Below are 56,053 nucleotides of genomic sequence, written 5' to 3'. Positions count from 1 at the left end.
CATCAACAGACCGGTACTGCCAACGACCCGGAGCGCCGCTTTCTGTATCACCGCCAGCCTTGGGATTTCCGTCCGCTGAGCGGCAAATTGTTGCTGCGACAAATAGTCGGCGATCTGTTGCTGATCAACACGCTGCGCAATCTGCGCGCCTACAAGGCAGCGGGCGGAGCTTCACCGAAGATGACCGGCCCGGCCTTCGCGGCCAGTGTGATCTGGCTGGGCCTTTTAGCGTTGATTGCCTGGCAGACGTCGGCGCAGACGATCCTGCTGATTGTTTTTTTCTGGTTTGTGCCACTGGCCACCCTGGGCACCCTGTTGCAGAAAATCCGCAGCATCGCCGAGCACAGCGGCGGGCCGGACGTGACCCCCGGTTGGCGGGAATGGACGTATGCCTGGAAAGTCGGGCACGCAGGGCGGTTTTTCATCTGGCCTTATCACATCAATCTGCACCTGCATCATCACCGCAGTGCCAACCATCCCTGGCACGTGCTTCCACGATTGGTGACGACGGATGAAGCGTTGCTGGACTCACGGACGCTGCCCTCGCTGCTCTGGTCGGGCATGAACAAACACCGCTGATCCAGCCTTGTTTCCGCGCGGCACCGCTTGGGTTCAGCTTTCAGCCTCACCCTTGGGGTTGCTCGCGATCAGGCTGGCGCCGCACGCGGTTTTCATCCCGTGCAGCGCGACTGCAATGCCGCCGACATCCAGCAGGGCACTGCCCTGCGTGATCGGGAACACCCCTTTGCACAGCGGGCAGACTACCTTGTGGCCAACGCCGGACATGGGTTTGCCGTTCAGGTCTGTCTGGCTGAAAGCTTCAAGGACGGTGCCACCGTGACTGGTGGAGTCGCCGAGCCGAATGATGTCCATGGCAGCAGGCCTCTTAGAGATCGTCCATCCAGTTGGTTTTCGGTTTCTGGTCGGCGAGGAATTCTTCCAGCGTGTGATCCTGCTCGATGCCCGGCATTTTCGGCGCTGAATGCGCAGTAGGCACGGCTGGTGGTTCCTCAGTGCTCGCAGTCTGCGGCATCAGGTTGACACCGAAATGATCATTGCCCGTTGGCTTCTTGCCGGGCGTCGGCGAGGTCACGGCAATGATCGTCGCCTGCTCCGGGCGCCGCATCGGCATGACCACACTGGTGTCGGCGTTGAGGTAACTGGCCATCGTCGCCAGGGTCAGGCCAACGAACGGCGAAGCCGAGCCGGTATCGCCCATGCGCTGAGTGAGGTCGTAGCTCTCGCGCGAATCGAGCAGATCCAGCGGGCTGTGGGCGGCAGTGAGCGCCGGCAGCAACTCCGCCAGCGGCGTGGTGTTCGCGCCGCCGTCAAAGAACACCCGCGCCGGTTTCTGCACGAGCCCGTCGGTGGCGTCTTTCCAGCCAGCGGCGAGTTTGGCGGTCAGCGCGTCACGCTTGAGGCGTTCGCCATTGTCTGGCCGCAGCAGCGCCACGGTGACCGGCCGATGCAGCTTGGCCAGCACCGGCTGCGCATCCCATTGCTCGAACGCACGCTGGGTCCAGGGTTGCGGAATGAACGTCGATGGCTGGAACTCCACGGCGGGTTTGCTCGCGCCCCAACCGGTGAATTCCGGGTCGATTTTGTTCTCATTGACCTTGGCAAATTGCGCGTAGTAACGCAGCCATTCGACGCGTTCGGGACGCCCGACCACCATGGCGACCATGGCGTCGGTGAGTTCGCCCGGCTTGCGTGGGCCGGGCCCGCCAATCAGCGGCGCCTTTTTCGCCGACAGCGCGAACGACATGCTGAAGCCTTCGACGTTGTAGACCAGCACAGCGGGGAGGTCAGGGTTCTGTTCGAACAGGTTGAAGAGGTTTTCCACCAGACCTTCCGGGGTGTCGCTGCAGACCACGCCATCTTGCAGATTGCGCACGCGATGCCAGTGCAGGCCCGCTTCCGTGCGGTAACTGTTGACCATGCCCGAGAGCATTTCCCGGGTTCTTTGCGGGGCGTAACGCAGGTTCGGTGTGTCGGGATTCCAGCCACGCACGACCGTGAGGGTCGGGATCGGCCACTTCTCGACGAAGTCGCGCAAGCCCAGTTCCAGCGCATCAGCCTTGCGCTTGTCATAGGCGAGGTCTTTGGCGTCGCCATCCACCGGATACTGTTTCGGGTCGGTGGGCAGAATGCTGCCGACGTGGAGGGCTTCGGTCTGTTTTGCGTTCTGTTCCTGCAAGGCTTTCCAGGCCTGGCCCTGACGGAACACGTCGAGGCTCAGGCCAATGGCGAGCACATCCAGCGTGTCCAGACGTGGCGAGGTGGCAGGGGCGCGGTAACGGGCATCAACAGGCATGGTGGCGGCCTCCTTGGCCGAGGTATAGGCAGTCACGGGTGAGGCCGCGCTGGCAAAGCAACGGCTGGCCGTCGATGGATGTGCAGCCGCGTGGACCAGAGGGCTGGTCAGGAGCAGGCCGGTGCAAAACAAACGAGCAATATCAAAGCGCATCAAGGGGCTCCACCAAAACGCACGGGTTCGCCATTTCTGAGTTCGGTCCGGGTCTGGGTCGCCACCAGGCTCGGCATGTTGTCGCTGATGGCGGGTAACGCGCCGGTCTTGCGATACGCCACGGTAGCGTCAATCAACTCGCGGTTCTTACCGTCCTCTTCCTGATAGTGCTGATCCACGGAGTCGTCCGGATCTTCATTCTCTGCCTGAAATTGCGCGTTGGCGCCGCCATCGGTCTTGCCCCAGTCCAGCCGCCAATCCGCCACCCGACACAGATACGCATAGAACGACGCTTCATCCACGCATTCGCCGGCCCCGATCGCCACGTCATAGGCCAGCACTTGGCGGCTGTGTTCAGGGTTGTTGGGGATGGATGAGTGGAAAGACATCGCCAGCGAGTATTCCTCGCCTTGCAGGCGGATACGTGCCTGATAAGGCGTTTCCCCACGCGTGACGAGGACCTTGCCGTTGCCTTGAGTCCGAGCGGCAAACACATGGGCGCAGTCCGAGGCTTCCTTGCCCTCGTTACGGGCCTTTTCGACGCTCTTGATGTCTTGCCCATATTTGAAGGCCTGGGCTTCTTCCATGGTCTCCGCTTCGGCGTAACGTGGGTTGTCCGGCTCCCAGCCGCCATTGGCCACGCCGATCGCGGCATCGACGGGATCGAGTTTGTCCTTGACCTGGTACACCCCGCTTTTGGAGTCTTCCCCGGGGGCGGTAACGACACCATCGTTGGCAAAGTTCACGTCGCCTGGCACCGGCAATGGAGGCGCGGTCAAGATTACGCTGGCGCCCTTGTCGAGGCTGCCATTGGGGATCCGGTCCATGAAGCCCAGGCCGGTGTCTTCCCAGGGCTGCTCGCTGTCCTGACGCAACAGGTAGACGTATGGAGGAACGTGTTTGCCGACGAGTTCTTTCTCGCCGTTACGTTTACGCACGGTAAAGACCCGTTGGTGGAAACGTTGCGGAAGAATCTTGCGCGCTGGCTGGCCGTCGACCTCTTCGCCGATCCCCTGCCAGCCGATGCCCTGGACGTTCTTGAGGCCAACCGTCTGATCCTGAGGGGTGAAATAGAGAAAGGTGCTGCCGCGATTGTCGCGCTCGTTGAAGGTGATCTTTTCTCCGCGGATCGTGGTTTGACACGCGGCCGTGCCCGTCCAGCCAGGCCCGCCAATCGCTCCGTAGCCCTGCTTGTTTTTCAGGGCGACGCCCGACAGCGCCGGCACCGGATTAGGGCTGCCGGCGATGAATTGCAAGATGCCGTTGAGCGTGGCGATGCGCGCTCCGGTCGTCTGTTGCCCACCCCACTTCTGGACCTTGTCCATGTTCGGCTGGAACAGGCTGTAGGGCGAGTTGAACATGACCACGCCGTCTGCCGGTTTGGCATTGTCCTCCTTGAGGAACGCGTGGGCCAACAGTGTCAGCAGCGTGCCCTGACTGTGGCCAACCACGTTGATCGTATCGTTTGGATGACGTTTGTGAATGATCTTGATCAACATCGCCAGGCGCATGGCGGCCAGCACCATGTAACGCCGACCGGCGGCTGAAAACAGCGGGTGAGTCAGCTTGCCGCCGATTTTGTCGAGCGAGATGAAGCCGAGCAGCATGCCGTTGAAACCCTTGCCCCACATGTCCGGCAGGTTGGTGGTGGCGTTGGCGAACTGGCCGCCTTCCTTGGTGCCGGCCTTGTCCAGGCGGTTGCCGTCACGGTCCAGCCACTGACCGTGCGCTTCGGTTTTCTGAATGAAGGCTTCTTCCTCGCGAAATCCCCAATAGAACGGTACCACCACACTGCGTGGCTGGCTGCCGTTGCTGGAGGCGCCGGCCTTGCGGCGGAAGTACACGGCATCGGGGTTATTGGCCTTGCCGCCATCATCGCCGGGCGCGGTGTAGCTGGCCGGCAACAGGTAGCCCGGGTTGTTCGCGCCGTTGGGGAAAGTGCGCGGCATATCGAGGCGTTCGTTCAGCCCCTCGCACAGACCCTGCTCGATACGTGCGTAGCAACCCGCGAGGTCGTTGACGCCGTGCACGAGGATCGTCACACAGGGCTTCGGTGGCGGCGGAATCAGGTGGATGTCGCCACCGCTGGGCATGGTGATCGATTGGCTGGAAGCGATCTTTTTCGGCTGGGTAGGATCAGTCATCGCCCATTTCCTCCTTGAAAATTCCATTGGTCTCGACGCGTGCGGGCACGGTCATGACGGATTGGTCCGCGCCTATTGGCGCTGCGCCTCAAATACGAAGGGATCACCCTGATTCGGGAAGTGCAGCAGGTACTGCGCCACCGGGTTTTTCGCGTTGGGTACCCGGTAATCCACTTGCAGCCCGGTCGGGTTGTTTTCCAACTCTGCCCCCAGGTAGGTGTTTTCCGGATAGCTGAACTGATTGCCGGGCGCCTTGCGAATGGCCGAGCACGAGGAGAAAAGTCGCGGTAACGCGTAGAGATGCTGGCCGTGTACCAGCAACACCTGGGGGTAGCGACTACCGTAGCCACTGCTGACGTAATGCAACTCCAGGCACGTTGAGGCGCCTTGACGCCAGGTCGTTGCGCTAGCCACGTTTTCCGGGTCGATGGGGTCATCGATGGGCCATTGCGGCGAGGCGAAGTTGACCGCCTCGCGCAGCGGCCAACGTTGTTTGCCGACCGTCAGCGCATCTCCGTCCAAGACAATGACGGGGGTGCCTTTGGGCGGGTCGAGCTTCAGTCCGTCGGGCGCGCTCCACTGCGCATCCTCAAAACCTTCAAACGCCGGGCGCATGGCGTTGGCCCAGAGGCAATGCCTTGGCGATTCCGAGCAGGGCATGGCGAGTTCGCTGCCGGGCCCGGCAAACAGGTTGTCGCCCAACGATTGATAGAACGCACGGTAATCGGTGAACTGTACCGGGGCGGCCTGCACCAGAAGGGGCAGGCTCGCAACGAGAAACAGGCTCAGACAACGGGTGACTTTGCTCATCGATGCCCCTTGGCGCCGGATGCCTTGATGTACTCCGGATTGGTGGTCCAGAAGATCGTTTTGCCGATGGCAGCAGTGGACAGGTATTTGTAGGTATAACGACCCCGCTCACGGGTATTTACCATCGTGTTGGTCTTTTTGTTGAACTGGGTCCAATAGGTGATTTTCTCCGGCTTCGTGACTTGCGCAACACCAAAGATGTTGTGCGAGGGGGAGCCGTAGTGGAACCCGGAAGAGTGGCGGGGGTTGGTCGACTGTTTGATATCGACACCGTCCCACCAATACGCGCCGTTGGAGGGATCATTGCCGCGCTGGGCGAGCGCATCCCGTGCACTCTCTACGGCCGAGCGCATGTTCGGGTCGGCATTGATGGCCGCTTCCGAAGCCGCCATGAGTTGGTTGTAGCGGACATTGTTGCCCTTCGTGGCAACGACGTAGCCGCTGCCGGCCTCCCTGAGCAGGCTGTCGACATCGGCAAGCTCCCAGGCGCGCATGCGGTTGGTCACCGTAAAGCAAATGCCGCGCACTTCCTGCGGGTTGTTGTCCGTCGAGGCTTCGCCGTATCCGATGGCCGCGAGCTTGCGCACCTGTGGCGTGATGAGATCAGGCATTTTGGTTGTCCTTCACCGGCCACGATTCCAGTTCCAGTTGCAGGTCGGCAGGAAATTCCGGCGTGCGCTCACCGGAACCCTCGGCCACGACTTCCCCGGCGGACATCACCTTGAAGTGGTGCGGCGCGGGGCCTCCCTGGTCGTCCTTGAATTCAAAGAACTGCACAATTTCCTCCGCCTCGTCAGCGGCACCAGCACCGGCCGCACTGGCGGCTGCCCCTGCGCCTCCTCCCGCCGCGCCTGCCGCTGCCGGGGCGGGCGGCTTGAGCATGGCGACGTTGGCAATGCTCATCACGTCTTTCTGCAACAACTGCGTGGCGCCCTGTGCGTCGGTCACGCCTTCGACCACTTCGCCATTGGACAGGGTGATTTTGTACGGCATGTTGGGCATCGCCGACGTCCCGTCAATTTGCTTGAGCATGAAACGTCGCTGGGTATCGCCGACTTTGAATTTCGGCAGCTCGGCCTCCAGGCTGGTCGCACCGAGCAGGCTGTGTTTGGCCGCTTTGACGATCAGGTTGCCGGGCATGCCCAGTTCGATATTGCCGCCCTTGAGGGTGATGTAGGCCCCGCCGCACATCAGGGTGATGTGCTCTTTGGCCGACACCAGCACGTGCTGGTTGCTGGCGCTGACTTCCACACTCTGATCCGCCTCCAGGCGGATATTGTTTTTCTGCGCCTGCAACAGCATCGCGCCCTGATGGGTGATCTGGCGCATTTCGCCGCTGTGGGCAAACATCCCCAGGTCGGTCCCGGCATTGAGCACAAACTTCTGCCCCGAGGTCTGTTGCTGATTTTGCTGGGCAACGGTGTCGATATGCTCGCCCGCCGCCACCGTGATGCTCTTGGGGGATGCCGCCGCGATGCCGGCTTCACCGCTCATGGCGATCGCCGGATTGCCACCGTTGGTCTTGCCCGACTCGTCGTTCGCGCCGTTGCCCAGGTCGCGAACGGCATCGCTGAGGGTTTGCTGCGGTGCCTTGTCATGGCCGACACCCTGGTTGTCCTGGGCGTAGTCCCCCAAGTCCTTGGCCAGTTTCAACGCCGCTTCCAGTACCTGGATGACCGAGCCGCGATTGAGGTGACCGCCGCTGGCGTTCATTTGCTCCTCGGTACTGAGCAACAACCCCTTGGCTGCCCGCAGCGCACCGTGCTCATCGGTGCGCAACTCGAAACCCTCGCCGCGCGGCTCACCGCCGCTCGGCCGCGGATGCGTCAGGTAACCCAGATGCAATGCGGTGCTGCCGTGATCACTCATCAAGGCGGCACTGATCTGCTTGGTGGTGTCGTCAATGCGCAGTTCGTTGGCCCGAGTGCCCTTGTATTCCTTGCTTTTGATGGTGCTGAGAATCTTGTGATTGGGCAATTGATAGGGCGGCATGTTCGTCGCCCGGTACGTGCGACCGGTGATGATCGGCTGATCGCAGTCGCCGTCGAGGTAATCGACGATGACCTCCTGGCCAATGCGCGGAATCGCCATATGGCCCCAGTCCGCACCTGCCCAGTTCTGCGCCACACGCACCCAGCAGGAACTGAATTCGTTGTTCTTGCCTTCCCTGTCCCAGGGGAACTGGACCTTTACCCGGCCGTATTCATCGGTGTAAATCTCTTCCCCGTCCGGCCCTGTCACCGTCGCAATCTGCGGCCCGTCGATAATCGGTTTGGGCATCGGCGGGGTGCGCCATTCGGTTTCTTCGGCAACGATTTCGGCGACGAAGTCGTAGCTCACGCCGACATCCGCGCCGGCGGATTCTTCCTCTTGGCTGGCGTGCTGGATGCCCTTGTGGGTGATCCTCAGCGATCGCCACCAACGGTTGAAATCTTCCCGGGGATGGCCGCTGAGCTGAAAAGAGAACCCCGGGATCAGGCGCGGATCGTCGCCTTCGACAACGGCAATGCGCGCATCGCCACGGTGCCCGAGCAAGCGATTCTGGGTGAACGGTTTGCCGGCCGAGGTGACCTTGTAGCGACCCGGATAATCGTAGCGTTCATAGTTCGGCGTCTGATGTTGCAAGTCATCGCCGGTGAAATTCTGTTGCTGGTCGAAGGTCGGGCGCTTGAAGGTGTAGTCGCGTTGCGTCTGCTCGGCCGTGCGCACGTTCTCGGTGTAACTGAACGCGTAGAGCACGGGCTGCGTGGCGTCCGCCGCCGGTTCAGTGGTGTACAGCACCGGAGCGCCTTGAATGCGCTCCTGCACATAGAGTTTGTCGCCCTGAATCAGCGTGTGGGTGCTTTCGTTGCATTTGAAGAAATAGAACAAGCCTTCTTCACTGGAAAGCCGATCGAACAGGTACAGGTCGGTGTCGCCGACCTGAGTGCAGTATTCGCGCGGCAGATGCTCGCCGTTGATGTGTTGCTGATAGTCGAGGATGCCGTGTTCGCTGAGCACTGACTTGATGATGTCCGGGACGTTTTTCTGCTGAAAAATACGCCAGTTGGAACTCAGGGCGAGGCGGGCGAGATGCGGTTCGACCACGGCGCGATAACGCGTGCGGCGAAAGCCGGTTTTGCCTTGAGTGAAGCTGGACACCAGCCCGTGGACATGGCGCACAGCCGTGCCGCCTTGCCAGATCGTGAGTAATGAGGGCTGATCGAGAACCTTGCCGAAATCGATGTTCGGGTTGTGGCTGGCCAACTCGATGGTGAGTCGGAACGGTTCACACACGGCTTCTTCCAGCGTGAACTCTACGACCTCGAACTTCATCTGCCCTGACAACACGGAAAACGTGAACTTCAAATCCCTTTGACGCATTGGACTGTTCCTTGGTCAGGTGAGAAAGAGGGCCCGCCCATCAACGCTGCAAGACATCCGTCACATCGACCAGCAAGGCTGGTCGATGTGTGAAGCGATCAGCCGTGATTAAACGACTGGAGCACGCCAGTCATCGGAACCCGAAGTACCGGATACTTCGTGGGTCCAGGTGATTTTGCGGTAGGTGAACTGCACTTCTTCCAGGTGGGTGAAGTGCGCGTTGCCCGGGTCCTGGCAGTTGTGCATTTTGTTGTTGATGGCGACGATGATCGCGTCTTCCAGTTTGGTGGTGTAGTAGTGCTCCTGGGTGCCTTGAGCGGAAGTGCGGTACCACTGGATAACGATTTCGCTCATGCGCTCGCCCGAAGTCAGAGCAGCTTGCAGCAGCGGCGAAGCCTTGTCGTAGACCTTTGTGATCACAACTGGCTTGTGCACGCGTTGGCCGGTTGGCTGACCGGATTGCGGGTCACGCGGGATGATCACGTCGTGGGTAAAAGCCTGAACCATGACCTGGTCTTCGTGGCCTTCCTGAAAGGTGTTGCCAACCGAGTCGGCGGTGAACGCGCCGGCGGTGATCAGACCTTGTTTTTCGCCAGTGACCGACATGTACGCTGGTGTTGCCATGGGAATGCTCTCCTTGCTTGAAATGACACGTTAAACAGGCACGATTGCCTGTCCGTGTAAGTTCTGAGATATCAACTTTCATGCCAGTGATTCGATAGTCATTTCGGATCAAGGATTTAAGTGAAGTACCTCATCCATGCAGATTAGTTGGACACGGAAAAACCGCGGAAAGTGCGCAAGAAGTTGCGCAGTACTGCGCAACTTCTTGCGCACTTGGCTGCAGGCCTTTGGCTGTAAGGCCTGTAGCGGTTTTCAGGGGTGTTTTATTATGGGCTGTTGCGCAACTTCTTGCGCATCATGGCTATATGGTGGCTATTAAAATTACAAGGAAGTTGAGGTACTAAAATCCGGAAGTTTTTCCCTTTTAGAGAAGTGATTTTTTTGTAGTGTCCGAGTTATCCCCAGCAAGCGATTTTGCCGAGAGCTGCCAACGGTAAATGCAGCGGCCGGTAAAAATACGCTGCCAGTGTGGATGAGTGATTCGGATCGCCGGACGTTCAGCTCGTCAGTGCGTCGGCATAGAGTCGACCTATGAGCTGGATTGTTAAACCGTATTTCCTTAATCTTGCCCCCCTCGATACGCTGCACCCAACTTTTTACAGGACTGTCGAGCTCACGCCTTCCCCAAGGTTATCCACAGTCCTTTTTTATTCTCGCCGGCAGTCCGGCGATCCGGGTCTGTTTTTCGGCCCGGTCAACAGGAGCAGGTCATGTCTGAAGTCCGTCATTCGCGAGTGATTATTCTCGGTTCCGGCCCTGCCGGTTACAGCGCTGCGGTATACGCGGCCCGTGCCAACCTCAAGCCACTGCTGATCACCGGCATGCAGGCTGGCGGTCAGCTGACCACCACCACCGAAGTCGACAACTGGCCGGGCGACGTCCATGGTCTGACCGGCCCAGTGCTGATGGAGCGCATGCGCGAGCACGCCGAGCGTTTTGAAACCGAGATCGTGTTCGATCACATCAACGCCGTCGACTTCGCTGCCAAGCCGTACACCCTGACCGGCGACAGCGCGACTTACACCTGCGACGCCCTGATCATCGCCACCGGCGCCAGCGCTCGCTATCTGGGCCTGCCGTCGGAAGAAACGTTCATGGGCAAAGGCGTTTCGGCCTGCGCGACCTGCGACGGTTTCTTCTACCGCAACAAGCCAGTCGCTGTGGTTGGCGGCGGCAACACTGCTGTGGAAGAGGCGCTGTACCTGGCCAATATCGCCAGCACCGTGACCCTGATTCACCGTCGCGAAACCTTCCGCGCCGAGAAGATCCTGATCGACAAGCTCAACGCTCGCGTCGCCGAAGGCAAGATCATCCTCAAGTTGAACGCCAACCTCGATGAAGTCCTGGGCGACAACATGGGCGTGACCGGTGCGCGTCTGAAGAACAACGATGGCAGCTTCGACGAAATCACCGTTGACGGCGTGTTCATCGCCATCGGCCACACCCCGAACACTTCGCTGTTCGAAGGCCAGTTGAGCCTCAAAGACGGTTATCTGGTGGTGCAGGGCGGCCGTGACGGCAACGCTACTGCGACCAGCGTCGAAGGCATCTTCGCCGCCGGTGACGTGGCTGACCACGTTTACCGCCAGGCCATCACCTCGGCCGGCGCCGGTTGCATGGCGGCACTCGACACCGAGCGTTACCTGGACGGTCTGCAGAACGCTTCGTTCTAAGATCGCAGGCACAAAAAAACCGGCCAGATTGGCCGGTTTTTTTGTGCCCGGAGTTTCAGCTACGTGATGATCGTTCCCACGCTCTGCGTGGGAATGCCTCATCTGGACGCTCTGCGTCCGATGGGACGCGGAGCGTCCCCGGCTGCATTCCCACGCGGAGCGTGGGATCGATCACGGTGCCGAAGGCTGCGATCTTTTGATCTTGATCAGCGGCGGGTCAGGGGCTGTGCGGTGAACTTCACGCCAGCCAGACCATGTTTGATCAAAGCCCGAATATTGCCGTGATCGCTGCCCTCAGGCGTCGCCACCACCGAGCGATAATGCTCGCCAAACGCCAACAGCGCTTCTTCATCGCTCAGCCCTTCCAGCAGCGCCAGACCCAGGGTCTTGCACGAACCTTCGTTCTGCCCGGCGGCGTTTTCCACGCCACCGTTGTTGAAGGCCTGCGGCTGGTAGTCATAACCGGCGGCGATGAACGCCAGGGTGTCGGCGAAAGCGTGTTCGCCGCTTTTCAGGCTGGCGCGCAGGGTGTTCAGGTCACTCATGGGTTTTTCCTTTGGCGAACGCCGCTTGCTGGTCGGCGCTGGCTTCTTGCTGAAATTGGGCTTTCCACTCGGCGTACGGCATGCCGTAAACCACTTCGCGGGCGTCATCGAGGCTGACCTCGATCTGGCGCTCGTCGGCTTCGGCCTTGTACCACTTCGACAGGCAGTTGCGGCAGAACCCGGCGAGGTTCATCAGGTCGATGTTCTGCACGTCCTTGCGGCTGTCCAGGTGGGCGACCAGCCGGCGGAAGGCGGCGGCTTCGAGTTCGAGGCGTTGTTGCTCGTTCATGGAGGTCTCTTCGAGACAGCTTCAAGCGGCGAGCTTCAAGCTGCAAGTTTGGATTGTGGGTGGCGGTAGCTTAACGCTTGCAGTTCGAAGCTTGAAGCTCAGCGGCTTGCCGCGAGCGTGATCGAGACCGATTCGGCAAATCGCAGCGCATGCGGCTTGTCGACTTCGACTTCGGCGTACAGCACCGAACCGTTGCTCATCACCAGATCGAGCAACTCCTGCGTCAGGCGTTCAAGCAGCGCAAAGCGGTTGCCCTCGACGTGGGCGATGATCGCCTTGGTGATCGTGCGGTAGTTCAGCGCGTGATCAATGTCGTTGTCACGCACCGCTTCCTGGGCCGCATACAGAATGGTCAGGTTGATCAGCACATCCTGCTTGTTGAGGATCTCGTCCTCGTTGATCCCGATAAAGGTGCGCAAGCGCAAATCCTTGACCCGGATGCGCGCCATTCCCGGCTGAAGTTGTGGCATTTACTTGCTCCGTCCAATCAATTGCAGGAACTCCTGGCGGGTGTTGCTCGACTCGCGGAAGGCGCCGAGCATGACCGAGGTGTTCATCGTCGAATTCTGTTTTTCAACGCCGCGCATCATCATGCACATGTGTCTGGCTTCGATGACCACGGCGACGCCAGCAGCGTCGGTGACTTGTTGCACCGCGTCGGCAATTTGCCGGGTGAGGTTTTCCTGAATCTGCAGGCGTCGGGCGAACATGTCGACCAGCCGCGCGATTTTCGATAATCCCAGAACCTTGCCCGTCGGAATATAAGCCACATGGGCCTTGCCGATGAAGGGCAGCAGATGATGTTCGCACAATGAGTACAGTTCAATGTCAGCGACGATGATCATCTCGTCGCTGTCGGAGGCAAACAGTGCGCCATTGACGATCTCGTCGACGCTTTGCTCATAACCGTGACACAGGTATTGCATGGCCTTGGCCGCACGTACCGGGGTGTCGCGCAGTCCTTCACGCTCAGGATCTTCACCGAGGCCAATGAGGATTTCGCGGTAATTTTCGGGCAGGGAAAGTGGCATGCAACATCCTCGCGGGGCAGCGTTATTTGACGTGCCGTCCGCCGTTGACGGTCAGGGTCGTCCCGGTGACATAAGGGTTGTCGAGCAGATAGCGCAGGCTCTGGTAGATCACTTCGCTGCCGGGTTCGATGCCCAGCGCGGATTTCGCCAGGGCCTTGGCGCGGTACGCCGCGTCGTCGTCGGGATTGAACAATAGCAGGGCCGGTGCGATGCCGTTGACCTTGATTGCCGGCGCATAGCGGGCGGCGAAGGACAGCGTCAGGCTGTCGAGCCCGGCTTTGCTGGCGCAATAACCGATGTGTTTGCTGCTGCCTTTGCGGGTGACGTCGTCGCTGATGTGGATGATGTCGGCCGGTGTCGAGCGTTGGAGCAAATCGGCGCAGTGCAGGTTGATCAGGTAGGGCGCGAGCATGTGCAGGTTGACCATGCGGGTGAAGGCTTCGGCCTCGCTGCCCGGCGTTTCGGCCAGCCACTCGGAGGCGTTGTGCACGATGGCACGCAGGCTGTCGGTATGGCTTTTCAGTTCGTCGATGAAGGCGAGAGTCCCGGTTTCGCTGGAGAAGTCCGCGAACAGGCCGATGGCGCCCAGGTCTCGCAGTGTTTGCACGCCGGGGCGCTCAGTGCGGTAGGTGAAAATGACGCGATGGCCGTCTTCCAGCAAACGCTGTGCGCAATGCAGACCGACACGCTGGCCGGCGCCGGTGATGAGGATCGGGGCTGCGGAAGTGGACATGAACGGCTCGCGTCGCGGGTGGAGCAAAAACTATAACAGCGACGCGCCTGAAAAGATCGCAGCCTGCGGCAGCTCCTACACTGGATTGCGTACATTCCTGTAGGAGCTGACGAGTGCAACGAGGCTGCGATCTTTCACCGATTCTGCGTAGAAGGTTCCGCCGGCAACCGTCGCACTGGAACGCTGTTCAACCAATTGGCCAGCAACCGCGTCGACAACGGAATAAAGAAGTAAACCATCAGTGGCGTCAGGCACAGCGTGCTGATAAAAACTCGCGGTAGCAGACTCATATCAGCGAGCAGCGGCCCGAGCACGAAGTTGAACAGCAGCGACACCGGGAAGAACGCCAGCCAGATCGCCACAGCTTGTTTCCAGCGTGGCGGCCGCTGACCGACCGCACCGAACCAGCCTTCGATGCCGCTGACTCGATGTTCCTTCGGGTGCGCAAACAGATCGCTGCCGCGATCCAGCCAGGCCGTGCGCGAAGCCGAATGCTCCCAGGCATGCAGAGTCTGCTCATCGACGAAGCGGAAGATGATTTGAAACTCGTTATCGCCGGGCGGCGGAGCGAGCACGCCAGAGCCGAGATAACCTTGAAAGTCGGTGGCCAGTTGCTCGCCTTCGCGCAGCCAGGCCATCAGATCCTGATAGCGGCCGTCGGCGACGCGACGCGCAACCATCAGCGTGACGGGGGAAGTAGACATTGTGTATCTCCGTATTGCTTATGCGTCGCTCCGGGTAGGGGCTTCGCCAGACGAAGGCCGGGGTGGTGGCCTGCGTTTTTACAAGCAAGGATTATTCCTGAATTTCGCGATTTAACCAGCGACTTTCGTCGCATTTCATCGCTTGAACCTGAAAGAGGCATTGCAGCTAGAATGGGATCCAACTCAATCAAATGGACATTGACCGCAATATGCCCGTCATGACGGACGCAAGCCCTGCCGCGCAGGTATCTGTTGCGCTCGAGCGCGAAGAACTCTTTCCGATACGCGAAGTGTCGCGACTGACCGGCGTCAACCCGGTCACGCTGCGTGCCTGGGAGCGACGTTATGGTTTGATTGAGCCGACACGCACCGAAAGTGGGCATCGGCTCTATTCCATGACCGATATCGAGCGTGTGCGCAGCATTGTCGAGTGGATCGACCGTGGCGTGGCCGTCAGCAAGATCGGCAAGATTCTCGCCAAGACCGAGCCGTTGAAAGTCCTTGCGCACCTGATTCCCGATGATCTGGTGCAGGCCGACTACCTGCAATGGCAGCATCAGGTGCAGCGTGCGGTCAGCTCATTCGATGACCTTGAGCTCGATCGGGTTTACGGCCAGATCTTTTCTTCCTACTCGCTACCCGTGGTGTTCCAGGACATTCTCCTGCCGTTGTGGCGGCAACTGCTGCAGCGCCAAGAGGCGTTCGGGCAAACCAGTGAATGGCTGTTCTTCGACGGCTATCTGCGAGCGCGAGTGTTGCAGCGCATCATCGCGTTACGCAGCGCGCAGCCGCGCAAGATCGTCGTCAGTGCGCTCGCCGGTCAGTGCCGAGAGCTGGAGTTGTTGGTGGCCGCGCTGTTTTTGAGCAGTAGCGAATCGGGTGTGCGAGTGTTGACCACGGGCCAGCCATTCGATGAACTGACGCTGGTTTGCGAAAAGATCAAACCGCAGGCGCTGGTGCTGTTTTCCAATCATGCCCCGACCGCCGAATTGCCGCGACGCTTGAATCGTTTGGCGCTGAGTCTGGATTGTCAGGTGTTGTTGGCCGGCGATGCCGCGGATCTGGCGCAGGACAGCCTGGCCGGGTCTTCGATCGGTTGCCTGGGCAATGAAGGCGCGACCATGCGTCAGCGCTTGTCGCAATTTCTCGCGGGGAAACTCGATACCTGAAACTCAGGTGTGCAGGGCAGGGTGGGTCAGGCGGTGTTGTTGCAGGATGAACTGGCGCAGGCGCTCGGTTTCATCCGCATCGGTCTGGCTCAGTTCGTAGGCGAAGAAACCTTGCTCGGTTTCCCGCTCGAAATGGCCGCGCAGGGCGATGCGTTCATAACCCGACGGGCTGAACCACTGGGCGAAATGTTTTGGCGGTTTGGTCTTGTTGCGCACTTCCACCAGCACGCCCTTGTGTGACACCTCGTGCACCCACAACACGCCCGGCTGACCTTTGGCGTTTTCCAGTGCCACCGGCTCTTCCAGCGTCAGTCGCCATGGCCGCACCATCGGACCATCTTCGTAAATGCTCGGCACACCGAGGCGCAAATGCAGGGCGTGGAACTCGTCTTCCACCAGATGCAGCGGGAACGTCATCTGTTGATTTTCGAAGTTGGCCTGGATGGTCACTTGCTCGTGAGCAGCCAGGCGCGTGAGCAAATCACGGATCTGCGAACCGCCATTGACCAGCAGACTCGACGTCGCATCCCGCACGTTCAGTTGCGGGTTGTGCTGCATGGTCTGGATGAAATCCAGCTCATCCTGAGTGAGGAGGGCGTCGCGCTGCATGGCTAACTCGAAAGATATAGTTACAAAGTCATTGGTGATTGTAGTTAATGACAATTAGTTCGCTGTTTTGTTTGAACCGTTCGTCGCTTTCAGTTCGGCCAGCTCTGCTTGCAGGGCCGCGACCTCGGCTTCGAGCTGTGTGACGCGCTGCTGAGCCTTGACCTGAACCGTCACATCCTTTTGCACACCGACGAAATAGGTCAGCCCGTCGTCAGCGTTTGTTACCGTCGAAAGCGACAGCTCATTCCAGAACGGCGTGCCGTCCTTGCGATAATTACGCAGGATTTCCCGGCACGAACCCTTGCTGCGCAACACCTCGCGAATCGCCGCCAGCGCCTGCTGGTCGCGGTCTCCGGCCTGCAGAAAGCGGCAATCCTGATAAAGAATTTCTTCACTGCTGTAGCCGGTCAGGCGTTCGAAAGCCGGGTTGACGTAAATCAGGATCGTGTCCTGCTCGCCTTCCTGTTCCGCTACGACGATGCCGTCGTTAGACGCGTTGATCACCATTTGCAGCAGGCTGGCATTGATCATCTGTGAGTCCGTTCAGATTGGCCGAAGGCTCGCATTCTAGAAGAACCGTCGGCGCTGTCTACTGGCCATTATCGGTAGATGAGATCCAATCGCAGGCTTGCAGCCTGGGCTGCTACTATCGCCGCTCATTTTTTCAGTTTCAGGATCAGATTGATGAAAGTCGCCATCCTCTCCGGTTCGGTCTACGGCACCGCCGAAGAAGTCGCCCGCCACGCCCAGAACCTGTTGAAAGCCGCTGGCTTTGAGACCTTCTACAACTCGCGCGCCAGCCTGGCCGACATTCAAGCGTTCGGCCCCGAAGCCTTCCTCGCGGTGACCTCGACCACCGGCATGGGCGAGTTGCCGGACAACCTGCAACCGCTGTATTCGGCGATCCGCGATCAACTGCCAGCAGCGTGGCGCGGTTTGCCGGGCGCGGTCATCGCCTTGGGCGACGCCAGCTATGGCGACACCTTCTGCGGCGGTGGCGAGCAGATGCGCGAACTGTTCGGCGAACTGGGCGTGCGTGAGGTGCAGGACATGCTGCGCATCGACGCCAGCGAAAGCGTCACCCCGGAAACCGACGCCGAGCCTTGGCTGGCGCAGTTGATCGAGACCCTCAAGGGCTGATCGGCCGCTCGCGCAGGAGTGCCAGCCACGCCTGCGCGGCATTCGACAGATAGGCGCCCTGACGCCAGATGAACGCAATGTCCCAGCGCAGATAATCCGGCGCACGCAAGGTCAGGCGCACCACGCCTGGCCGCACCAGCCCGCGCGCGACGACGCTGGGCAACAACACCACGCCTTGCCCGGCTGCCACCAATGCCGCGAGAAAATCCGCCTGACCGCTGCGCCCGCCTTCCTTCGGCGTAAAGCCCATTTGCTGGCATGCCTGCAGCAAGCGATCGTTGAGCACGAAGCTGCGCTGATAGAGCAGGAACGGTGTATCGGCCAGTTCGTCCAGGCCGATCTCGCCGCGATCTGCCAACGGATGATCGACGGGCAGCAGCGCATCGAGTTTCTCGTCGCAAAACGGCTGACAGTCGAACTGCGGATCCTTCGGTAACAAACTGCCACCCAACTCCAGTTCCCCGTTGAGCACGGCTTGCTCGATATTGCGGCTGCCGCCCTCGAGCAATTGCACGCTGATGTTCGGGTAGCGCCGGCGATATTCGGCAAACAATCCGGCGAACAACGCGTCACTGCCCAACAGCGGCAGGCCCAGTCGCAACTCGCCACGGGCCAGATGACTGAGGTCGTCCAGCTCGACCAGCAACTCATTGCGCAAACGCAGCATCGCTTCGGCGCGTTGCAGCACCACGCTGCCGGCGGCGGTGAGGCGCAACTGTGAACCGAGGCGTTCCAGCAGCGGTGTGCCGAGGCTCTGCTCCAGTTGCGCGACTTGCTTGCTGACCGCAGATTGACTGATGTGCAGGGTTTTCGCCGCTTGGGTGAAACCGCCCTGATGCATGACTTCGACAAAACTGCGCAGCTGTTTGAATTCCATGAGCCTGATTCCATTTTGGAATGGCTTTGAGTCTAACAATTCGCTTCAGGGATGGTAGGTCACTTCGTAAAATAGGCTTCTGTAAGGAGCCATACTCATGAACGCCGCCCGCTTCAAACATCTTTCCCGTCTATTCGTCGAACTCGCCGTGTTGCTCGGTCTTTATCTGCTCGGCTGCCAACTCGCCGCGTGGCTGGCATGGCCGATTCCCGGCGGCGTGATCGGCATGGCGCTGTTGCTGCTGGCCTTCGCGTTCGGCTGGGTCAAACCGGCGGCGCTGCAACTGGGGGCGGGCTTGCTGATGGCCGAGATGCTGCTGTTCTTCATTCCGGCGTTGATGAGCCTGCTCGATTACGGCGCGCTGCTGCGCAACGACGGCTGGCGGATTTTGCTGGTGATCGCCGCCAGTACCTTGATGGTGATGCTGGTGACCGCGTTTACCGTGGAATTGGCCGTGCGCGCGAGGCGTTCCCATGAAGCTTGAATGGATGCCGATGTTCTGGCTCGCCTTCACCTTGTTGGCGTACTTGTTCAGCCGCTGGATTTATCGGCGCACCGGTCGCTACGTGTTGTCGCCGCTGATTCTGGTGCCGGCGCTGCTGCTGGCGCTCGCCGTGCCGCTGCACACCGCCTATGCCGAATATTCCAGCAACACCCATTGGCTGATGTTGGTGCTTGGCCCGGTGACCGTCGCCTTCGCCGTACCGATCTGGCAGCAACGGCGTTTGTTGATGCGGCACTGGTCGGCGTTGTTGCTGGGCATGGTGGCGGGCAGCGCGGCATCGATCGGCACCTCGTTCGGATTGGCCAAAGCGTTGGCGCTCGACAGTTCGGTGACGATGTCGCTGGTGCCGCGTTCGATCACCACGCCGTTCGCCATGCCGCTCGCGCAAAACCTCGGCGGTGTGCCGGAGTTGACCGCGGTGTTCGTGATGTTCACCGGCGTGTTCGGGGCGATGCTCGGCGGCGTGCTGCTCAAGTGGCTGCCGTTGCGCAGTGCCCTGGCGCGTGGCGCGCTGTTTGGGGTGGGCGCGCACGGTGCCGGCGTCAGCCGAGCGCATGAAGTGGGCGGCGAAGAAGGCTCTGTCGCCGGGCTGGTGATGGTCCTCACCGGTTTGCTCAACCTGTTCGCAGCTCCTTTGTTGGCGTCGTTGCTTTGACGCGGATCCAGGCTGTTTGCTGGGCTGACTCGGTCAGTCATCAAGCTGGCTGCCAATGCAACTACGCGATTGCCCGCGCCTGACTAGACTGCTCACACGTGCAGAACAATAAGAACGCAGAGGTGCATACAGTGAGCGTAGCCCCCGTCCAATCGTCCCTTAATGTCAAAGACCAGGTCAGCGCTGCGGAATGGCAGACCCGTGTCGATCTTGCCGCTTGTTATCGTCTGGTCGCCGCCCATGGCTGGGACGATCTGATCTTCACCCATATTTCCGCCAAGGTGCCGGGCACCGAAGATTTCCTGATCAATCCTTTCGGTCTGATGTTCCATGAGATCACCGCATCGAGCCTGGTGAAAGTCGATCAGGCCGGCAACAAACTCATGGACAGCCCGTACGAGATCAACCCTGCCGGCTACACCATCCACAGCGCCGTGCACGAAGTGCGGCACGATGTGGTTTGTGTGCTGCATACACACACCGCGTCCGGTGTCGCGGTGTCGGCGCAAAAGCAGGGCGTGCTGCCGATCAGCCAGCAATCATTGTTCGTGCTGTCGAGCCTGGCCTATCACGCCTATGAAGGCGTGGCGCTGAACCATGAAGAGAAGGCGCGCCTGCAGGCCGATCTCGGCGAAAACAATTTCCTGATGTTGCACAACCACGGTCTGCTGACCTGTGGCAGCACCATCGCCGACACCTTTTTGATGATGTTCACTTTCCAACGCGCTTGCGACATTCAGGTGATGGCGCAAACCGGTGGCGCTGAACTCATCGCCATCGAACCGCAAATTCTGGCAGGCGCCAAAGCGATGATCGCCGGCGTCACCAAAAGTGCTCAAGGCATGGGTGGCGCGCTGGCCTGGCCAGCGCTGCTGCGCAAACTCGATAAACAAGACCCGGGATATAAACTCTAATGCCTCTTGCCGAGATTCCTCTGTGTGTCTGGCGTAAACGCAGCCAGACGTTTGTCTTTCGTGGCCAGCCGATCCGTTACTGGACGACCGGGCAGGGTGAGCCGCTGTTGCTGATCCATGGCTTTCCGACCGCCAGTTGGGACTGGCATTACCTGTGGCAGCCACTGGCTCAGCGTTATCGCGTGATCGCCTGTGACATGCTCGGTTTCGGCGATTCGGCCAAGCCGATCAACCACACCTACAGTTTGTTGGAGCAGGCGGATTTGCAGCAGGCATTGCTCGCGCATCTGCAGGTTAAGCAACCGGTGCATGTGCTGGCGCACGATTACGGTGACAGCGTTGCGCAAGAGTTGCTGGCCCGGCATTACGAGGATCGCCTCGAAATCGCCAGTTGCGTGTTCCTCAACGGTGGCCTGTTTCCGGAAACCCATCGTCCGGTACTGATGCAAAAACTGTTGCTGAGTCCACTGGGGTGGATGATCGGCCGCGCGTTTACCCGCGATGCGCTGGTGAAAAGTTTCCGCCAGATCTTCGGCCCGCAAACCCGGCCGACGGAAAGTGAGCTGGATGATTTCTGGAGCCTGGTCGACAGCAATCGCGGGCCGCGCATCATGCACAAACTGATCGGCTACATTCCGGAACGTCGCGTCCAGCGTGATCGTTGGGTCGCGGCGATGCAGCGGGGCGAAGTGCCGATGCGGGTGATCGATGGCGAGGTCGACCCGATCTCCGGGGCGCACATGGTCGAGCGCTATCGCGAGTTGATCCCGGATGCGGATACGGTGTTGTTGCCGGGCATCGGTCACTATCCGCAAACCGAGGCGCCGGTGCAGGTACTCAAGCACTATCTGGAATTTCGCGAACGCCAGGTGCTGCCGCCGCGCAAGGTCGCCTGTTCCTGAAGATCAAAAGATCGCAGCCTGCGGCAGCTCCTACACCGATCCCTGTAGGAGCTGCCGCAGGCTGCGATCTTTTGCTTTTCAATCCTGACTATCCCCCAACCTTATCGCACACCATTCAGCCCCAGCCCTGTTCGTTGTGACACCACGCCCGGTGCCTGACACTCAGCGTCAATACTGGCCTGCTGGAGTTGCCTCGATGAATGAGTCTGTGCGTTTCGAAGATAAAGTCGTGATCGTCACTGGTGCCGGTGGTGGCCTTGGCCGCGCCCACGCACTGCTGTTCGCCAAGCAAGGCGCGAAAGTGCTGGTCAACGACCTCGGCGGCTCGACCCAGGGCGAAGGCGCCAATGCCTCCGCCGCCGACCGCGTGGTCGCCGAAATTCGCGAAGCCGGCGGCACGGCTGAAGCCAACCATGACTCGGTCACCGACGGCGACAAACTCGTGCAAAACGCCCTCGACGTCTTCGGCCGCGTCGACGTGGTGGTCAACAACGCCGGCATCCTGCGCGACAAGACCTTCCACAAAATGGACGACGCCGACTGGGACCTGGTTTACCGCGTCCACGTCGAAGGTGCGTACAAAGTCACCCGCGCTGCATGGCCACACCTGCGCGAGCAAAACTACGGCCGCGTGATCTTTACCGCCTCGACCTCGGGCATCTACGGCAACTTCGGCCAGTCCAACTACGGCATGGCCAAACTCGGCCTCTACGGCCTGACCCGCACCCTGGCCATTGAAGGCCGCAAAAACAACATTCTGGTCAACGCCATCGCCCCAACTGGCGGCACGCGCATGACCGAAGGCCTGATCCCGCCACAAGTGTTCGGACAACTGAAACCGGAACTGGTCAGCCCGCTGGTGGTGTACTTGGCGAGCGAGCAATGCCAGGAAACTTCAGGACTGTTCGAAGTCGGTGGCGGCTGGATGGGCAAGGTGCGTTGGGAACGCAGCCTGGGTGCCGGATTCGATCCGCGGGAGGGTTTCTCGCCTGAGGACGTTGCCGCGCATTGGCAGCAGATTTGCGATTTCGAAGGGGCGGCGCATCCGAAGGACAATATTGAAGCGCTGAAGGAAATGATGGCGAATTTGCAGAAGTATTCACTGTAAGGGACGTTTTAACCTCGCTGCGTTCTCGACGTGGCGAGGCTCTATGTTTTATTCCTCGTACCGTTTATCGATCACGAATTCCGGGAGTCTCCAATTCGGGCCCGGTATGGCAACAGCCTCATTGCCCTCAGCCAATACGCCCTCCTGAAATAATTCCTCGTACGTTTTACACAGTTCGCCGCGCGCAATGACTTCAAATCGATAACGCCCGAACAATGTATCGATAGAGGGAAATGCCAAACCGATTGCCAACACTGATAACAAATCTCTCAGATTTTCTTGCCTGACAGCCTTCTCGAGTTTTGCAGGCGAACTCTTGATTCTGCTGATGCATTCAAATGCTTCCAGCTCCTGCTTTTTCGCAGCGTCAATCGCCTCGGCGGTGTAGCGCAATGCCTCATCGTCACCCAGTTTGAAATCTTCAAGTGTGGCCGAATGGACGTTATTCCAAAGCGACGGATTACTTTTGGGAATGTAGTCGTCAGCAAGCCCCATCGCTCTGAATCGCTCCATCATTCGAATCGCATGCGCATAGTACCGGCGATCGGTGTCGGTCATCTCAAGGTTGCACTCCAGGATGGCATCAAGACGCGCAAGCATGATGAGGTCGGCAGCAGATCCTTTTCTTTCGTTTTTTGTCTCTGCGGCTTTTACAAAATCTTGTTCCAACATTCGTTTTACTCGCTGCAAGTTTTTCGGATTTTGCGGAGCAATTAACCTACATCAGCTTTTGAGCGGACATATCTGCATCGTTCGTCAGTAATGACGCGCGCATTTGTATGAATAATCTTTAACCCCGACTAAAAGCTTGGCATCAGCAGGTCAAAAAGAGATTTCCTACGACTGATGGGAAATCTTCCTGATGAATGCAGGAGAGGTGGGCAAAACTACGCCCATAAAAAAGGCCGCTGCAAACGCAGCGGACAAGGTAAGACGTTGGATCAAGGAGCTAAAAATATAAAGTCAGTGAGCGCATCTGTGAGATAAATATTGAGGCGCTTAGGCAATTGATGGCGCATTTACAGAAGTCTTCGTTCTGAGAAAAGAACCATCAAACTCAGGCTTGATCTTCCGATTAGGAGTATCTGTTTTCTATCATGAATTTTGTGGCTTTCCAGTTTGGGCCTTTGGCTGCCAAGCCTTTGTCGCCGTGTGCCAATACACCAGCATCAAGAAGGCGCGCGTATGCCATTTCCAAAGCTCCGTATTCGCAGATCAGCTCTCGGTTATAACGTCTGATCATCATGTCCAGATGCGGATTCGCGTTGAACAGTGAGAATACGGTGACGATGTCATCCAAAGATTCATTTTTTACAATTTGCTCAATGGTGCTCATTACCACATCTCCTTGAGTAATTTCTGATATTCGCGCTCTTGCTGTAGGTCGAAAGATGACATCCCTGTCACTCGCCATTGCTTGATACGTTTCAAGTTACAACAGAGTTTGATCGGATGTTTCCGATAAGGTCGTAAGTCAAGTTGTGCGGAGTTGAGTGAGATTTCGCTACTTTGGAAATTCACCGGTTAATTCATTGCACGCAGAAAGAAATTTCCGATGTCCCTTTCGGAAAATTCGCGTAGGACGGAGCAGAAACTGTATTCGAGGCATAAAAAAGGCCGCTGCAAACGCAGCGGCCAAGGTAAGACGTTGGATCAAGGAGCTACAAATCAACGTCAGTGAACACCGGGGCGATAAACCGAACACTTCGATTCATCTGAAATCTGTCAGCAATGGCCAGAGTTGCTCATGGCCAGTGCTTCGGCGCTTTTCGGCGTATCCCGTGAAAGCCCGCTCAGAATAAGCACTTCGGCCTGTAGGAAAAATAGCGATTCCAGACATGCACTGTTGCGGGGCGTGCAACAGTCGCTGCGCCCCGGCATGCACCATGCGTTGCGCTGATGATCGTCCATCCAGCTCACGGATGAATCGCGCAAACCCCCGCCCTGTGCGGGCATTCATCCTTTCGAGCGACAGCGCGAATACCTCCTTGGTGCGCTTATCGTCCCGTGCCGGCGGCAGTAGGGTGGGGCCTTCTGTCACTCACCGGGGAAGACGCATGACAAAAACAACAATGCGCGCCATCTTCACGCCGCAAGCGCTGGCCGCTGCGGTGGCTCTGGGTTGCTGCGCCCAGGCGCAAGCGGTCGCTTTCAACATCGGCGAAATCGAAGGGACGTTCGACTCGTCGCTGTCGATCGGTGCGAGCTGGGGCCTGCGCGATGCCGACAAGTCGCTGGTCGGCACGGTAAACGGCGGCACCGGGCAATCTTCCACGGGTGATGACGGGCGCCTGAACTTCAAAAAGGGCGAGACCTTTTCGAAAATCTTCAAAGGCATTCACGACCTCGAACTCAAGTACGGCGATACCGGTGTGTTTGTGCGCGGCAAGTATTGGTACGACTTCGAGCTCAAGGACGAAGACCGCGAGTTCAAGCAAATCAGCGACAGCGGTCGCAAGGAAGGCGCCAAGTCGTCCGGCGCGCAGATCCTCGATGCCTTCGTCTATCACAACTATTCCATTGCCGATCTGCCGGGCACTGTGCGCGCCGGTAAGCAGGTGGTGAGCTGGGGCGAAAGTACCTTCATCGGCAACTCGATCAACAGCATCAACCCGATCGACGTTTCCGCATTTCGCCGTCCCGGTGCCGAGATCAAGGAAGGTCTGATTCCGGTGAACATGCTGTTCGGTTCGCAAGGCCTGACGGATCAGCTGACGGTTGAGGGCTTCTATCAACTGGAGTGGGATCAGACCGTTCTCGACAACTGCGGCACGTTCTTCGGTGTCGATGTGGCGGCGGATGGTTGCAACAACGGCTACACCGTTGGCAATCCGGCAATCGCGCCGTTGGTGCCGCTGACCCAGGCCTTCGGTCAGGGCATTCAGGTCACTCGCGAAGGGGTGGTGATCCCTCGCGGCGGCGACCGTGATGCGCGGGATTCCGGGCAGTGGGGCACAGCGCTGCGCTGGCTCGGCGACGACACCGAATACGGCCTCTATTTCATGAACTATCACAGCCGTACGCCAACGGTGGGCACCACCACGGCGGGGCTTTCGACATTGGCGGCATTGCCGGGGATGGTCGGGATTGCCAACGGTCTGGCGCCTGGCAGCGGCTCGGGTCTGGCGCAGAGTGTGATGCTCGGGCGCGGCCAGTACTACCTCGAATACCCGGAAGACATTCGCCTGTATGGCGCGAGTTTCTCCACCACTTTGCCAACCGGTACTGCGTGGACTGGTGAGGTCAGCTACCGGCCAAACGCGCCGGTGCAGGTCAACACCAACGACCTGACGCTGGCGCTGCTCAACCCGATTGCCGGCGGTGCGGCCTCGCCGCTGACGACGTCGCCGGGCGCGGACAACAAGGGCTACCGCCGCAAGGAAGTCACGCAAATCCAGAGCACCCTGACGCATTTCTTCGATCAGGTCTTGGGCGCAGAACGTCTGACCGTGGTCGGCGAAGCAGCGGTGGTGCACGTCGGCGGACTGGAGCCGCGCAGTCAACTGCGTTATGGCCGCGACTCGGTGTACGGCCAGTACGGTTTCGGCGGCGACACCGACGGTTTCGTCACTTCAACTTCGTGGGGCTACCGCGCCCGGGCAATCCTCGATTACGCCAACGTGGTCGGCGGGATCAACTTCAAACCCAACCTGTCGTGGTCGCATGACGTCGCCGGTTACGGGCCCAACGGCCTGTTCAACGAAGGCGCGAAAGCGATCAGCGTCGGCGTCGATGCCGACTACCGCAACACCTACACCGCGAGCCTCAGCTACACCGACTTCTTCGGCGGTGATTACAACGTCCTCGAAGACCGTGACTTCGTGGCCCTGAGCTTCGGCGTGAACTTCTGATCTGCCCGAGAAGGATGACTGCAATGCGCAAAATGATTCTGCAATGTGGTGTGCTGGCCCTGAGTGTGCTGGCGGCCAACGTGATGGCGGCAGTGTCGCCGGATGAAGCGAACAAACTCGGCACCAGCCTGACCCCGCTCGGCGCCGAAAAGGCCGGCAACGCCGATGGCTCGATTCCGGCGTGGACCGGCGGTATCCCGAAAAACGCCGCGGCGGTGGACAGCAAAGGTTTCCTCGCCGACCCGTTCGCCAACGAGAAACCGTTGTTCACCATCACCCCGGCCAACGTCGACAAATACAAGGACAAGCTGTCTGAAGGTCAGGTGGCGATGTTCAAGCGTTACCCGCAAACCTACAAAATCCCGGTTTACACCACCCACCGCACCGTCGCCGTACCGCCGGAAATCTACGAATCGGCCAAGCGCAGCGCGCTCAATGTGACCACGATCAACGACGGTAATGGCCTGGCCAATTTCACCGGCAATCGCTACTACGCGTTTCCGATTCCGAAGAACGGTGTCGAAGTGTTGTGGAACCACATCACCCGTTATCACGGCGGCAACGTCAAACGCATCATCACTCAGGTGACCCCGCAGACCAACGGCAGCTACACGCCGATCCGCTTCGAAGAAGAGATCGCCGTGCCGCAATTGATCAAGGATATCGATCCGGAAAAAGCCGCCAACGTGCTGACTTTTTTCAAGCAATCGGTGACCGCGCCGGCGCGTCTGGCCGGCAACGTGCTGCTGGTGCACGAGACCCTCGATCAGGTGAAGGAGCCGCGTCTGGCGTGGATCTACAACGCCGGTCAGCGCCGTGTGCGTCGTGCGCCGCAAGTGGCGTATGACGGCCCGGGCACGGCGGCGGATGGCCTGCGTACTTCGGACAACTTCGACATGTTTTCCGGCGCACCGGATCGCTACGACTGGAAACTGGTCGGCAAGAAGGAAATGTACATCCCGTACAACAGCTACAAACTCGATTCGCCAAGCCTGAAATACGACGACATCGTCAAGGCCGGGCACATCAATCAGGACCTGACCCGTTATGAATTGCACCGTGTCTGGGAAGTCATCGGTACGGTCAAACCAAGCGAGCGGCACATCTACGCCAAGCGCCACATGTACATCGATGAGGACAGCTGGCAAGTCGCACTGGTCGATCACTACGACGGGCGCGGTCAACTGTGGCGCGTGGCCGAAGGTCACTCCGAATATCACTACGAGCATCAGGCACAGGCTTACACCCTCGAAGCGCTCTACGACATCATCGCCGGTCGCTACATTGCCTTGGGGATGAAGAACGAAGAGAAGCACAGTTACGAATTCGGCTTCGAAGCCAAGGCGGCGGATTACACACCATCGGCCTTGCGCGCCGAAGGCGTTCGGTAACGCTCTGGATACATCGGCAAGGCAAAAGGCGACCACCCGGTCGCCTTTTTTATGGGCGCCAATCAGCGCGCTGAATACTCGTCAACAAGGTGCCTGCAGAGGGCTAGGGTGAGTGCATAACGATAAAAAGGCTGACCCGATGACTGCCATGACTTCTTGCCTGGATCGCCGCGGATTTTTCCCCAGGCTTTCTTCCCATCATCAGCCGCGTCTTCGATTGAGCCAGCCATTGCTTGATTCAATGGCACGAGTCCGGCTCGTCTGCGCACCCGCCGGCAGTGGTAAAAGTGCGTTACTCACCGAATGCTTTTTGCAGGCGCCAGCATCATGTGAACGGGCCTGGTTGCCGTTGGCTGGCGTCATGTTGAACCGCATGCAGCTATGCCAGCGACTGGCGCAGGCGCTGGGGCTACCCGAAAGCATTGATGAGGCCGGGTTGATCGCGATGCTGACGTTCTGGTCCAGACCCACCTGGCTGTTTATCGACGACTACTGCCGTTTGCCGGATCCGCTGCTGGATGCCTTGCTTGATCGCCTGCTGGCAGTCAGCAGTCCAGCACTGACCTGGTGGGTGAGCACCCGACGTCGTCCGCAATGCAATTGGCCGCGGCTTTTGCTCAATGATGAGTTGTACGAGTGTGAACAGGCGACGCTGGCACTTACACACGAGGAGGTCGCCGAAGCGTTGCGCCACTTGCCGCCGGAACAGGCTGGCAGTGTCGCCACTCGGATTGTCCAGCGCACCGGCGGCTGGTGCGCCGGGGCACGTATGGCGCTGTTGCAAAAATGCAATGAGTCGCAAGGCATTCTCCCCCGGCAACGCGTCGACACGCTGCTGGACTATCTGCAGCACGAACTGTTCAGCGGCCTTACTCCGGAGCAGGCTGAGGCATGGCGTGTACTGGCGCATTTACCGCGCTTCAACACCGAGCTGTGTGAACACTTGTTTGGTGCCGGTGAGGGCGCGCCGCTTTTGAGCGCGTTGCAAGTCCTTGGCTGCTTTATCGAGCCGTGGCATGAGTCTGCGGACTGGTTGCAAGTATTCGCGCCATTGTCTCGCATCATGTGTGAAGAACACTGGCCTGCCGGACGCTCATGGCATCGGCGTGCCTGCCAGTGGTTTACCGCTGCTCAGGATTGGCGCGCCGCCTTTGAACAGGCGTTGCTGGCTGATGAATACGAGACAGCGGTGAGTCTGTTGCAGCACTTGAGCCTCGAAGATCTGTTCGAGGATCAAACGGTTGTGCTGTTGTTGCGATTGCAGGAGCGTCATGGGCAGGAGTTGATCCTGGCCACCCCGCAACTAATCGGGCTGATGACCGCAGCGGCGCTTTTCGCCGGTCGTTTTGAGCACGCCGCGGTGTGTATCGGCCACCTGTCACGGTTCATGCCACAGCCTAGCGCTCAACTCGAGCAGCAATTACTTGCGCGGTGGCAGGCGCAACAAGGCTGGCTACTGCACTTGCAAGGGCAAATGGAGCCTGCGCGCGAGCACTTTCGAGAAGCGTTGGCCGCACTGGCTCCTCACGCATGGCAGGTTCGTTTGTTATGCCTGTCCGGACAGACCCAGCAAGCGTTATTGTGCGGTGAACTGGAGCAGGCCCACGCCATCAACCGCGAGGCATTGTGCCTGGCTCGGGCCCAGGGTTCGCTGCTGTTCGAGGGCTTGCTCGAGCTCGATCACGCACAATTGCTCGAACAACGAGGGGCGCCGGCTCGGGCCGAGAGTCTGCTTCTGGCCATCGACCAGTTGCTGCGCGCGCGGGCGGATCAACCGACACCACTGCTTGGCAGAATCTCTCTGCGCCGAGGGCGGCTGGCCCTGTGCATGGGGCACGAGACTCAGGCGGCGGAACTGTTTCAAAAAGGCCTTGAGGATTGCCTGCGCAGTCATGACAAGCGTGTGTTGTACGGCTATCTCGGACAAGCGCAACTCGCGGCAAATAAAAGCGATTACGCGCTGGCGTTCGAGCGCTTGCGCGAAGCCGAAAGGGTCATGCAGCAAAGGCAGATACCGGACACGGTTTATCGTGGGGTGCTTCTGCAGGTCAGCAGCCAGTTCTGGTTGCAACAGGGGCGGCCGCAGTTGGCGCAAGAAGCACTGGGACGGCTACTGCGCCACTACCGTGGACCGCATGCACGTCAGGCTCCCCCCGCCACCCTGGAATTGATTGCGCGCATCGAGTATCTGTTGGCCTGCGCCTGTATGAAACTTTCGCCCGCGGAAAATGGCCTTGCTCAGGTTCAGCAACTGTTAAAACAGGCCCAGGCGAAGGGAATGTTGAACATGGAAACTGAATTACAGTTGGCAATAGCACAACTGGCCGAGTCGAGCGGCGATCATGTTTTAGCGCAAAGAGCTTTTCAACGGGCACAGCTATTAGTCGAGCGCTGTCACTTGCATCAGGCCTTGCGAGAGTGGCAGTTACGCCGAGATACCAATATCGCATCGCAGGTGATGGCGGATGGTAATTCGCCGTTTCCGGAAGAAATGCATGAACTTGCGCTGAGTCGCCGTGAGCTTGAAGTGCTGCGGTTAATTGCCCAGGGAGCATCCAATCAGCAAATTGCCGAGCAACTTTATATTTCATTGCATACGGTGAAAACTCACGCTAGGAGAATCAATGGGAAACTAGGCGTAGAGCGCAGGACCCAAGCTGTGGCGAAGGCTAAGTCATTGGGGTTTTTATAGCTTTTGCAGTAAGTGAGCTGTTGTTCAATTGTTGAAGTGAATATTTTTTGAAATCTATTGGCTGTTTTCGCCAGTCAAAAAAGAATCTACCTTGCGACGATCCAAAGTGGCTGCTTTTCTGTAGCCTGGGTTAAGTCGACAAGGAGTTTTCATGAGCAAGATGTTCACAAGTCTGATGCGCGATTCGGAAGGTGAAAAGGTAACGTGGGTTCAAGAATGGGAAAAGGCGACTATTGCGAAAAATAAACTTTTTGCCGTCGTTGATGGGGCCCCCAGCGTTAAACTGATCGTCAGGAAAATGCTGGAAAGCGAGTTGGTGCAGAGGCGCAAAAAAGTGGACATTGACAATGTCTATATTAATACAGGGAGTTTGAAGGCTGATGGCAAGCGGCGGCCCTCAGGGACGCTGAGCGAAGTGGTGCTCTACTGCCTGGATAATAATGTACAGCCAGGATATGTCGTGGGTGGGGATGGAGTTTTTTATCTTGCCGACACGTTCAGTGATAAATTCAAAGTGCCAGAGTTCAGTATTCACGATGTTGAAAGTCTGGTGTCGAGCCTCTCCGGCGAACTCGAAAACACGCTCCAGGAAGAACTCGCTGGATATTGGGCGGCCGCCGCAAAAGCCACTGCAGTTGAATCGCCTTTATTGACCAATACACAAATTTTTCATCAGGCTTACGCCTCGGTATTGACAGTTGAGTTATCGCTTTCGGTCATGACCGGTGCGGTGCCTGATTTTCTAGGAGGGCGGTTCGCTCATTTGTTAAACGCCGCGAAGAGTCAGGGTGCTTTTGAAGTAAGGCTGCAACCCGATGAGGATTATCTGGGCGGGCCAGGGCCACGTTTCGTTCTGGACAACGCCGAGCGTGCGGGTTCGGAAATGAAATGGCTTAATGAAGACACTGGTTATGTCGTGCATACGCCAAAATATGGCTTTGAATATTTTAGTAGAAGCACCGAATTATATAAAAAATTGCAAGTTCGCCAGGCCTCACCGACGATTGAAATTAAATGCCTTAAAATGTCTGGAAGCGTAATTTCAAATGGCGTAGATGCCCACCTGAAAGGCCAGGTTGAAAGCGCAGCCAGTCGGCTGCGAAATCGCCAGAATTTCGCTGGAACATTAATTTCCGAGTTGCAAAATAATCAAAATATGCAAGTCATGCGTCACGCTATAGAGACTCGATTCAATCGGTTATTCGCCGACTTGAAGCGTACCGATTGGCCACTGTGGTTGAAGTCTGCAACTCAAGTTGTGCAAAAACGTTACGCTGAACTTGAAGAGTCGATGGAACGATACGACGTCATCTATAAAGCTGAATTTGATAAATGTTTTTCCTTCAAGGACTATGTGTTGCGGTCTTTCGCTGCATGGTCAGACAGCGCGCTGGGTGAAGCGCTGGATCCGGAAGTGATCCAGGTCCACAGTTCCTACAAATTGCAGGTGGGCGGACGCACCATAGAGCAGGAAGAGAGCAGAACACTGACCGAGTATTTAGTGGTCGGTCTGCATGACGACGGTCACAGGGCTAATATCACCCTCAAAGGCACACCGCCAGGCAGCCGTTTGTCCGTCAATGCACTCGAGCAATGGTTGACCAATCGAAGCCTGCGCTTGGAGTTTGTAGCCAGTCTCCCGGCTTCTACATCTGCCGGATTTCAGCAGGCCTATCGCGACTACCTCAACAGCCAAATGGAGTTCGCTCTTTTTGTTGCTCGTAACAGCGGGTATTACAGTGAGAAGGAGGCAGAAGTAGTACAGCGCGGGTTGGCTGGCGATCCGTCGGTGCTTATTCGCGGCCTGAAAATAAAAAATCAATCGGTAGCATTGAAAGAAGTATTTGTTTTTATGGTTGCGGGAATTCATAACGGGTTTCTGCTGTTTCTGAAAACACCTGAGGGGAAATTTCAGTTTCAAAAATTCCCTGAAATGTATGAGATGAATCGGTGGCTCGAAGCGGCCTTGAGCGTAGACCGAAACTATGCTGAAACGTTGATTCACCCGGAGTATTTGAATGACGCCGGAAAGCTGATGGGTACTGATCGCGCAAAAGTGCATTATAAATACGAACTGGATAACCGATTTGCTGATCTGTTTGCCGGCGGGATGAAGCTTCTGTCCGATTATGCGCCTATTGCTTATCGTGCAGAAGTTGCGTTGCACAAAACAATTGCTCCGATTGGCTATCGGTTTCTGGGAGATAACGGTCGTAAGCGTTATGCCCGTTTGACCACAGAGCTCAAGGCGCTTTCGGTTGTAGACGCACGCGAAAATGGTTTTCCTTCATTTGAACGGTTTACCTACGACCTGATCAAGCAAGAGATCGAGATTATATTGCGTTCCAAGGGACGTGTTGTCGACGTTAATCCTGATCTGATCATGGTTCAGACTGTCGAGTTTCGTAAAAGCATTACTGATCTATTGCTGGAGGGGATTTCGTTTGAGGCATCTCATCCTGCCTATGCAACAAAAGATGATCCCAAGTACTTTGTTACGGGAGGCCACCCCGTGATGGCTGAGCTTGATATTCGCCACTTGTCAGCGCTGTCCAAGACATTTCGTCCGGGTGATCGTTATACCGAAATGCTTAAGAAGGTGTACTTGGATAAAGGCGATGCCGGCTACGCGTTCAAGCGTGCAGTGCATGCAAAAAAAATCCGCTGCCAAATGCATTGTAGCGCCGTCTCCGATTTCATTGATGGCAGAATATCGCCTGAAATATTAACTGCCCTTCAGCGTGTCATTGACGATTTAAAAGAAAGCGGTGGCTATCTTTCTATTGCCGATAATATTTCAGAAGGTGACGAGGGGTTGTACAAGTTCAATATCGGGCCGTTGGGTCTGATGGCGGCAAGCGATCGTACAGTGGAAGGCGTTTATATATTTCGTCTCAAGCTGGGCGCAGAGTTTTATGATTATCTCTACACGCCCGATGCTCCCGATCGGGCTACATTTCGTCCCGTTGGAGAGTTTGTCCAGTCCATTCGTTTTCGGTACGGGCCGTTCAGGGATTATTACTCAGGTCGGATTTTGCTGGTAGATCAAGCGGTCATCAATGAATATTTTGACCGCATTGTGGCCACCGTTGATAGTCGGCCTCCCGTTAAAACGCAAAGTCGAGCCAAACTGCCAGATCTCTATACCTTTCACAATGAGAGGGTGCGTCGTGTGTTGAGTGATATCGACGAGAGAACCACAAGTTTGAAAGAAGTGGTCGCTGGGCTGATTTACGATAACGTCATGAAAGTCGCGAACCTCATCAGCTTGGTTGTGCCACCCATCGGTACGGTAGTGGTAGCTGTTCAGATGATGAAAAGTATCTATGACGCATCGCAAGCGGACAGGAGAGGAGATTACTCCGCCGCAGTGGGCCACCTCAAGGATACTGTGACCAGTCTGTTAACACTGGGGAAAGCGGCGGCCGCCGGTGCGCCGGTCAAAGCCGTGACCAACGCTCAACGATCCTTTCTCAGCCTCTTCAAGGATGCGAGGACTGTTGCTGAATTCGTTACTCACGTTTCCGGCCAGAAAGCACCTGATGAAATGCTGATCGGTTTTTTCAAGTCGTTACTTGAGAACTCCGAATCAGGCCGCAGTAAAACCACAGTGCGTTAAAACCCGTTGAACGGCAGCACGGCGGCTATACATTCGATAAATCTTTGGGGTCATACCCTAGTCGCCAACTCACGGCCCGCGTCGCAGCCAACAAACGCTGCGCCGCCGGGCCGTTTTCATCGGCGTGAAACAACGAGGTCGGACCGACAATGGTGACGACCGCTGCGACTTGGCCGACCGCGTTGAACACCGGCGCCGACAACGCATCCACGCCGGGCATCAGCAAACCGTGAACATGATGCAGGCCGCGTTCGCGGATCTGTTCGCACAGGGTTGTGTAAGTTTTTTCGTCTTTGAGCGGGTGGTCGGCAACGGCGATTTCCTGCTCGCGCAGATCATCGGTTTCCCTATGAGGCAGAAACGCACTGAACACCAGTCCCGTCGAAGAACTCAGCAATGGCAACACCGAGCCCAACTGCGTCACCACTGTCACGGCACGCACTGCCGGTTCGATGTGCACCACGGTCGCACCCTGATTGCCCCACACCGCCAAAAAGCAGGTCTCGTTCAGTTCGTCGCGCAGTTCGGCCAACGGCAGGGCGGCGACTTTCAGCACGTCCATACTGTTGAGTGCGGCCAGACCCACGCGCAAGGCTTCACGGCCGAGGCCGTAATGGTTGGTGGCGGCGTTTTGTTCGGCGAACCCCGAGGCGATCAACGCCTGTAAATAGCGATGCACCTTGCTCGCCGGCATCTGCACGTGTTCGGCCAGACGCGACAGCGAGGTCGATGGCGACAACTCGGCCAGGGCCTTGAGGATGTCGGTGCCGACTTCGGCGGAGCGGACTTTCTGTTTGCCGTTACTGTCGCTGGTTTTTTCCATGGTGCGGCCGGGTTCCGATACGAATGGGCGTCTTTATAGCTTGACGCTGGATAGCGAGCAAATTACGTTATGCGTAATCGAATTACGATAATAACAACCCCGGCGTGCCGAAACCTCTGAGCCAGAGCGATGGGCCACTGCCGACTCCCTGTTCAGGAGGCTCCATGAACCTCGATTCAACCGCTCAGGCGCTGGCGTATCAGTCCGGTTTCGGCAACGAATTCAGCACTGAAGCGTTGCCCGGCGCGCTGCCCGTCGGCCAGAACTCCCCGCAAAAAGCCCCGTACGGCCTCTACACTGAATTGTTTTCCGGCACCGCGTTCACCATGAATCGCAGCGAAGCGCGGCGTACCTGGATGTACCGGATTCAGCCGTCGGCCAATCACCCGGCCTTCGTCAAACTGGAGCGGCAATTGGCCGGTGGGCCGTTGGGCGAAGTGACGCCCAATCGCCTGCGCTGGAATCCGCTGGAGATCCCGGCCGAGCCGACTGATTTCATCGATGGTCTGGTGAGCATGGTGGCCAACTCCGCCGCCGAAAAACCGTCCGGCATCAGCATTTACAACTACGCCGCCAACCGTTCGATGGAGCGCGTGTTTTTCAACGCCGACGGCGAACTGCTGCTGGTGCCGCAACTCGGTCGTCTGCGCGTTGCCACTGAATTGGGCGTGCTGGAAGTGGCGCCGCTGGAAATCGTCGTGCTGCCGCGTGGCCTGAAATTCCGCGTTGAACTGCTCGATCCGCAAGCTCGCGGTTACGTCGCCGAGAACCATGGCGCGCCGCTGCGCCTGCCGGACCTGGGGCCGATCGGCAGCAACGGTCTGGCCAATCCGCGCGACTTCCTGACCCCGGTCGCCGCTTACGAAAACCTGCAGCAGCCAACCACGCTGGTGCAGAAATTCCTCGGTCAGTTGTGGGCCACCGAACTCAATCACTCGCCGCTGAACGTGGTCGCCTGGCACGGCAATAACGTGCCGTACAAATACGACCTGCGCCGTTTCAACACCATCGGCACGGTGAGTTTCGATCATCCCGATCCGTCGATCTTCACCGTGCTGACGTCGCCGACCAGCGTGCACGGCCTGGCCAACCTCGACTTCGTGATCTTCCCGCCACGCTGGATGGTCGCTGAAAACACCTTCCGGCCGCCATGGTTCCACCGCAACCTGATGAACGAATTCATGGGCCTGATCCAGGGCGAATACGACGCCAAGGCTGAGGGCTTCGTGCCGGGCGGCGCGTCGCTGCACAGCTGCATGAGCGCCCACGGCCCGGACGGCGAGACCTGCACCAAAGCGATCAACGCCGAGCTCAAACCAGCGAAAATCGACAACACCATGGCCTTCATGTTCGAGACCAGCCAAGTGCTGCGCCCAAGCCGCTTCGCCCTCGACTGCCCGCAACTGCAATCCACTTACGACGCCTGCTGGGCCACGCTGCCCGCCACGTTCGACCCGACCCGGAGATAACTCATGACGCAGAATTCCATCACCCGCAGCTGGGTCGCTTCGGCCAACGGCCACGCTGATTTCCCGTTGCAGAACTTGCCGCTCGGGGTATTCAGCCTTGATGGCTCGGCACCGCGCGCAGGCGTGGCGATTGGCGAACACATCTTTGATCTGCAAGTGGCGCTGGAAGCCGGGCTGTTCGACGGTACCGCGCGCAGTGCCGTCGAAGCCATGCACGGTGGTCAGCTGAACGCGTTCTTCGAACTCGGTCGCGACGCTCGTGTTGCTTTGCGTGAGCGCCTCCTGGAACTGTTCAGCGAAGGCAGCACGCACCGTGGCAGCATCGAAGCCCAAGGCGTGAAACTGCTGCCGCTGGCCAGCGATTGCCAACTGCATCTGCCGGCGCGCATCAGTGATTACACCGACTTCTACGTCGGCATCGAACACGCGCAAAACGTCGGCAAACTGTTCCGTCCGGATAACCCGTTGCTGCCGAACTACAAGCACGTGCCGATCGGTTATCACGGTCGCGCCTCCACCGTACGCGCATCCGGCACTGACGTTCGTCGTCCGAAAGGCCAGACCTTGCCGGCCGGTCAGACTGAGCCGACCTTCGGCCCGTGCGCGCGACTGGATTACGAACTGGAACTGGGCATCTGGATCGGTCAGGGCAACGAGATGGGCGACTCGATCGCCATCGGCGATGCCGCTGATCACATCGCCGGTTTCTGCCTGCTCAACGATTGGTCGGCGCGCGATATCCAGGCGTGGGAATACCAGCCGCTGGGTCCGTTCCTGTCGAAGAGTTTCATCACCAGCGTTTCGCCGTGGGTCGTAACAGCGGAAGCGCTGGCGCCATTCCGCACTGCGCAACCGAAGCGTCCGGATGGTGATCCGCAGCCGCTGCCGTACCTGTTCGACAAACGCGATCAGGACGGCGGTGCTTTCGACATCGAACTGGAAGTGCTGCTGCTCACCGAAGCCATGCGCGAACAGAATCTGCCGGCTCATCGCCTGACCCTGAGCAACACCCGCTACATGTACTGGACCGTCGCGCAAATGGTCGCGCACCACAGCGTCAACGGTTGCCAGTTGCAGGCCGGTGATCTGTTCGGTTCAGGCACTTTGTCCGGCCCGGAAAACGGTCAGTTCGGCAGCCTGCTGGAAATCACCGAGGGTGGTAAAAAACCGATCGAACTGGCCTCTGGCGAAGTGCGTAAATTCCTTGAGGACGGTGACGAAATCATCCTGCGCGCACGTTGTGCTCGTGATGGTTTCGCGTCGATCGGTTTCGGCGAATGCCGTGGCAAAGTGTTGGCGGCGCGCTGACAGGAGCGGCTCATGGACCTCTATACCTACTACCGATCGACCTCGTCGTACCGCGTGCGGATCGCATTGGCATTGAAGGGACTCGACTATCAGGCACTGCCGGTCAACCTGATCGCACCGGCCGGTGGCGAGCATCGGCAAGCGGCGTATCTGGCGATCAATCCACAGGGCCGGGTGCCGGCCTTGCGCACTGATGAAGGCGAGTTATTGATCCAGTCGCCGGCGATCATCGAATACTTGGAGGAACGTTATCCACAGGTGCCGCTGTTACCGGAAGACCTTGCGGCCCGCGCCCATGTGCGCGGCGTGGCGGCGGTGATCGGCTGCGACGTGCATCCGCTGCACAACGTCAGCGTGCTCAATCGTCTGCGTCAGTTGGGGCATGACGAACCGCAGGTGGTGGAGTGGATCAGCCACTGGATCGGCCAAGGCTTGGCGACGGTGGAGGAGTTGATTGGCGACGAGGGCTTCTGTTTCGGCGAGTGGCCGTGTGTGGCGGATGTTTACCTGATTGCGCAGTTGTATGCGGCTGAGCGGTTTAACGTTTCGTTGGAGGCTTACCCAAAAATTTGCCGCGTTGCCGCGCTGGCAGCTGAACATCCGGCGTTCATCAAGGCGCATCCCGCGAATCAACCTGACACCCCGTAACTGATCACTGATAAACCTGTGGGAGCGGGCTTGCCCGCGATAGCGATCGTTCAGACTCAGTTGTATTGAATCTACCGCCGTCATCGCGGGCAAGCCCGCTCCCACAGGGGGCTCGGTTGATGCACCGAAAAATCATAAAAACAAAACAGGTACCTTGCGATGCACAACCAGATTGCCAGCTTCCGTGCGGCACTCGACGCCCGTCCTGTGTCCCGTTATCAGTGGATGCTCTTGATCCTGCTCGCCTTGCTGCTGGTCACCGACGGCTATGACGCCCAGGTGCTCGGCTACGTAGTGCCCGCGCTGGCGCAGGATTGGGGCCTGGAGAAATCTGCGTTCGGGCCTGTGTTCAGCGCCAACCTGCTCGGCCTGACCATAGGTTCTCTGGTGGTAACGCCTTTGGCTGACCGTTTTGGCGTGCGACGGATTCTGCTCGCTTGTGTGCTGATCTACGCCAGCCTCACGGTACTGATGGTGTTTGCCGACTCGTTGAACACGCTGATGATCGCGCGTTTCATCTGCGGCATCGGCATGGGCGGCGCGATGCCCAGCGCCATGGCACTGATGTCGGAATATTCGCCGCCACGCCTGCGCACTTTGATGGTGACACTGGCAGCGTGCGGTTTTTCGTTCGGTGGGGCGGCCGGAGGTTTTGTCGCGGCAGGGTTCATCGACCAGTTCGGCTGGCAAGCGGTGTTCCTTGCGGGCGGCGTGACGCCATTGCTGCTGTTCCCGTTTCTCTGGTGGATGCTGCCGGAATCTCTACCGCGCTTGCTGCGTGATGCGCCGCCGTATGCACGCCTGCGCAAAGTCAGCGCGCGGATGTTGCCGGACTGGCAACCGCCGCTGGCGAGCGTCGAGCAGAACGAACGCGAGCAGGGCAGCAAACTGACCGTGGTCGAGTTATTCCGCAACGGCTACGCACGGCCCACCTTGCTGATCTGGGCGACGTTTTTTGTCAGCCTGATTCTGCTGTATTTCATGATCAGCTGGTTGCCGACGTTGTTGCTGGAAAGTGGCCTGAAGCTCAACGAAGCCAACCTGGTGACGTCGATGTTTCTGTTCGCCGGTACCTTGGGCGCGATCTGCATGGCCTGGTTCGCCGACCGTTTGAAGCGCAAGGTGCGGCTGTTGTCTGGCGTTTTGGCAGGGGCAGCGTTATGTACGATTCTGCTCGGACTCAATCACGACAACCCGCGTTATCTGGTGGCCTGCGTATTCGCGGCCGGTTTCTGCATCATCGGCGGGCAACTGACGCTGAATGCGTTCGCCAGTAACTTTTACCCGGCGCACGTGCGCGCCACGGGCACCGGTTGGGCGTTGGGCGTGGGGCGTTTTGGTTCAATCCTCGGGCCGCTGTTCGGCAGCCTGCTGCTGGCGATGCACATTCCGGTGGAGCAGATTTTCTTCTTCTGCGCGATCCCGGCGGTGATTGCTGCGTTGCTGATTATTCAGGTGCGCTCGCCTGCCGAAAACGGTTCGGCGGTGGGTGTCGGGGCGTCGGTTAAATCCTGAAGATCTTGTGCTTTCAATGGACGACGGAATTAGGCGGCAAGTGGCTGAGCCGATCGGTCAGGCGCAGACGCTGGATCGGATCATCACTCAACAATAACGCGCGCTCCAGATCGAAGCGTTCGGCATTCGGACAATCCAGCCGCTGATACAAACTCGCCCGCGCCAGATAATCAGCGGCAGCAGCATCGCCCAGTTCGAGTACCCGTTCAGCGTCGATCAGCGAGGCAATGAAGTCGTCATGCGTCAGGTGCAACTGGCGCAAGTTGCGCGACAGGCGCTGGAGCATCTGCACCGGCGTGGCGGTCAACAGGTGCTCGGCGCTGATTTTCATGTTCGGCCCGTATTGGCGCTGCAACAGTTCGCGACAATCATTCGGATACAGGCGTCGACCGCCGCAGGGATCGAGCAAGTGATCCGCGCCGGGTACGCGCAATAAAAAGTGCCCGGGGAAATTGACGCCGACCAGTGGAATCTCCAGACCGCGTGCCAGCTCAAGGGCAATCAACGCCAGCGCCAGGGGCTGACCGCGCCGTGTCTGCAAGACTTTCGGCAGCAACGCCGCCTGCGGGCGCAGCGGCAAGAAGTCGTCCTGGGCGAACCCCAGTTCAATCATGCGCCGCAGCAGCGGCTGCGCCAGTTCGCTGACCGGTAGCATGGGCAGACCGTAGCTGACCTTTTGTTGCAGCTCTTTGAAATCGAGCAAGAGTGCGGCGGGATCGACGGCTTTATCGTGCTCGGCAGCAATCCACAACGCGGCTTCAAACAGCGCGGGCGGTGAGCGATGCAGACAGTCGAAAAAGCGTTGGCGCGGACTCATCGAAATCTCCCTCGAATGCCTCGTTTTAGCCCCGTCAGTGCTATTCGTCCAGTGGCGGATTTTGCAGCGATTGAGTTATGCCGCAAAACATCTGTCTTCGAGGCCGCTTATTCCGGTGCGCTCCAGCAATTTTCAGGCGCAGGCCTATACTGGCGTTCTACAAGAAGTGATTCGGGAGCCCAACGATGTTTGCGCTCATGCAAAGCACTCGCCTGGAATCGCTGCACCTTAGCGTTGACCCGGTGTCCGGGTTGAAGGCGGTCATTGCCATCCACAACAGTCGCCTCGGGCCAGCCTTGGGCGGATGTCGTTACCTTGCCTACCCCAATGACGAATCGGCCGTCGAAGACGCCATTCGCCTCGCCCAAGGCATGAGCTACAAGGCCGCGCTGGCGGGGCTGGAGCAGGGCGGCGGCGTCGCCGTCATCGTGCGCCCGGCCCATGTGGAAAATCGTGGCGCGTTGTTTGAAGCCTTCGGCCGCTGCATCGATCAGCTCGACGGTCGTTACATCACCGCCATCGACAGCGGCACCTCAGTGGCCGACATGGACTGCATCGCCCAGCAAACCCAGCATGTCACCAGCACCACCTCGGCGGGCGATCCGGCGCCGCATGCGGCGATGGGTGTGTTCACCGGTATCCGCGCGACAGCCATGGCCCGTTTGGGCAGCGACAACCTGGAAGGCCTGCGCGTAGCGATTCAGGGGCTGGGCAATGTCGGTTTTGCCTTGGCCGAGCAGCTGCACGCGGCGGGCGCCGAACTGCTGGTCAGCGACATCGACCACGGCAAGGTGCAACTGGCGATGGAACAGCTCAACGCGCACCCGATTGCCAACGATGCGCTGCTCAGCACGCCTTGCGACATTCTGGCGCCGTGTGGTCTGGGCGGGGTGTTGAACAGCCATAGCGTCACGCAGCTGCGTTGTTCGGCGGTGGCGGGGTCGGCGAATAATCAGCTCACGCATCTGGACGTCGCCGATCAACTGGAGCGACGCGGAATTCTGTATGCGCCGGATTATGTGATCAATGCCGGTGGGCTGATTTATGTGTCGTTGAAACATCGTGGCGAGGAATTGCCAACGATTACCGCGCATCTGTCGAAGATCAGCTCGCGGTTGACCGAGGTGTTCGCCCATGCGCAGGCGGAGAAGCGTTCGCCGGCGCGGGTGGCGGATGAGTTGGCGGAGAAAGTTTTGTATCGCTGAAACGCAAAAGATCGCAGCCTTCGGCAGCTCCTACATTTGGAATATTTATCCCTGTAGGAGCTGCCGAAGGCTCGGGCCGCGATCGGACGATCTTTTGATGTGGCGCTGATTACTTCGGCGCTTTTGCCGCTTTAGCAGGCTTGGCCGGCGCTTCAGCTGCTTCCACCACATCAGCTTGTTCAGCAGCCTCGGCCGGGGCGTTGAGCAACTCCGACAATGCGTCTGGCTGGCTCTTGAACGCTCGGGCAAACACATCGCGGTTCTTCGCCATGTAGATCCCGGCTTCTTCCACTTGCTGTTCAGTCAGGGACGGAACGGCTTTTTGCAACACATCGGCCAGATATTCGGCCAGTTCGAGCATTTTGTCATGACGGTCAGCTTCGGCTTTATCCATGAACAAGCGCTCCAGATCTCGGCTGCTGCGGTATACCACTTCGACGGCCATTCACCACCTCACATGCCTTCACATTAAGTTGTCTTGACGACTACTGTATCCATATACAGCGAAAAGGATAAGCGAATCCCTGCGCCATGGGTAGTGGCTTTTTAATGTAGACCGGATTTCGGCTTTGCGAGGGGTCGTGCTGGGGACATCGCGGGCAGGCTCACACCTGCAGGAGCGGGGCGTGGTGCGACCAAACGCCACGGCGCGGGTTTGGCGGCGGCTCGCCATGATGGCGTGGCCTCTTTTCTGCATGAAAACCGTTACGTGCAGAAAACCGTCACGTCCAACACGCATCATCCGCTCGCATCGGGCTAAGGAACATCATCGTGAAAATAAACTGGGCCGAGAAACTGCGGCAAAACGTGCATCAACTGGCCGAGTCCCTGGGCAACCTGTTCGTCGAAACCTTCCACTATCTGGCGCTGTTTGCCATCGGTGCGGTGACGGCATACGCGGCGGTGATGGAGTTTCTCGGGATGCTCGAGGAAGGCCACATCAAGATCGATGACATTCTGTTGCTGTTCATCTATCTCGAATTGGGGGCGATGGTCGGGATTTACTTCAAGACCAATCACATGCCGGTGCGCTTCCTGATCTACGTGGCGATCACCGCGCTGACGCGCCTGCTGATCTCCAACGTCTCGCACCACAACCCGCCGGACATGGGCATCATCTACCTGTGCGGCGGGATTCTGCTGCTGGCGTTGTCGATTCTGGTGGTGCGTTACGCCTCGTCACAATTTCCTTCGGTGAAGATCGAGAAACCGCAGCGCACCCTCGGTACAGGTTCCAGCGAACATCCTGAAGTGGAGAAGGGCGAGCTTTAAAGCCCGGCGGCTGGTCGGGGCTGGCCGTTGATACGTGGCGGTGGCGGGGTCAGCCCGTCGCCGCTGGTCATCGCTTCGAGAATCGCCATGGCGCTGTGGCCCTGTTCGATGGCGATACCGAATTGAATGCTTTGCACCAGCCGTTTGAGCCGCGCCGGATCGTTGCGCTGTTCGGCACTGATCATGCGCTTGGCGACGATATGGCCGCTGTTGGACAGGGTCAGCATGATGCTGCCGTCCAGGCCCTGAATGCTCAGGTTGATCTGATAGTCCGGCGCAAAGGCATCGGTAATGATTTGAAAAGGGTTGTCCATGATGCGTCACCGCCTGATTGAACGTGCAGTTGTTGACCGGCCGTGATCGGGTTGGTTCGCCAAACCGGATCACCGGCCATTCCGTGTCCTGTCCTGGTTACTCACGTAGGAGCTGCCGAAGGCTGCGATCTTTTGATCTTCAATGTTTTGATTTCGGTCATGAAGGTCAAAAGATCGCAGCCTCGTTTCACTCGACAGCTCCTACAGGGGGAGTTTGCAAGGGCTGTGCCGGGAAAATTGTCGAACAATGAACACGGGCATAAAAAAAGGCGAGCCGCTTGGCTCGCCTTTTTTTATGGCGCGTTTTCAGGGCAGAACCGAGTAGATGATCGCTGACAGTGCAATCAGGCCGATCAACACCACAAACACGTTGGATGCCTGGCCCGAATACTGGCGCAAGGCTGGTACACGGCGGATGGCGTACATCGGCATCAGGAACAACAGGCAGGCAATCACCGGCCCGCCGAGGGTTTCGATCATCCCCAGAATGCTCGGGTTGAAGGTCGCCACGGCCCAGCAGCTGAGGATCATGAACACAGCGGTCGCGCGATTCAGCCAGCTCGCCGAAATCACCCGGCCACGGCTGCGCAGGCTTTTCACGATCATGCCCTGGAAGCCTTCGCTGGCGCCGATGTAGTGGCCGAGGAAGGATTTGGTGATCGCCACCAGCGCAATCAACGGCGCGGCGTAAGCGATGACCGGGGTCTGGAAGTGGTTGGCCAGGTACGACAGAATCGAAATGTTCTGCGCCTTCGCCGCTGCCAGATCCGCCGGCGACAACGCCAGCACACAGCTGAAGCAGAAGAACATCACCGTAACGACCATCATGCCGTGCGCCATGGCGAGGATGCCGCTGCTCTTGCGTTCGGCCTGCTCGCCGTAGCGCTGCTTCTGATCAACCGCGAACGCCGAGATGATCGGCGAATGGTTGAACGAGAACACCATCACCGGGATCGCCAGCCACATGGTTTTGAAGAACACCGACATCGGCATCGCTTCCTGAGCGCTGGCGAAGAACGCGCCGTTCCAGTTCGGGATCAGGCTAAGGGCAAGCAGCAACAAGGCGGCGACAAACGGATAAACCAGCACGCTCATGGCTTTGACGATCACCGTCTGGCCGCAACGGACAATCGCCATCAGACCGAGGATCAGCGCCAGCGAGAGGATCGCCCGTGGCGGCGGGGCGATGTGCAGCTGGTGTTCGAGAAAGCTGCTCAGGGTGTTGGTCAGCGCCACGCTGTACACCAGCAGGATCGGGAAGATCGCAAAGAAATACAGCAGCGTGATCAGCTTGCCGGCGCCGACGCCGAAGTGTTCTTCCACCACTTCGGTGATGTTCCCGGAACGCCCGGACAAGACGAAACGGGTCAGGCCCCGGTGCGCAAAAAACGTCATCGGGAAGGCCAGTACCGCCAGAATCAGCAACGGCCAGAAACCGCCGACACCGGCGTTGATTGGCAGGAACAAGGTACCGGCACCGATGGCCGTGCCGTACAGGCCCAGCATCCAGGTGGTGTCGGATTTGCTCCAGCCCTTGTGGGCCGTTTCTGTTTTGCTTGTGCGCTCTACAGCGGGATTTTCGGCAGCAGGTGTACGTACATCGGTCATCGGTATCGCCTCGTTATTATTCTTGCTCGGGCTCACGGTTGGCAGACCGTCGAATGCGGTCTGCCGGGGCGGTCAGGGAATGCGCCTCAGCACTCCACCCAGCTCACGGCCAGGCCACCCCGTGAAGTCTCTTTGTATTTGTCATGCATGTCGGCGCCGGTATCGCGCATGGTGCGGATCACCCGGTCGAGGGAAATAAAGTGGTTGCCGTCGCCGCGCAGGGCCATTTGCGTGGCGTTGATCGCCTTCACGGCGGCGATCGCATTGCGTTCAATACACGGCACCTGCACCAGGCCGCCGACCGGGTCGCAGGTCAGGCCGAGGTTATGTTCCAGGCCAATTTCTGCGGCGTTTTCCAGTTGCTCGGGGGTCGCGCCGAGCACATCGGCAAGGCCGGCTGCGGCCATGGCGCACGCCGAACCGACTTCGCCCTGACAGCCAACTTCGGCGCCGGAGATCGAGGCATTTTTCTTACACAGAATGCCGACCGCAGCCGCACCGAGAAAGAAAGCGACCACGTCATCGTCAGACGCATCCGGGTTGAATTTCATGTAGTAGTGCAGAACCGCCGGGATGATCCCGGCTGCACCATTGGTCGGCGCGGTGACCATGCGCCCGCCGGCAGCGTTCTCTTCGTTGACGGCGAGGGCGAACAGATTGACCCATTCCATCGCCGACAGTGTTGAACTGATCACGTTCGGCTTGCCTATTTCCAACAGGCTGCGGTGCAATTTCGCCGCACGGCGCGGCACATTCAGACCGCCGGGCAGGATGCCTTCGTGGCGCAAACCCTGCTCGACGCACTCGCGCATCACCGACCAGATGTGCAGCAGGCCCTGGCGGATTTCGGCGTCGCTGCGCCAGGCGCGTTCGTTGGCCATCATCAGTTCGGACACGCGCAGGTTGTTCTTCTTGCACAGTGCCAGCAGTTCGGCAGCGCTGGAAAAGTCGTACGGCAACACCACGTCGCCAGCCGGCGCTACACCGGACTCGGCTTCGGCCGCTTCGATGATGAAACCGCCGCCCACCGAGTAGTACGTCTGCTTGAACAGCTCGGCCGTTTCGCCAAAGGCTGTCAGCGACATGGCGTTGGGGTGGTAGGGCAGGCTCTCGTCCAGCAGCAGGAGATCGCGCTGCCAGTTGAAGGCAATTTCTCTTTGCCCGGCGAGGGACAGTTGGCCTGTCTCGCGCAATTGCTGAATGCGTGGATCGATGGTCGACGGATCGATGCTGTCCGGCCATTCGCCCATCAGGCCCATGACGGTTGCGCGGTCGGTGGCGTGACCGACGCCGGTGGCCGACAACGAGCCGTACAGGCGGATCTCTACACGGCGCACATCGTTGAGCACACACTGGTCGATCAACGCCTGAGCGAAGGTCGCAGCCGCCCGCATCGGGCCGACGGTATGGGAGCTGGACGGGCCGATGCCGACTTTGAATAGATCGAAAACACTGATAGCCATGCTAAACCCTTACAAGCAATGGAGTGGGAATCGCTGCCATTTTTTGTAGGACAAGCGCAATGTCGGCGATACTGCCTACCTCAGTCCTACGTGACTAACGAAACTTCCTAAGTAAGCCTTTAGCAGGACTAAACAATGAGTCGTCAATTGCATGCGCAGACCTACGTCTGGCTACAGGTGTTTTCCTGTGCCGCGCGGCATCTGTCGTTCACCCGATGTGCCGAAGAGCTGCACATCACCCCCGGCGCGGTCAGCCAGCAAATTCGCCAACTGGAGGAGCGCCTGGGATTTCGCCTGTTTCATCGGCGTGCGCGCGGTGTGGAATTGAGTGCAGAAGGGCAGCGGCTGGCCATTACCGTCAATGAAGCGTATGGCAGCATCGATGCGGAATTGCGTCGGCTCGATGCCGGGATGATCAGCGGAATCTTGCGTGTGCGCTCGATTCCGTCTTTTCTCAGCAAGTGGCTGACGCCGCGCCTGCCACGTTTGCAACAGCGCTATCCGGACATTCAGCTACGGCTGGTTGCCGAAGACAGCAGCGTGCCGTTGCACGAGGGTGACTTTGATCTGGCGATCGATCTGAACGACGGTAGTTATCCGGGATTGTTATCCACAGCCTTGCTCGACGAGCAGATTTTCCCGGTGTGTGCGCCGAGCCTGTTGCGCGGGCGACCGCCGCTGCACGGGCCGGCGGATCTGGTGCATTTTCCGTTGCTGCACGACATCACCGCCTGGCGCGGCAGTTATGAATACGCGGAGTGGGAGTTTTATTTGAATGCGATCGGTTTTGAAGGCGCCGACGTAAGGCGCGGGCACACCTTCAACCGCAATCACCTGACCATTGAAGCGGCGATTGCCGGCATGGGCGTGGCGATTGCCCGGCGCACATTGCTTAACGATGAACTGGAGCGCGGCACGCTGATTGTGCCGTTCGGCCTGTCGGTGCCCAACCATAAACGCTATGTGTTGCTGTACGCGCCAGGTGCGTTGAGCCATCCGGGCGTGCGTGCGGTGCATGATTGGCTGGTCGAAGAAGCGGGGATATTTCGCAGTCTGCACCCGTTGAACGACGGGCAATTGTGAGCAAATTTTGCCGGATGACGGGGCGACCCAACTCCCGACCTTACCAGCGCTTTGCTCGGTTGTCCGGCTTTTTTTGCGAATGAATATTTATCTTTTTTCAGGGGTTGAAATGTTCGCCGGTCGGGCCGATTGTTGTAACCAAGGGGTCAGGAAATTCAATTCAAGGCCCCTCGCGAGCTAGCTGAAATAAGGGATGAACTATGCAAATCCAAGTCAACAGCGATAACCATATTCAAAGTAGTCAACGACTGGAGGAGTGGGTACGTACAACCATTGAGAGCACGCTCGAACGTTATGAAGAAGACCTGACCCGTGTCGAAGTCCACCTGAGCGACGAGAACGGTGACAAACCAGGTCCCCATGACATGCGCTGCCAACTGGAAGCGCGGCCAAAAGGCCATCAACCGATTTCCGTGACCCATAAAGCCGATTCGCTGGAACAGGCGATCGACGGCGCTGCCGAAAAACTCGAGCATGCTTTGGAGCACCTTTTCGGCAAACTGCGAGGTAAACCACGCGCCGCTGTAGTGCCATTCAGTGGCAAGGCCAACGACAAGCTGTTGGCGGAAGAGTTTGATGAGAATGAACAGGCAGCGATCAACAGTTGATGCGCTGATTTTATAAGCCACCCGATGAGAACGGGCCTGCGAAAGCAGGCCCGTTTTTGTTTGTGCAAGATGATTTCAAGTTGATATCAAATAAACGAATCACCGCATTTGTATCAGCGTGATTACACGATTGTTTTGGTTTTCCCGCGCGTCAGTTCGTTTCAAATACTAGTTCGGTCAAGTTTATCGAGAAGTTGTACAAATCAAGGATGATTGTAATGGAGTTTGTTCTGGCCCCTTTTCCACGGTTTATTCTTTCGGCATTGGCCGGAGCAGCGATCGGCATGTTCAGCGCCCAGGTTCAAAGCTGCCCGATTGATATCAGGGAACTGACCATTACGCAGATTCAACAAGGTTTCGAGGACGGGCGCTACACGTCGGAGCAACTGACAAAAGCCTTCCTGTCTCGCATTGATCAATACAATCCCTATTACAACGCCTTTACCGTGATGAACTCGAAGGCGCTGGATGAAGCGCGTGATATTGATCGGCGGCGCAAGTCCGGAGAGAAACTTGCGCAGATGGCGGGCGTTCCTGTGGTCGTGAAGGACACTATGGACATGGCTGGATTTGCCTCCACCGCCGGTTATGCCCCTCTCTCCTCCAAAGCCGGTGGCATCGACCTGATTCCGGAAAAAGATTCTGCCGTGGTTCAACGACTGCGGGCTGCCGGCGCGATCATTCTGGCGAAAACCAATGTGCCGGTATTTTCTGGAAGCCCTGCCAACGCCAATGACAGCTGGGCGGGCGTGACGTATAACGCGCTCAATCGCGCGTGGTTGCCGGGTGGCTCTTCGGCAGGCTCTGCCACCGCTGTCGCGGCGAACTTTGCCGTGGTCGGGCTGGCCGAGGAAACCGGCGGATCGATTCAAAATCCGGCAGCAGCGCAGAGTCTTGTCGGGATCAAACCGACGTTCGGTTTGATTCCAAATTCTGGCGTGATTCCGCAAGCGGGTTCAACCCGCGATGTTGTCGGACCCATCGCCCGCACCGTGCAAGACGCGGCCATTACTTTGGACGTATTGGCCGGTTACACCCTGGACGATCCTAAAACCACCGCGGCCTTTGGCAATATCCCGCAGACGGGGTATGCGACCGATTTGCGTCCGGGCGAACTCAACGGCAAGCGTATCGGATTATTCGGCGCGGGCTGGAACAAGGCGTTTGCCACTCTACCGGCAGAAACAAAAACACAGTATCGCAAGGCGATAAGTCAGCTTCAGAAGCTGGGCGCTGTGGTGATTGACGACCCGTTCAGCGGGTCCGGCCTGGTTGACCTGGCGCCGGTTGACGGCAGTTATGACGCGCGCGGATCGGATGCCCATGCGTATGATCTTGATCGTTATCTGCGCAAGCTGGGTGCCAGTGCAGAGGTTCATTCGCTTGAGCAATTGCAGGAGCGAATCGGCGTAAAGCTGTTTGAATCCGATGGCCCGCTTGAGTACTACGTGACGCAGTTGCCCGTGCTGGCGCGGTCATACCAGACACCGGCCATCGCTCCCGACCTGTCCGAGTTTGCCGATCTTCGCGAGCACTATTTGCGCATCATCAACCGGGTCATGCGTGAGCATCAGCTCGATGCGCTGGTATTCCCGCAAATGTTCGAGCCCGTGGGTGATGTATATGGGGGATTCATGGACGCGACGACCTCTTCGATCATCAATATTGCCGGCATTCCCGGTGTGGTGGTGCCCAGTGGTGCGTACCCCGGAGGACAGCCGTTTTCGCTGATCTTCGTCGGTCGCATGTGGAGCGAGCGCGAGCTGATCGGCTACGCCTATGACTATGAACAATTCGTCAAAGGCCGACTGGTTGCAGGTGATCTGCAAACGACGCCCGGGCCCAAACCTGAATCCTGAATCCTAAGGTGTGCCGTCGAACTCGGCCCATTGCACCGGGCACGGGTTCGACGGGCTATCAATCAAGGTGCCAACAACACTCAGAACGCTACGGATGTCTGCACATACACGGTGCGTGGCTCACCGACATATTTACCCTTGTTGTTGTCATCAAACGAGCGCGTGAAGTACTGCGTGTTGAAGATGTTCTTCACTCCCACCGCCACGTTCAGATCCGCCAACTGCGGCCCGAAGTCATAACCCGCGCGGCTACTGAAAAGCATGTAACCCGGAATCTTGCCGGTACTGCCGTCGGCGCTTTCTTGTGAGGTGTTGGCGTTGTCGGCGAACTGGTCACTCTGGAAACTGCTGTCCAGATTCAACTTCCACGGCCCTTCGGTGTAACCCACACCAATCGTGCCTTTGTGCTTCGACGAGAACGGCACACGATTACCTTTGTTCGGCCCGTCTTCGCGAATGGTCGCGTCAACGAAGGCGTAAGTCGCGTAGACATCGAAACCGGCCAGCGCCGGGCTCAAGTCATCCAGCGCGTAATTGACGCTGGTCTCAATGCCCTGATGACGGGTTTCGCCACGGGCGATCACCGAATCGTTGGTCTGGTTGCTTTCGTACTGATTGTCGAAGTTGATCAGGAACGCGCCGATTTCCGCGCGCAACGCGCCATTGTCATAGCGGGTGCCAAGTTCCCAGGTACGGGCCTTTTCCGGTTTCACTTCGCCGCTGCTGACGCGGTTGGGCATCTGGCTGTACTGCACGCTGCCGAACGAACCTTCGGTGTTGGCGTACAGGTTCCAGCTGTCGGTCAGGTGATAAAGCACATTCAACGCCGGCAGCGCGGTGTTGTAGTCGCCCTTGTATTTTACGTTGGTCAGGTTGTTGGTCTGCTGCGACTCGATCATCTCGTAGCGCACGCCCGGAGTGATGGTCCATTTGCCGATGTCGATGCGGTCGTCGACGAAGAACGCATTGGCCTCGGTGCCGCCACGGGTGTCGCGGTCATTGCGGCTGTTGGTGGTCGGGTATTCGTTGCTGGCGATCGGCGTGCGATAGCGCAGTTCGTGGCCCGCCTCGTTGATGTAACGATAACCGACGCCGACTTCATGGCTGCTCGGGCCGAGGTCGAAGCCTTGGGCGAAACGGGTTTCCAGACCACGCACCCAATACTCGCGCGGCGACAGCGAGAGGAACGAGCCCTGATCGAGATAGCCGCTGCGCAGGGTCTTGGTGAAGAAGGTGTTGGCGGTGAATTCGCGGCGATCTTCCTGGTAGCGATAGCCGAAGTTGAACATCGTGCGACGGCCCCAGAACTGGTCTTTCGGGCGCGTCGACTGATACGGATCGGCATCGTAATCGGCGACGTTCAGACCGCCGGGCATGTCGGCCTTGCCTTCGTAATATTGGGCCATGGCGTTGAAGCTGTTGGCCTCGTCGAGCTGGTATTTGCCCTTGAGAATCAGGTCGTCGATTTCGGTGTCGCTGTGTTCGCGCCAGTCACCGCCACGGGTGCCGGAGTACAGCAACGCGCCGCCGAGACCATTGGCATTGGTGCCACCGGCCAACAGGTTGGCGCTGGTCTTGAAGCCGTCGTGACTCGACGAAGGGCTGGTTTCAGTCTGGAAGCCGCCCTTGACGGTTGGCTCGTCAGGAATCGCGCGGGTCACGAAGTTGACCACGCCGCCGACGTTCTGCGGACCGTAGCGCACAGCACCGCCGCCGCGAACCACGTCCACGGCATCCATGTTGCCCATGCTGATCGGGGCGAACGACAGCTGCGGTTGGCCGTAGGGTGCGAACGGCACGGGAATGCCGTCCATCAACACGGTCGAGCGTGCGGCCAGGCGCGGATTCAAACCGCGAATGCCGAAGTTCAGCGCCATGTCATGGCTGCCAGTGCCGTTGTTTTCCGGGGCGTTGACGCCGGGGATGCGGTTGAGCACATCGCGCGCTTGAGTCGCGCCCTGACGTTCGAACTCTTCGCGGCGGATCACATCGCGAGCGCCCGGATGTTCGAAGACGTTGACCTGTTCGGCTTCACCGAGCCAGTCGCCGACGACTTTCGAGGTGTCCAGCTCCAGCGCGGCATCGGCGATCGGTTGCAGGCTGAACGCGTTGTTACCTTCGGCGCGTGCTTGCAGACCGGTGCCTTCGAGCAGCGCATTCAGACCTTGCTCAGGCGTATAGCTGCCTTCCAGACCACGGCTTTGCACACCACTGGTGACTTGCGAACCGAAAGAGATCAGCACACCCGCTTCACGGCCAAACTGGTTGAGGGCGTTTTCCAGCGACGACGGTGCAATGTGATAAGCCTTGGTGTCGGCCGCCATCGCGGCGGGCAGGGCGCTGAAGCTCAGGCTGGCGCCGAGGACGAGATTGCGCAGGCTGCGGGCCAGTGGCGTGAGGCGGGTGGGGTGCATGGTGGGTGATCCTGAGAAGGTGGAATCAAGGGGGCTTTCCTTCTCTGTCACGCCAGATCTGAAAAACGGCTCATTTATTTTTCAAGGATCAAAAGATCGCAGCCTTCGGCAGCTCCTACATCTGGAATGCATATCTCCTGTAGGAGCTGCCGAAGGCTGCGATCCTTTGATCTTGTTCCTTACACCCGCGCCTCAACGGTCACCCAATAGCGGGTAAAACGCCTCACCTTCACCGGCAAACTGATTTCCAACAGATCGAGAATCCGCTCACTGTCGTCCAGCGGGTAGGTCCCGGAGATCAACAAATCAGCAACCTTCCTGTCGCAATTAAGCTGCCCACGACGATAGCGACCGAGTTCATCGAGAAAATCCCCCAAGCGCATATGCGCCGCCACCAACATGCCGTCCACCCACGCTCCACTGTTGGCATCCAGCGCTTTCGCTTCACCAACAGACGTCGAGGTAAAACTCAGTTGCCGTGCCACTGGCAGCAACATCGGCGCACGTCCATCGGCGGTCAGCTCGACCCGACCTTCAAACAGTGCAACCTGCGTGCGATCGGCAAATTGCCGGACATTGAGCCGTGCTCCCTGAGTTCTCAGCATTCCCTGCGCCGTACGCACTTCAAACGCGTGCGACGCGGTCAGGGACATTTCGCCTTCAAGCAAACGAATCAGGCGCTGATCAATCCGCACGTCAGCCGCACTCGCCGTGTTGAGATGCAATTGATCGCCCGCGCCCAACGCCACTTTGCGCCGTTGGCCAACAGGGCTGCGGTAGTCGGCGAGTAACGACGGCAGCGGATTATGTTCGCGCATGCCCCAGGTGGCGGCCGAACCCGCGCCGAGAATCAGCAGCAGTTTCAGTGCGTGACGTCGGCTAGCGGACTTCGGCGCGTTCAACGCCGCATGCGCCAATGGCGAAGACACACCGCGCAGTCGCTGGTTGACCCGCTGAATGTGTTCCCACGCCCGACGGTGTTCGCTGTGCGCATCCAGCCACTGTTGCATCGCCCTTTGCTGGTGCGGACTCAGTGCGCCTTGCTGCATTTCCATCAGCCAGTGCACCGCTTGTTCGGCGACCTGCGAGGAGAAATCCGGCGCGCGGTTCATAGGGAGAAATAGCAGCGCATCGCCGCCTTGTTCAGATGACGTTTGACCGTGGCCACGGAGATGCCGAGTTCAGTGGCGATCTGTGGATACGTCAGGCCATCGACCTGCGCGAGCAAAAACGCGCGTTTGACCTGACGCGGCAAGCCATCGAGCAGCTCATCCAGCTCGATCAAGGTTTGCAGGATGATGGCTTTGTGTTCTTCCGACGGCGCGACCATTTCCGGCATTTGCGCGAGCGTGTCGAGGTAGGCGCGTTCCAGGTCCTGACGGCGGTAGTGATTGAACACCACCCGCTTGGCGAGGGTGGTGAGAAAGGCGCGCGGTTCGATGATCACCGGCGGCTCGCGCGCGGTCAGTACCTTGATAAAAGTGTCTTGCGCCAGATCCGCCGCGCTGTCCGGGCAGCCGAGCTTGCGCCGCAGCCAGCCGGTAAGCCAGCTGTGATGGGCCTGATAAAGCGATTCGACGCAATGGACGGACGACAACGGTATTACTCCGGGCGCTGTGATGACGCGGTAGAGAGCATGCGTTAGAGAACAAGAACTGTTCGCATTGTAGAGGCTGGTTATACTTCCCGGCAATCAGATGCTTTTGCATATGAGAATATTTATCATTAATATTGCTCGCCTATTGGTTCGGCTTGTCGGCCGGACGTTTTCGTTTCAGGGTCGAAACATGAAAGCCAAACTCGCCGCACTCCCCATGTCCTATCGTCTGGCCGTCACCTCACGGGTGCTGGCCGCGGTGTTTGGCGGTTATCTGGTCGCGGCGCTGGCCAGTGTCACACTGACGATGTGGTTGCCATTGAGCCGTGCCGAAGCCGTGGTGACCGGCATGACCGTTTCGTTTCTGGTCTATCTGGTGGCTGTGCTCTGGTGCTTCGCCTGCCGCACCGCATGGTCGGCGTGGGTCGGTCTGCTGGTGCCGAGCGTGATTCTGGCGACCATCTCCGGCGCCGCGCGCGGGTTGGGTTTTGCATGAAAGAGGGCTTTCGCCAGGCGATGGCCTGGTTGCACACCTGGACCGGATTGGTGTTCGGCTGGCTGCTGTTCGCGATTTTTCTGACCGGCACCCTGGCCTATTTCAACGACGAAACCACGCACTGGATGCAGCCGGAAATCCCGGCGCGGCCGATCAATGCCGAAACAAGCCTGAGCCTGGCGCAAGATTATCTGCAGCAACATGCGGCCGGTGCTTCGCGCTGGTTGATCGACTTGCCCGATGCGCGTGACCCCGGCCTGACCGTGCGCTGGCAACAGGCGCCCGCGCAACCCGGCGTGCGCGGCCGCTTCGAATCGAAAACCCTCGACGCCCAGACCGGCGCCGAAGTGCAGGGCCGCGAAAGCATGGGCGGCGAGTTCTTCTACCGTTTCCACTTCCAGCTGCAGATGCCTTATCCGTGGGGGCGCTGGCTGGCGACCATCGCCGCGATGGTGATGTTTGTCGCGCTGATTACCGGGATCATCACCCACAAGAAAATCTTCAAGGACTTCTTCACCTTCCGTCCGCGCAAAGGCCAGCGCTCGTGGCTTGACGGGCATAACGCGGTGGGCGTGCTGGTGTTGCCGTTTCACCTGATGATCACTTACAGCAGCCTGGTGATTTTTATGTCGATGGTCATGCCGGCGAGCATTTTGGCGTCGTACGGTAGCGACGTGAACAAGTTTTATGATGAGGTTTTTCCTGCATCCAATACCCCGGAACGCGCCAACATTCCGCAGGCGCTGGCGCCCATGGCACCGCTGTTGGCCAAGGCCAGCGAGCGATGGTCGGGCGGCCATACGGCGCGACTGTCGGTGAACAATCCGGGCGACGCCAACGCGACAGTGGTGCTGTCGCGTGCCGGCGATCGCGTGGTGCACGATTTCGGCCGTGCAGTGACGTTCAACGGCGTAAGCGGGCAGATGCTCGGCAGCACGCCGGATCAGCCGATGGCCATGGCCGTCGGGGGCGCGTTCTACGGTTTGCACATGGGCCACTTCGCTGGCCCGGTCTTGCGTTGGCTGTACTTCATCTGCGGGCTGGCCGGCACCGCGATGATCGGCACCGGGCTGGTGATCTGGCTCGGCAAGCGTCAACTCAAACATGCCAAAAGCGGCGTGATGCCATTCGAGCTGCGCTTGGTGGAGGTGCTGAACATCGCCAGCATGGCCGGGCTGGTGACGGCGGTGGCGGTGTTTTTCCTGGCCAATCGTCTGCTGCCGACAGGTCTCGCCGGGCGTGCGGATTGGGAAGTGAATGCGTTCTTTATCGCTTGGGGGCTGAGCGTGATACACGCATTTTTGCGTCCGGGTCGCAAGGCCTGGGTCGAGCAACTCGCGGGCGGCGCGTTGCTGTTTACGGCCGTGCCGGTGATCAATGCGCTGACCACGCCGTGGAATCTCGCGGCGACCCTGACGCAGGGCGATTGGACTCTCGCCGGTTTTGATCTGACCTGCCTCGCCACCGGCGTGTTTCTGGCGTGGGCCGCATGGAAAATGCAGCGTGCCGGCAGCACCGTCAACGTGAAAAAAACCCGTCGTGAAAAGGCTCGGCCGATCACCCTTGAGCAGGGAGCGAACTGATGCTGTTGGCGCTGCTGCTGTGTTACGCAGGGTTCACCGCGTTGTGTCTGTCGATGCCGCGACACCACGATGAACTGCTCGGCCACAAACCTTCGGCCGCGCGTCGTCAGGGGCTGAGAATCGGTGGCTGTTTGTTGCTGTGTTTGTCGCTGTGGG

The 56,053-nt window shown here is 58.7% G+C and carries 51 protein-coding genes and 1 pseudogene (2 of these 52 running past the window's edge); 25 read left to right on the top strand and 27 right to left on the bottom strand.

Going from position 1 to position 56,053, the window contains the following annotated elements; translation table 11 throughout:
* On the top strand, positions 1 to 579 hold the 3' portion of the coding sequence (locus tag ACZZ0B_RS21550; RefSeq protein ID WP_463546196.1) for a fatty acid desaturase. Its footprint begins 882 nt before the window's first position; only the last 579 of its 1,461 coding nucleotides appear in the window; the start codon falls outside the window, past its left edge; the stop codon is at positions 577 to 579.
* A gap of 33 nt (positions 580 to 612) precedes the next feature.
* On the opposite strand, the gene ACZZ0B_RS21545 is transcribed toward ACZZ0B_RS21550, so the two are convergent.
* From ACZZ0B_RS21545 to ACZZ0B_RS21515, 7 genes are all read right to left on the bottom strand, one after another.
* Positions 613 to 873, bottom strand: a complete 261-nt coding sequence (locus tag ACZZ0B_RS21545; protein ID WP_008085009.1) for a PAAR domain-containing protein — start codon at positions 871 to 873, stop codon at positions 613 to 615.
* A 13-nt stretch (positions 874 to 886) separates the two neighbouring features.
* Positions 887 to 2,467 carry a type VI lipase adapter Tla3 domain-containing protein gene (locus ACZZ0B_RS21540; RefSeq protein WP_463546195.1) on the bottom strand — a complete coding sequence of 527 codons (1,581 nt, stop codon included), beginning with the start codon at positions 2,465 to 2,467 and terminating at the stop codon, positions 887 to 889.
* A complete protein-coding gene (locus ACZZ0B_RS21535; protein ID WP_463546194.1) occupies positions 2,467 to 4,611 on the bottom strand; it encodes a T6SS effector phospholipase Tle3 domain-containing protein in 2,145 nt (714 codons plus the stop codon). Before ACZZ0B_RS21535 ends, ACZZ0B_RS21540 begins: the two co-directional genes overlap by 1 nt.
* A 72-nt stretch (positions 4,612 to 4,683) precedes the next feature.
* Positions 4,684 to 5,421, bottom strand: a complete 738-nt coding sequence (locus tag ACZZ0B_RS21530) for a hypothetical protein (protein ID WP_463546193.1) — start codon at positions 5,419 to 5,421, stop codon at positions 4,684 to 4,686.
* Positions 5,418 to 6,032 carry a hypothetical protein gene (locus ACZZ0B_RS21525; RefSeq protein ID WP_008085000.1) on the bottom strand — a complete coding sequence of 205 codons (615 nt, stop codon included), beginning with the start codon at positions 6,030 to 6,032 and terminating at the stop codon, positions 5,418 to 5,420. Before ACZZ0B_RS21525 ends, ACZZ0B_RS21530 begins: the two co-directional genes overlap by 4 nt.
* A complete protein-coding gene (locus ACZZ0B_RS21520; RefSeq protein WP_463546192.1) occupies positions 6,025 to 8,784 on the bottom strand; it encodes a type VI secretion system Vgr family protein in 2,760 nt (919 codons plus the stop codon). The genes ACZZ0B_RS21525 and ACZZ0B_RS21520 overlap by 8 nt, the downstream gene beginning before the upstream one ends.
* Before the next feature lie 108 nt (positions 8,785 to 8,892).
* Positions 8,893 to 9,408: an Hcp family type VI secretion system effector gene (locus ACZZ0B_RS21515; RefSeq protein WP_008084998.1), complete on the bottom strand. Its 516-nt coding sequence runs from the start codon at positions 9,406 to 9,408 to the stop codon at positions 8,893 to 8,895.
* 710 nt (positions 9,409 to 10,118) lie between these two features.
* Here ACZZ0B_RS21515 and trxB point away from each other — a divergent pair.
* Entirely contained in the window at positions 10,119 to 11,081 is a 963-nt protein-coding gene (gene trxB, locus ACZZ0B_RS21510; protein WP_463546191.1) for a thioredoxin-disulfide reductase, read from the top strand.
* A 206-nt stretch (positions 11,082 to 11,287) separates the two neighbouring features.
* Here trxB and ACZZ0B_RS21505 read toward each other — a convergent pair whose 3' ends face one another.
* From ACZZ0B_RS21505 to ACZZ0B_RS21480, 6 genes are all read right to left on the bottom strand, one after another.
* Entirely contained in the window at positions 11,288 to 11,626 is a 339-nt protein-coding gene (locus ACZZ0B_RS21505; protein WP_102900671.1) for a HopJ type III effector protein, read from the bottom strand.
* Positions 11,619 to 11,915 carry a DUF1244 domain-containing protein gene (locus ACZZ0B_RS21500; protein ID WP_158833161.1) on the bottom strand — a complete coding sequence of 99 codons (297 nt, stop codon included), beginning with the start codon at positions 11,913 to 11,915 and terminating at the stop codon, positions 11,619 to 11,621. The genes ACZZ0B_RS21505 and ACZZ0B_RS21500 overlap by 8 nt, the downstream gene beginning before the upstream one ends.
* A gap of 98 nt (positions 11,916 to 12,013) precedes the next feature.
* Positions 12,014 to 12,385 (bottom strand): dihydroneopterin triphosphate 2'-epimerase, encoded by a 372-nt coding sequence (gene folX, locus ACZZ0B_RS21495; RefSeq protein ID WP_007914273.1) that lies wholly within the window; start codon positions 12,383 to 12,385, stop codon positions 12,014 to 12,016.
* A complete protein-coding gene (folE, locus tag ACZZ0B_RS21490; RefSeq protein ID WP_008084990.1) occupies positions 12,386 to 12,946 on the bottom strand; it encodes a GTP cyclohydrolase I FolE in 561 nt (186 codons plus the stop codon).
* Between the two features lie 22 nt (positions 12,947 to 12,968).
* On the bottom strand, positions 12,969 to 13,679 hold the full coding sequence (gene folM, locus ACZZ0B_RS21485; RefSeq protein WP_463546190.1) for a dihydromonapterin reductase: 711 nt from the start codon (positions 13,677 to 13,679) through the stop codon (positions 12,969 to 12,971).
* A gap of 134 nt (positions 13,680 to 13,813) precedes the next feature.
* The gene (locus ACZZ0B_RS21480; RefSeq protein WP_008084986.1) at positions 13,814 to 14,383 is read right to left on the bottom strand and encodes a putative antibiotic biosynthesis monooxygenase; all 570 of its coding nucleotides are present in this window, start codon (positions 14,381 to 14,383) and stop codon (positions 13,814 to 13,816) included.
* 209 nt (positions 14,384 to 14,592) lie between these two features.
* Here ACZZ0B_RS21480 and ACZZ0B_RS21475 point away from each other — a divergent pair, with 209 nt between their 5' ends.
* Positions 14,593 to 15,552 (top strand): MerR family transcriptional regulator, encoded by a 960-nt coding sequence (locus ACZZ0B_RS21475; RefSeq protein ID WP_463546189.1) that lies wholly within the window; start codon positions 14,593 to 14,595, stop codon positions 15,550 to 15,552.
* 3 nt (positions 15,553 to 15,555) lie between these two features.
* Here the strand turns inward: ACZZ0B_RS21475 and ACZZ0B_RS21470 are convergent, their stop codons facing one another.
* Together ACZZ0B_RS21470 and ACZZ0B_RS21465 are read right to left on the bottom strand one after the other, a co-directional pair.
* Entirely contained in the window at positions 15,556 to 16,161 is a 606-nt protein-coding gene (locus tag ACZZ0B_RS21470; protein WP_008084982.1) for a hypothetical protein, read from the bottom strand.
* A 54-nt stretch (positions 16,162 to 16,215) separates the two neighbouring features.
* Complete coding sequence (locus tag ACZZ0B_RS21465; RefSeq protein ID WP_463546188.1) at positions 16,216 to 16,692, bottom strand: PAS domain-containing protein; 477 nt, start codon at positions 16,690 to 16,692, stop codon at positions 16,216 to 16,218.
* 153 nt (positions 16,693 to 16,845) lie between these two features.
* On the opposite strand from ACZZ0B_RS21465, the gene ACZZ0B_RS21460 reads away from it, so the two are divergent.
* Complete coding sequence (locus ACZZ0B_RS21460; RefSeq protein WP_463546187.1) at positions 16,846 to 17,301, top strand: flavodoxin; 456 nt, start codon at positions 16,846 to 16,848, stop codon at positions 17,299 to 17,301.
* Here ACZZ0B_RS21460 and ACZZ0B_RS21455 read toward each other — a convergent pair.
* Positions 17,291 to 18,178, bottom strand: a complete 888-nt coding sequence (locus tag ACZZ0B_RS21455) for a LysR family transcriptional regulator (protein WP_008084976.1) — start codon at positions 18,176 to 18,178, stop codon at positions 17,291 to 17,293. The genes ACZZ0B_RS21460 and ACZZ0B_RS21455 overlap by 11 nt on opposite strands.
* Before the next feature lie 97 nt (positions 18,179 to 18,275).
* Here ACZZ0B_RS21455 and ACZZ0B_RS21450 point away from each other — a divergent pair, with 97 nt between their 5' ends.
* From ACZZ0B_RS21450 to ACZZ0B_RS21430, 5 genes are all read left to right on the top strand, one after another.
* Positions 18,276 to 18,662, top strand: coding sequence for a CidA/LrgA family protein (locus tag ACZZ0B_RS21450; protein WP_463546186.1), 387 nt, complete (start codon positions 18,276 to 18,278; stop codon positions 18,660 to 18,662).
* On the top strand, positions 18,652 to 19,338 hold the full coding sequence (locus ACZZ0B_RS21445; RefSeq protein WP_158833145.1) for an LrgB family protein: 687 nt from the start codon (positions 18,652 to 18,654) through the stop codon (positions 19,336 to 19,338). Before ACZZ0B_RS21450 ends, ACZZ0B_RS21445 begins: the two co-directional genes overlap by 11 nt.
* 131 nt (positions 19,339 to 19,469) lie before the next feature.
* Entirely contained in the window at positions 19,470 to 20,252 is a 783-nt protein-coding gene (locus ACZZ0B_RS21440; protein WP_008084971.1) for a class II aldolase/adducin family protein, read from the top strand.
* Positions 20,252 to 21,154, top strand: coding sequence for an alpha/beta fold hydrolase (locus ACZZ0B_RS21435; RefSeq protein WP_463546185.1), 903 nt, complete (start codon positions 20,252 to 20,254; stop codon positions 21,152 to 21,154). Before ACZZ0B_RS21440 ends, ACZZ0B_RS21435 begins: the two co-directional genes overlap by 1 nt.
* 196 nt (positions 21,155 to 21,350) lie before the next feature.
* Positions 21,351 to 22,262: an SDR family oxidoreductase gene (locus ACZZ0B_RS21430; RefSeq protein ID WP_463546184.1), complete on the top strand. Its 912-nt coding sequence runs from the start codon at positions 21,351 to 21,353 to the stop codon at positions 22,260 to 22,262.
* Between the two features lie 48 nt (positions 22,263 to 22,310).
* On the opposite strand, the gene ACZZ0B_RS21425 is transcribed toward ACZZ0B_RS21430, so the two are convergent.
* Together ACZZ0B_RS21425 and ACZZ0B_RS21420 are read right to left on the bottom strand one after the other, a co-directional pair.
* Positions 22,311 to 22,934: a hypothetical protein gene (locus ACZZ0B_RS21425; protein ID WP_463546183.1), complete on the bottom strand. Its 624-nt coding sequence runs from the start codon at positions 22,932 to 22,934 to the stop codon at positions 22,311 to 22,313.
* Between the two features lie 403 nt (positions 22,935 to 23,337).
* A complete protein-coding gene (locus ACZZ0B_RS21420; protein ID WP_463546182.1) occupies positions 23,338 to 23,598 on the bottom strand; it encodes a hypothetical protein in 261 nt (86 codons plus the stop codon).
* A gap of 721 nt (positions 23,599 to 24,319) precedes the next feature.
* Here ACZZ0B_RS21420 and ACZZ0B_RS21415 point away from each other — a divergent pair.
* From ACZZ0B_RS21415 to ACZZ0B_RS21400, 4 genes are all read left to right on the top strand, one after another.
* A complete protein-coding gene (locus ACZZ0B_RS21415; protein ID WP_158829502.1) occupies positions 24,320 to 26,113 on the top strand; it encodes a DUF1302 domain-containing protein in 1,794 nt (597 codons plus the stop codon).
* A 23-nt stretch (positions 26,114 to 26,136) separates the two neighbouring features.
* Positions 26,137 to 27,504, top strand: a complete 1,368-nt coding sequence (locus ACZZ0B_RS21410) for a DUF1329 domain-containing protein (protein ID WP_440093277.1) — start codon at positions 26,137 to 26,139, stop codon at positions 27,502 to 27,504.
* Positions 27,505 to 27,643: 139 nt separating this feature from the next.
* Entirely contained in the window at positions 27,644 to 30,196 is a 2,553-nt protein-coding gene (locus ACZZ0B_RS21405) for a helix-turn-helix transcriptional regulator (protein ID WP_463546952.1), read from the top strand.
* A 151-nt stretch (positions 30,197 to 30,347) separates the two neighbouring features.
* Entirely contained in the window at positions 30,348 to 33,815 is a 3,468-nt protein-coding gene (locus ACZZ0B_RS21400) for a dermonecrotic toxin domain-containing protein (protein ID WP_463546181.1), read from the top strand.
* Positions 33,816 to 33,840: 25 nt separating this feature from the next.
* Here the strand turns inward: ACZZ0B_RS21400 and ACZZ0B_RS21395 are convergent, their stop codons facing one another.
* The gene (locus ACZZ0B_RS21395) at positions 33,841 to 34,638 is read right to left on the bottom strand and encodes an IclR family transcriptional regulator (RefSeq protein WP_008087759.1); all 798 of its coding nucleotides are present in this window, start codon (positions 34,636 to 34,638) and stop codon (positions 33,841 to 33,843) included.
* Positions 34,639 to 34,802: 164 nt separating this feature from the next.
* Between ACZZ0B_RS21395 and hmgA the strand changes: the two genes are divergently transcribed.
* The 4 genes from hmgA (at position 34,803) to ACZZ0B_RS21375 (ending at position 39,578) form a co-directional block, all read left to right on the top strand.
* Positions 34,803 to 36,107, top strand: coding sequence for a homogentisate 1,2-dioxygenase (gene hmgA / locus ACZZ0B_RS21390; protein WP_463546180.1), 1,305 nt, complete (start codon positions 34,803 to 34,805; stop codon positions 36,105 to 36,107).
* A gap of 3 nt (positions 36,108 to 36,110) precedes the next feature.
* Positions 36,111 to 37,415: a fumarylacetoacetase gene (gene fahA / locus ACZZ0B_RS21385; RefSeq protein ID WP_463546179.1), complete on the top strand. Its 1,305-nt coding sequence runs from the start codon at positions 36,111 to 36,113 to the stop codon at positions 37,413 to 37,415.
* 12 nt (positions 37,416 to 37,427) lie between these two features.
* Positions 37,428 to 38,063: a maleylacetoacetate isomerase gene (maiA, locus tag ACZZ0B_RS21380; RefSeq protein WP_463546178.1), complete on the top strand. Its 636-nt coding sequence runs from the start codon at positions 37,428 to 37,430 to the stop codon at positions 38,061 to 38,063.
* A gap of 159 nt (positions 38,064 to 38,222) precedes the next feature.
* Positions 38,223 to 39,578 carry an MFS transporter gene (locus tag ACZZ0B_RS21375; protein ID WP_440093289.1) on the top strand — a complete coding sequence of 452 codons (1,356 nt, stop codon included), beginning with the start codon at positions 38,223 to 38,225 and terminating at the stop codon, positions 39,576 to 39,578.
* Between the two features lie 13 nt (positions 39,579 to 39,591).
* Here the strand turns inward: ACZZ0B_RS21375 and ACZZ0B_RS21370 are convergent, their stop codons facing one another.
* Positions 39,592 to 40,395, bottom strand: a complete 804-nt coding sequence (locus tag ACZZ0B_RS21370) for a transglutaminase family protein (RefSeq protein ID WP_463546177.1) — start codon at positions 40,393 to 40,395, stop codon at positions 39,592 to 39,594.
* Between the two features lie 185 nt (positions 40,396 to 40,580).
* On the opposite strand from ACZZ0B_RS21370, the gene ACZZ0B_RS21365 reads away from it, so the two are divergent.
* Positions 40,581 to 41,600: a Glu/Leu/Phe/Val dehydrogenase family protein gene (locus tag ACZZ0B_RS21365; RefSeq protein WP_440093293.1), complete on the top strand. Its 1,020-nt coding sequence runs from the start codon at positions 40,581 to 40,583 to the stop codon at positions 41,598 to 41,600.
* Positions 41,601 to 41,790: 190 nt separating this feature from the next.
* On the opposite strand, the pseudogene ACZZ0B_RS21360 reads toward ACZZ0B_RS21365, so the two are convergent.
* Positions 41,791 to 42,045: pseudogene (locus ACZZ0B_RS21360) on the bottom strand (YebG family protein); the annotation flags it as partial.
* Between the two features lie 326 nt (positions 42,046 to 42,371).
* Here ACZZ0B_RS21360 and ACZZ0B_RS21355 point away from each other — a divergent pair.
* Entirely contained in the window at positions 42,372 to 42,872 is a 501-nt protein-coding gene (locus ACZZ0B_RS21355; RefSeq protein WP_008087776.1) for a phosphate-starvation-inducible protein PsiE, read from the top strand.
* Here the strand turns inward: ACZZ0B_RS21355 and ACZZ0B_RS21350 are convergent.
* The 3 genes from ACZZ0B_RS21350 to ACZZ0B_RS21340 all read right to left on the bottom strand — a co-directional run bounded on the left by ACZZ0B_RS21350 (position 42,869) and on the right by ACZZ0B_RS21340 (position 46,257).
* Complete coding sequence (locus tag ACZZ0B_RS21350; protein ID WP_008087777.1) at positions 42,869 to 43,186, bottom strand: DUF3509 domain-containing protein; 318 nt, start codon at positions 43,184 to 43,186, stop codon at positions 42,869 to 42,871. The genes ACZZ0B_RS21355 and ACZZ0B_RS21350 overlap by 4 nt on opposite strands.
* 306 nt (positions 43,187 to 43,492) lie before the next feature.
* Positions 43,493 to 44,794 carry a serine/threonine transporter gene (locus ACZZ0B_RS21345; protein ID WP_463546176.1) on the bottom strand — a complete coding sequence of 434 codons (1,302 nt, stop codon included), beginning with the start codon at positions 44,792 to 44,794 and terminating at the stop codon, positions 43,493 to 43,495.
* An 86-nt stretch (positions 44,795 to 44,880) separates the two neighbouring features.
* Positions 44,881 to 46,257, bottom strand: a complete 1,377-nt coding sequence (locus ACZZ0B_RS21340; protein WP_008087780.1) for an L-serine ammonia-lyase — start codon at positions 46,255 to 46,257, stop codon at positions 44,881 to 44,883.
* Between the two features lie 135 nt (positions 46,258 to 46,392).
* On the opposite strand from ACZZ0B_RS21340, the gene ACZZ0B_RS21335 reads away from it, so the two are divergent.
* The 3 genes from ACZZ0B_RS21335 (at position 46,393) to ACZZ0B_RS21325 (ending at position 49,807) form a co-directional block, all read left to right on the top strand.
* Positions 46,393 to 47,340, top strand: coding sequence for a LysR substrate-binding domain-containing protein (locus ACZZ0B_RS21335; protein WP_007914183.1), 948 nt, complete (start codon positions 46,393 to 46,395; stop codon positions 47,338 to 47,340).
* A gap of 200 nt (positions 47,341 to 47,540) precedes the next feature.
* Positions 47,541 to 47,948 (top strand): HPF/RaiA family ribosome-associated protein, encoded by a 408-nt coding sequence (locus ACZZ0B_RS21330; RefSeq protein WP_008087781.1) that lies wholly within the window; start codon positions 47,541 to 47,543, stop codon positions 47,946 to 47,948.
* Between the two features lie 218 nt (positions 47,949 to 48,166).
* On the top strand, positions 48,167 to 49,807 hold the full coding sequence (locus ACZZ0B_RS21325; RefSeq protein ID WP_008087782.1) for an amidase: 1,641 nt from the start codon (positions 48,167 to 48,169) through the stop codon (positions 49,805 to 49,807).
* Positions 49,808 to 49,887: 80 nt separating this feature from the next.
* Here the strand turns inward: ACZZ0B_RS21325 and fecA are convergent, their stop codons facing one another.
* The 3 genes from fecA to ACZZ0B_RS21310 all read right to left on the bottom strand — a co-directional run bounded on the left by fecA (position 49,888) and on the right by ACZZ0B_RS21310 (position 53,818).
* Positions 49,888 to 52,221 (bottom strand): TonB-dependent Fe(3+) dicitrate receptor FecA, encoded by a 2,334-nt coding sequence (fecA, locus tag ACZZ0B_RS21320; RefSeq protein WP_463546175.1) that lies wholly within the window; start codon positions 52,219 to 52,221, stop codon positions 49,888 to 49,890.
* A 179-nt stretch (positions 52,222 to 52,400) separates the two neighbouring features.
* Positions 52,401 to 53,333 (bottom strand): FecR domain-containing protein, encoded by a 933-nt coding sequence (locus tag ACZZ0B_RS21315; RefSeq protein ID WP_463546174.1) that lies wholly within the window; start codon positions 53,331 to 53,333, stop codon positions 52,401 to 52,403.
* Positions 53,330 to 53,818: a sigma-70 family RNA polymerase sigma factor gene (locus ACZZ0B_RS21310; protein ID WP_440093303.1), complete on the bottom strand. Its 489-nt coding sequence runs from the start codon at positions 53,816 to 53,818 to the stop codon at positions 53,330 to 53,332. Before ACZZ0B_RS21310 ends, ACZZ0B_RS21315 begins: the two co-directional genes overlap by 4 nt.
* A 190-nt stretch (positions 53,819 to 54,008) precedes the next feature.
* On the opposite strand from ACZZ0B_RS21310, the gene ACZZ0B_RS21305 reads away from it, so the two are divergent.
* The 3 genes in view from ACZZ0B_RS21305 to ACZZ0B_RS21295 are tightly spaced (each overlapping or abutting the next) and all read left to right on the top strand, a layout consistent with a single transcriptional unit that may run on beyond the window.
* Positions 54,009 to 54,314 carry a DUF3649 domain-containing protein gene (locus tag ACZZ0B_RS21305; protein ID WP_008087787.1) on the top strand — a complete coding sequence of 102 codons (306 nt, stop codon included), beginning with the start codon at positions 54,009 to 54,011 and terminating at the stop codon, positions 54,312 to 54,314.
* Positions 54,311 to 55,897 carry a PepSY-associated TM helix domain-containing protein gene (locus tag ACZZ0B_RS21300; RefSeq protein WP_463546173.1) on the top strand — a complete coding sequence of 529 codons (1,587 nt, stop codon included), beginning with the start codon at positions 54,311 to 54,313 and terminating at the stop codon, positions 55,895 to 55,897. The genes ACZZ0B_RS21305 and ACZZ0B_RS21300 overlap by 4 nt, the downstream gene beginning before the upstream one ends.
* On the top strand, positions 55,897 to 56,053 hold the 5' end (the start) of the coding sequence (locus ACZZ0B_RS21295; RefSeq protein ID WP_463546172.1) for a DUF3325 domain-containing protein. It continues 170 nt past the right edge of the window; only the first 157 of its 327 coding nucleotides appear in the window; the start codon lies at positions 55,897 to 55,899; its stop codon lies beyond the right edge, outside the window. Before ACZZ0B_RS21300 ends, ACZZ0B_RS21295 begins: the two co-directional genes overlap by 1 nt.

Source organism: Pseudomonas sp. AC247, from assembly GCF_979258015.1.
This window is presented reverse-complemented; position numbering and strand designations above follow the sequence as displayed.

Excerpts from the sequence above, each read along its gene's own strand:
- ACZZ0B_RS21450 (WP_463546186.1), top strand. The coding sequence starts at position 18,276 with ATGAACGCCGCCCGCTTCAAACATCTTTCCCGTCTATTCGTCGAACTC.
- ACZZ0B_RS21470 (WP_008084982.1), bottom strand. The coding sequence starts at position 16,161 with ATGCAGCGCGACGCCCTCCTCACTCAGGATGAGCTGGATTTCATCCAG.
- ACZZ0B_RS21345 (WP_463546176.1), bottom strand. The coding sequence starts at position 44,794 with ATGACCGATGTACGTACACCTGCTGCCGAAAATCCCGCTGTAGAGCGC.
- folM (WP_463546190.1), bottom strand. The coding sequence starts at position 13,679 with ATGTCCACTTCCGCAGCCCCGATCCTCATCACCGGCGCCGGCCAGCGT.
- ACZZ0B_RS21365 (WP_440093293.1), top strand. The coding sequence starts at position 40,581 with ATGTTTGCGCTCATGCAAAGCACTCGCCTGGAATCGCTGCACCTTAGC.
- ACZZ0B_RS21530 (WP_463546193.1), bottom strand. The coding sequence starts at position 5,421 with ATGAGCAAAGTCACCCGTTGTCTGAGCCTGTTTCTCGTTGCGAGCCTG.
- ACZZ0B_RS21305 (WP_008087787.1), top strand. The coding sequence starts at position 54,009 with ATGAAAGCCAAACTCGCCGCACTCCCCATGTCCTATCGTCTGGCCGTC.
- ACZZ0B_RS21435 (WP_463546185.1), top strand. The coding sequence starts at position 20,252 with ATGCCTCTTGCCGAGATTCCTCTGTGTGTCTGGCGTAAACGCAGCCAG.
- ACZZ0B_RS21325 (WP_008087782.1), top strand. The coding sequence starts at position 48,167 with ATGGAGTTTGTTCTGGCCCCTTTTCCACGGTTTATTCTTTCGGCATTG.
- ACZZ0B_RS21545 (WP_008085009.1), bottom strand. The coding sequence starts at position 873 with ATGGACATCATTCGGCTCGGCGACTCCACCAGTCACGGTGGCACCGTC.
- ACZZ0B_RS21520 (WP_463546192.1), bottom strand. The coding sequence starts at position 8,784 with ATGCGTCAAAGGGATTTGAAGTTCACGTTTTCCGTGTTGTCAGGGCAG.
- maiA (WP_463546178.1), top strand. The coding sequence starts at position 37,428 with ATGGACCTCTATACCTACTACCGATCGACCTCGTCGTACCGCGTGCGG.
- ACZZ0B_RS21330 (WP_008087781.1), top strand. The coding sequence starts at position 47,541 with ATGCAAATCCAAGTCAACAGCGATAACCATATTCAAAGTAGTCAACGA.
- ACZZ0B_RS21465 (WP_463546188.1), bottom strand. The coding sequence starts at position 16,692 with ATGATCAATGCCAGCCTGCTGCAAATGGTGATCAACGCGTCTAACGAC.
- folX (WP_007914273.1), bottom strand. The coding sequence starts at position 12,385 with ATGCCACAACTTCAGCCGGGAATGGCGCGCATCCGGGTCAAGGATTTG.
- ACZZ0B_RS21425 (WP_463546183.1), bottom strand. The coding sequence starts at position 22,934 with ATGTTGGAACAAGATTTTGTAAAAGCCGCAGAGACAAAAAACGAAAGA.
- ACZZ0B_RS21315 (WP_463546174.1), bottom strand. The coding sequence starts at position 53,333 with ATGAACCGCGCGCCGGATTTCTCCTCGCAGGTCGCCGAACAAGCGGTG.
- ACZZ0B_RS21445 (WP_158833145.1), top strand. The coding sequence starts at position 18,652 with ATGAAGCTTGAATGGATGCCGATGTTCTGGCTCGCCTTCACCTTGTTG.
- ACZZ0B_RS21460 (WP_463546187.1), top strand. The coding sequence starts at position 16,846 with ATGAAAGTCGCCATCCTCTCCGGTTCGGTCTACGGCACCGCCGAAGAA.
- ACZZ0B_RS21410 (WP_440093277.1), top strand. The coding sequence starts at position 26,137 with ATGCGCAAAATGATTCTGCAATGTGGTGTGCTGGCCCTGAGTGTGCTG.
- ACZZ0B_RS21480 (WP_008084986.1), bottom strand. The coding sequence starts at position 14,383 with ATGTCTACTTCCCCCGTCACGCTGATGGTTGCGCGTCGCGTCGCCGAC.
- ACZZ0B_RS21370 (WP_463546177.1), bottom strand. The coding sequence starts at position 40,395 with ATGAGTCCGCGCCAACGCTTTTTCGACTGTCTGCATCGCTCACCGCCC.
- ACZZ0B_RS21400 (WP_463546181.1), top strand. The coding sequence starts at position 30,348 with ATGAGCAAGATGTTCACAAGTCTGATGCGCGATTCGGAAGGTGAAAAG.
- ACZZ0B_RS21340 (WP_008087780.1), bottom strand. The coding sequence starts at position 46,257 with ATGGCTATCAGTGTTTTCGATCTATTCAAAGTCGGCATCGGCCCGTCC.
- ACZZ0B_RS21535 (WP_463546194.1), bottom strand. The coding sequence starts at position 4,611 with ATGACTGATCCTACCCAGCCGAAAAAGATCGCTTCCAGCCAATCGATC.
- ACZZ0B_RS21420 (WP_463546182.1), bottom strand. The coding sequence starts at position 23,598 with ATGAGCACCATTGAGCAAATTGTAAAAAATGAATCTTTGGATGACATC.
- ACZZ0B_RS21455 (WP_008084976.1), bottom strand. The coding sequence starts at position 18,178 with ATGGAATTCAAACAGCTGCGCAGTTTTGTCGAAGTCATGCATCAGGGC.
- ACZZ0B_RS21405 (WP_463546952.1), top strand. The coding sequence starts at position 27,644 with ATGACTGCCATGACTTCTTGCCTGGATCGCCGCGGATTTTTCCCCAGG.
- hmgA (WP_463546180.1), top strand. The coding sequence starts at position 34,803 with ATGAACCTCGATTCAACCGCTCAGGCGCTGGCGTATCAGTCCGGTTTC.
- ACZZ0B_RS21525 (WP_008085000.1), bottom strand. The coding sequence starts at position 6,032 with ATGCCTGATCTCATCACGCCACAGGTGCGCAAGCTCGCGGCCATCGGA.
- ACZZ0B_RS21505 (WP_102900671.1), bottom strand. The coding sequence starts at position 11,626 with ATGAGTGACCTGAACACCCTGCGCGCCAGCCTGAAAAGCGGCGAACAC.
- ACZZ0B_RS21335 (WP_007914183.1), top strand. The coding sequence starts at position 46,393 with ATGAGTCGTCAATTGCATGCGCAGACCTACGTCTGGCTACAGGTGTTT.
- ACZZ0B_RS21415 (WP_158829502.1), top strand. The coding sequence starts at position 24,320 with ATGACAAAAACAACAATGCGCGCCATCTTCACGCCGCAAGCGCTGGCC.
- ACZZ0B_RS21395 (WP_008087759.1), bottom strand. The coding sequence starts at position 34,638 with ATGGAAAAAACCAGCGACAGTAACGGCAAACAGAAAGTCCGCTCCGCC.
- ACZZ0B_RS21515 (WP_008084998.1), bottom strand. The coding sequence starts at position 9,408 with ATGGCAACACCAGCGTACATGTCGGTCACTGGCGAAAAACAAGGTCTG.
- ACZZ0B_RS21375 (WP_440093289.1), top strand. The coding sequence starts at position 38,223 with ATGCACAACCAGATTGCCAGCTTCCGTGCGGCACTCGACGCCCGTCCT.
- ACZZ0B_RS21500 (WP_158833161.1), bottom strand. The coding sequence starts at position 11,915 with ATGAACGAGCAACAACGCCTCGAACTCGAAGCCGCCGCCTTCCGCCGG.
- ACZZ0B_RS21540 (WP_463546195.1), bottom strand. The coding sequence starts at position 2,467 with ATGCGCTTTGATATTGCTCGTTTGTTTTGCACCGGCCTGCTCCTGACC.
- ACZZ0B_RS21350 (WP_008087777.1), bottom strand. The coding sequence starts at position 43,186 with ATGGACAACCCTTTTCAAATCATTACCGATGCCTTTGCGCCGGACTAT.
- folE (WP_008084990.1), bottom strand. The coding sequence starts at position 12,946 with ATGCCACTTTCCCTGCCCGAAAATTACCGCGAAATCCTCATTGGCCTC.
- ACZZ0B_RS21475 (WP_463546189.1), top strand. The coding sequence starts at position 14,593 with ATGCCCGTCATGACGGACGCAAGCCCTGCCGCGCAGGTATCTGTTGCG.
- trxB (WP_463546191.1), top strand. The coding sequence starts at position 10,119 with ATGTCTGAAGTCCGTCATTCGCGAGTGATTATTCTCGGTTCCGGCCCT.
- ACZZ0B_RS21300 (WP_463546173.1), top strand. The coding sequence starts at position 54,311 with ATGAAAGAGGGCTTTCGCCAGGCGATGGCCTGGTTGCACACCTGGACC.
- fahA (WP_463546179.1), top strand. The coding sequence starts at position 36,111 with ATGACGCAGAATTCCATCACCCGCAGCTGGGTCGCTTCGGCCAACGGC.
- fecA (WP_463546175.1), bottom strand. The coding sequence starts at position 52,221 with ATGCACCCCACCCGCCTCACGCCACTGGCCCGCAGCCTGCGCAATCTC.
- ACZZ0B_RS21430 (WP_463546184.1), top strand. The coding sequence starts at position 21,351 with ATGAATGAGTCTGTGCGTTTCGAAGATAAAGTCGTGATCGTCACTGGT.